52 protein-coding genes (2 of these 52 running past the window's edge) are annotated in these 57,671 nt (G+C 53.5%); 37 read left to right on the forward strand and 15 right to left on the reverse strand.

The genetic code is table 11. The annotated features are described in order from the left end of the window. The 3 genes from M2298_RS19735 to M2298_RS19745 all read right to left on the reverse strand — a co-directional run. Positions 1-836, reverse strand: partial view of an aminopeptidase gene (locus M2298_RS19735; protein ID WP_122965574.1) — the 5' portion only. Its footprint begins 280 nt before the window's first position; the window shows 836 of its 1,116 coding nt (coding positions 1-836); its start codon is at positions 834-836; its stop codon lies off the left edge, out of view. A gap of 88 nt (positions 837-924) precedes the next feature. Further along, positions 925-2,124 (reverse strand): iron-containing alcohol dehydrogenase, encoded by a 1,200-nt coding sequence (locus M2298_RS19740; RefSeq protein ID WP_173599450.1) that lies wholly within the window; start codon positions 2,122-2,124, stop codon positions 925-927. A gap of 103 nt (positions 2,125-2,227) precedes the next feature. After that, positions 2,228-3,943 carry a methyl-accepting chemotaxis protein gene (locus M2298_RS19745; RefSeq protein ID WP_217022624.1) on the reverse strand — a complete coding sequence of 572 codons (1,716 nt, stop codon included), beginning with the start codon at positions 3,941-3,943 and terminating at the stop codon, positions 2,228-2,230. 265 nt (positions 3,944-4,208) lie between these two features. On the opposite strand from M2298_RS19745, the gene purC reads away from it, so the two are divergent. Genes purC through purN form a run of 7 tightly spaced genes read left to right on the forward strand, consistent with a single transcriptional unit; the run spans position 4,209 to position 11,170 of the window. Further along, positions 4,209-4,928, forward strand: coding sequence for a phosphoribosylaminoimidazolesuccinocarboxamide synthase (purC, locus tag M2298_RS19750; protein ID WP_122965571.1), 720 nt, complete (start codon positions 4,209-4,211; stop codon positions 4,926-4,928). After that, the gene (gene purS / locus M2298_RS19755; RefSeq protein ID WP_122965570.1) at positions 4,921-5,169 is read left to right on the forward strand and encodes a phosphoribosylformylglycinamidine synthase subunit PurS; all 249 of its coding nucleotides are present in this window, start codon (positions 4,921-4,923) and stop codon (positions 5,167-5,169) included. The genes purC and purS overlap by 8 nt, the downstream gene beginning before the upstream one ends. Before the next feature lie 4 nt (positions 5,170-5,173). Next, the gene (purQ, locus tag M2298_RS19760; protein ID WP_122965569.1) at positions 5,174-5,866 is read left to right on the forward strand and encodes a phosphoribosylformylglycinamidine synthase subunit PurQ; all 693 of its coding nucleotides are present in this window, start codon (positions 5,174-5,176) and stop codon (positions 5,864-5,866) included. Then, the gene (gene purL / locus M2298_RS19765) at positions 5,847-8,090 is read left to right on the forward strand and encodes a phosphoribosylformylglycinamidine synthase subunit PurL (RefSeq protein WP_122965568.1); all 2,244 of its coding nucleotides are present in this window, start codon (positions 5,847-5,849) and stop codon (positions 8,088-8,090) included. The genes purQ and purL overlap by 20 nt, the downstream gene beginning before the upstream one ends. After that, the gene (purF, locus tag M2298_RS19770; protein WP_122965567.1) at positions 8,075-9,493 is read left to right on the forward strand and encodes an amidophosphoribosyltransferase; all 1,419 of its coding nucleotides are present in this window, start codon (positions 8,075-8,077) and stop codon (positions 9,491-9,493) included. Before purL ends, purF begins: the two co-directional genes overlap by 16 nt. Before the next feature lie 31 nt (positions 9,494-9,524). Then, entirely contained in the window at positions 9,525-10,565 is a 1,041-nt protein-coding gene (gene purM, locus M2298_RS19775) for a phosphoribosylformylglycinamidine cyclo-ligase (protein ID WP_173597836.1), read from the forward strand. Further along, the gene (purN, locus tag M2298_RS19780; RefSeq protein WP_122965565.1) at positions 10,559-11,170 is read left to right on the forward strand and encodes a phosphoribosylglycinamide formyltransferase; all 612 of its coding nucleotides are present in this window, start codon (positions 10,559-10,561) and stop codon (positions 11,168-11,170) included. The genes purM and purN overlap by 7 nt, the downstream gene beginning before the upstream one ends. A gap of 100 nt (positions 11,171-11,270) precedes the next feature. Here purN and M2298_RS19785 read toward each other — a convergent pair whose 3' ends face one another. Then, entirely contained in the window at positions 11,271-13,448 is a 2,178-nt protein-coding gene (locus M2298_RS19785; RefSeq protein WP_173599453.1) for an EAL domain-containing protein, read from the reverse strand. A 150-nt stretch (positions 13,449-13,598) separates the two neighbouring features. Here M2298_RS19785 and M2298_RS19790 point away from each other — a divergent pair, with 150 nt between their 5' ends. The 3 genes from M2298_RS19790 (at position 13,599) to purD (ending at position 17,034) form a co-directional block, all read left to right on the forward strand. Next, a complete protein-coding gene (locus M2298_RS19790; RefSeq protein ID WP_063229564.1) occupies positions 13,599-13,973 on the forward strand; it encodes a hypothetical protein in 375 nt (124 codons plus the stop codon). 195 nt (positions 13,974-14,168) lie between these two features. Continuing rightward, positions 14,169-15,719 (forward strand): bifunctional phosphoribosylaminoimidazolecarboxamide formyltransferase/IMP cyclohydrolase, encoded by a 1,551-nt coding sequence (gene purH / locus M2298_RS19795; protein ID WP_122965563.1) that lies wholly within the window; start codon positions 14,169-14,171, stop codon positions 15,717-15,719. Between the two features lie 37 nt (positions 15,720-15,756). Next, on the forward strand, positions 15,757-17,034 hold the full coding sequence (purD, locus tag M2298_RS19800; RefSeq protein WP_173599454.1) for a phosphoribosylamine--glycine ligase: 1,278 nt from the start codon (positions 15,757-15,759) through the stop codon (positions 17,032-17,034). 123 nt (positions 17,035-17,157) lie between these two features. Here purD and M2298_RS19805 read toward each other — a convergent pair whose 3' ends face one another. The 4 genes from M2298_RS19805 to M2298_RS19820 all read right to left on the reverse strand — a co-directional run bounded on the left by M2298_RS19805 (position 17,158) and on the right by M2298_RS19820 (position 19,668). Next, on the reverse strand, positions 17,158-18,396 hold the full coding sequence (locus M2298_RS19805) for an MFS transporter (RefSeq protein ID WP_173599455.1): 1,239 nt from the start codon (positions 18,394-18,396) through the stop codon (positions 17,158-17,160). A gap of 11 nt (positions 18,397-18,407) precedes the next feature. Continuing rightward, the gene (locus M2298_RS19810) at positions 18,408-18,851 is read right to left on the reverse strand and encodes a MarR family winged helix-turn-helix transcriptional regulator (protein WP_122965560.1); all 444 of its coding nucleotides are present in this window, start codon (positions 18,849-18,851) and stop codon (positions 18,408-18,410) included. A 123-nt stretch (positions 18,852-18,974) separates the two neighbouring features. Continuing rightward, positions 18,975-19,109 (reverse strand): EYxxD motif small membrane protein, encoded by a 135-nt coding sequence (locus M2298_RS19815; RefSeq protein WP_255679199.1) that lies wholly within the window; start codon positions 19,107-19,109, stop codon positions 18,975-18,977. 19 nt (positions 19,110-19,128) lie between these two features. Then, a complete protein-coding gene (locus M2298_RS19820; RefSeq protein ID WP_122965559.1) occupies positions 19,129-19,668 on the reverse strand; it encodes a YgaP family membrane protein in 540 nt (179 codons plus the stop codon). Positions 19,669-19,860: 192 nt separating this feature from the next. Here M2298_RS19820 and M2298_RS19825 point away from each other — a divergent pair, with 192 nt between their 5' ends. The 9 genes from M2298_RS19825 to M2298_RS19865 all read left to right on the forward strand — a co-directional run bounded on the left by M2298_RS19825 (position 19,861) and on the right by M2298_RS19865 (position 29,786). After that, positions 19,861-21,615 carry an adenine deaminase C-terminal domain-containing protein gene (locus M2298_RS19825; protein ID WP_280648991.1) on the forward strand — a complete coding sequence of 585 codons (1,755 nt, stop codon included), beginning with the start codon at positions 19,861-19,863 and terminating at the stop codon, positions 21,613-21,615. Positions 21,616-21,933: 318 nt separating this feature from the next. Further along, on the forward strand, positions 21,934-23,184 hold the full coding sequence (locus M2298_RS19830) for a branched-chain amino acid ABC transporter substrate-binding protein (RefSeq protein ID WP_122965557.1): 1,251 nt from the start codon (positions 21,934-21,936) through the stop codon (positions 23,182-23,184). Between the two features lie 145 nt (positions 23,185-23,329). Beyond that, a complete protein-coding gene (locus M2298_RS19835; protein ID WP_167470349.1) occupies positions 23,330-24,292 on the forward strand; it encodes a branched-chain amino acid ABC transporter permease in 963 nt (320 codons plus the stop codon). A gap of 9 nt (positions 24,293-24,301) precedes the next feature. Beyond that, positions 24,302-25,585, forward strand: a complete 1,284-nt coding sequence (locus tag M2298_RS19840) for a branched-chain amino acid ABC transporter permease (RefSeq protein WP_063229622.1) — start codon at positions 24,302-24,304, stop codon at positions 25,583-25,585. A 21-nt stretch (positions 25,586-25,606) separates the two neighbouring features. After that, a complete protein-coding gene (locus M2298_RS19845) occupies positions 25,607-26,383 on the forward strand; it encodes an ABC transporter ATP-binding protein (protein WP_122965555.1) in 777 nt (258 codons plus the stop codon). 14 nt (positions 26,384-26,397) lie between these two features. Beyond that, positions 26,398-27,105, forward strand: coding sequence for an ABC transporter ATP-binding protein (locus M2298_RS19850; RefSeq protein WP_063229556.1), 708 nt, complete (start codon positions 26,398-26,400; stop codon positions 27,103-27,105). A 180-nt stretch (positions 27,106-27,285) separates the two neighbouring features. Then, entirely contained in the window at positions 27,286-28,746 is a 1,461-nt protein-coding gene (gene pdxR, locus M2298_RS19855; RefSeq protein WP_217022594.1) for a MocR-like pyridoxine biosynthesis transcription factor PdxR, read from the forward strand. A 52-nt stretch (positions 28,747-28,798) separates the two neighbouring features. After that, the gene (locus M2298_RS19860) at positions 28,799-29,476 is read left to right on the forward strand and encodes an AzlC family ABC transporter permease (protein WP_280648992.1); all 678 of its coding nucleotides are present in this window, start codon (positions 28,799-28,801) and stop codon (positions 29,474-29,476) included. Beyond that, positions 29,466-29,786, forward strand: a complete 321-nt coding sequence (locus M2298_RS19865; protein ID WP_229049812.1) for an AzlD domain-containing protein — start codon at positions 29,466-29,468, stop codon at positions 29,784-29,786. The genes M2298_RS19860 and M2298_RS19865 overlap by 11 nt, the downstream gene beginning before the upstream one ends. A gap of 116 nt (positions 29,787-29,902) precedes the next feature. On the opposite strand, the gene M2298_RS19870 is transcribed toward M2298_RS19865, so the two are convergent. Then, a complete protein-coding gene (locus M2298_RS19870) occupies positions 29,903-30,664 on the reverse strand; it encodes an IclR family transcriptional regulator (RefSeq protein ID WP_173597842.1) in 762 nt (253 codons plus the stop codon). Between the two features lie 190 nt (positions 30,665-30,854). Between M2298_RS19870 and M2298_RS19875 the strand changes: the two genes are divergently transcribed. From M2298_RS19875 to M2298_RS19895, 5 genes are read left to right on the forward strand one after another with little or no spacing between them, the layout of a single operon-like run. After that, positions 30,855-31,973, forward strand: coding sequence for an ABC transporter substrate-binding protein (locus M2298_RS19875; RefSeq protein ID WP_173597843.1), 1,119 nt, complete (start codon positions 30,855-30,857; stop codon positions 31,971-31,973). Between the two features lie 8 nt (positions 31,974-31,981). Continuing rightward, positions 31,982-33,076 (forward strand): ABC transporter ATP-binding protein, encoded by a 1,095-nt coding sequence (locus M2298_RS19880; protein ID WP_122965623.1) that lies wholly within the window; start codon positions 31,982-31,984, stop codon positions 33,074-33,076. Positions 33,077-33,079: 3 nt separating this feature from the next. Further along, complete coding sequence (locus tag M2298_RS19885) at positions 33,080-33,922, forward strand: ABC transporter permease (protein WP_122965552.1); 843 nt, start codon at positions 33,080-33,082, stop codon at positions 33,920-33,922. Then, a complete protein-coding gene (locus tag M2298_RS19890; protein ID WP_122965551.1) occupies positions 33,919-34,719 on the forward strand; it encodes an ABC transporter permease in 801 nt (266 codons plus the stop codon). Before M2298_RS19885 ends, M2298_RS19890 begins: the two co-directional genes overlap by 4 nt. 12 nt (positions 34,720-34,731) lie before the next feature. Then, entirely contained in the window at positions 34,732-35,868 is a 1,137-nt protein-coding gene (locus tag M2298_RS19895) for a M20 family metallopeptidase (RefSeq protein WP_173597844.1), read from the forward strand. A gap of 80 nt (positions 35,869-35,948) precedes the next feature. On the opposite strand, the gene M2298_RS19900 is transcribed toward M2298_RS19895, so the two are convergent. Further along, the gene (locus M2298_RS19900; RefSeq protein ID WP_173597845.1) at positions 35,949-37,124 is read right to left on the reverse strand and encodes an MFS transporter; all 1,176 of its coding nucleotides are present in this window, start codon (positions 37,122-37,124) and stop codon (positions 35,949-35,951) included. A gap of 7 nt (positions 37,125-37,131) precedes the next feature. Next, positions 37,132-37,590 (reverse strand): MerR family transcriptional regulator, encoded by a 459-nt coding sequence (locus tag M2298_RS19905; RefSeq protein WP_173597846.1) that lies wholly within the window; start codon positions 37,588-37,590, stop codon positions 37,132-37,134. A gap of 208 nt (positions 37,591-37,798) precedes the next feature. On the opposite strand from M2298_RS19905, the gene M2298_RS19910 reads away from it, so the two are divergent. Beyond that, positions 37,799-38,773 carry an aldo/keto reductase gene (locus tag M2298_RS19910; protein WP_173599462.1) on the forward strand — a complete coding sequence of 325 codons (975 nt, stop codon included), beginning with the start codon at positions 37,799-37,801 and terminating at the stop codon, positions 38,771-38,773. A 61-nt stretch (positions 38,774-38,834) separates the two neighbouring features. On the opposite strand, the gene M2298_RS19915 is transcribed toward M2298_RS19910, so the two are convergent. Further along, positions 38,835-40,334 carry an IMP dehydrogenase gene (locus M2298_RS19915; RefSeq protein ID WP_063229548.1) on the reverse strand — a complete coding sequence of 500 codons (1,500 nt, stop codon included), beginning with the start codon at positions 40,332-40,334 and terminating at the stop codon, positions 38,835-38,837. A 102-nt stretch (positions 40,335-40,436) separates the two neighbouring features. Here M2298_RS19915 and M2298_RS19920 point away from each other — a divergent pair, with 102 nt between their 5' ends. Then, positions 40,437-41,225, forward strand: coding sequence for a GNAT family N-acetyltransferase (locus M2298_RS19920; protein ID WP_173597848.1), 789 nt, complete (start codon positions 40,437-40,439; stop codon positions 41,223-41,225). 72 nt (positions 41,226-41,297) lie between these two features. Here M2298_RS19920 and M2298_RS19925 read toward each other — a convergent pair whose 3' ends face one another. Both M2298_RS19925 and M2298_RS19930 read right to left on the reverse strand, forming a co-directional pair. Then, complete coding sequence (locus M2298_RS19925; protein WP_122965545.1) at positions 41,298-42,701, reverse strand: sensor histidine kinase; 1,404 nt, start codon at positions 42,699-42,701, stop codon at positions 41,298-41,300. Next, on the reverse strand, positions 42,698-43,399 hold the full coding sequence (locus M2298_RS19930) for a response regulator transcription factor (protein ID WP_122965622.1): 702 nt from the start codon (positions 43,397-43,399) through the stop codon (positions 42,698-42,700). Before M2298_RS19930 ends, M2298_RS19925 begins: the two co-directional genes overlap by 4 nt. A 173-nt stretch (positions 43,400-43,572) precedes the next feature. Between M2298_RS19930 and M2298_RS19935 the strand changes: the two genes are divergently transcribed. From M2298_RS19935 to M2298_RS19955, 5 genes are all read left to right on the forward strand, one after another. Continuing rightward, positions 43,573-44,637: a DUF3048 domain-containing protein gene (locus tag M2298_RS19935; protein WP_122965544.1), complete on the forward strand. Its 1,065-nt coding sequence runs from the start codon at positions 43,573-43,575 to the stop codon at positions 44,635-44,637. A gap of 118 nt (positions 44,638-44,755) precedes the next feature. Then, entirely contained in the window at positions 44,756-45,046 is a 291-nt protein-coding gene (locus M2298_RS19940; RefSeq protein WP_063229546.1) for a YerC/YecD family TrpR-related protein, read from the forward strand. A gap of 17 nt (positions 45,047-45,063) precedes the next feature. Beyond that, positions 45,064-45,756 (forward strand): heptaprenylglyceryl phosphate synthase, encoded by a 693-nt coding sequence (gene pcrB / locus M2298_RS19945; protein ID WP_122965543.1) that lies wholly within the window; start codon positions 45,064-45,066, stop codon positions 45,754-45,756. A 408-nt stretch (positions 45,757-46,164) separates the two neighbouring features. Next, positions 46,165-47,328 (forward strand): HesA/MoeB/ThiF family protein, encoded by a 1,164-nt coding sequence (locus M2298_RS19950; RefSeq protein WP_280648993.1) that lies wholly within the window; start codon positions 46,165-46,167, stop codon positions 47,326-47,328. A gap of 27 nt (positions 47,329-47,355) precedes the next feature. Beyond that, the gene (locus M2298_RS19955; RefSeq protein WP_348521718.1) at positions 47,356-48,594 is read left to right on the forward strand and encodes a PqqD family protein; all 1,239 of its coding nucleotides are present in this window, start codon (positions 47,356-47,358) and stop codon (positions 48,592-48,594) included. Positions 48,595-48,707: 113 nt separating this feature from the next. On the opposite strand, the gene M2298_RS19960 is transcribed toward M2298_RS19955, so the two are convergent. Next, the gene (locus M2298_RS19960) at positions 48,708-49,805 is read right to left on the reverse strand and encodes a DUF418 domain-containing protein (protein ID WP_280649006.1); all 1,098 of its coding nucleotides are present in this window, start codon (positions 49,803-49,805) and stop codon (positions 48,708-48,710) included. 162 nt (positions 49,806-49,967) lie between these two features. On the opposite strand from M2298_RS19960, the gene M2298_RS19965 reads away from it, so the two are divergent. The 6 genes from M2298_RS19965 to pruA all read left to right on the forward strand — a co-directional run. Further along, positions 49,968-50,768: a VanW family protein gene (locus M2298_RS19965; protein WP_280648994.1), complete on the forward strand. Its 801-nt coding sequence runs from the start codon at positions 49,968-49,970 to the stop codon at positions 50,766-50,768. A gap of 100 nt (positions 50,769-50,868) precedes the next feature. Continuing rightward, positions 50,869-53,211: a DNA helicase PcrA gene (pcrA, locus tag M2298_RS19970; protein ID WP_173597854.1), complete on the forward strand. Its 2,343-nt coding sequence runs from the start codon at positions 50,869-50,871 to the stop codon at positions 53,209-53,211. 41 nt (positions 53,212-53,252) lie between these two features. Next, positions 53,253-55,271, forward strand: coding sequence for an NAD-dependent DNA ligase LigA (gene ligA / locus M2298_RS19975; protein WP_122965537.1), 2,019 nt, complete (start codon positions 53,253-53,255; stop codon positions 55,269-55,271). Positions 55,272-55,353: 82 nt separating this feature from the next. After that, the gene (locus M2298_RS19980; protein WP_233454105.1) at positions 55,354-56,208 is read left to right on the forward strand and encodes a WD40/YVTN/BNR-like repeat-containing protein; all 855 of its coding nucleotides are present in this window, start codon (positions 55,354-55,356) and stop codon (positions 56,206-56,208) included. Positions 56,209-56,240: 32 nt separating this feature from the next. Next, on the forward strand, positions 56,241-57,308 hold the full coding sequence (locus M2298_RS19985; RefSeq protein WP_173597855.1) for a CamS family sex pheromone protein: 1,068 nt from the start codon (positions 56,241-56,243) through the stop codon (positions 57,306-57,308). Between the two features lie 274 nt (positions 57,309-57,582). Beyond that, positions 57,583-57,671 carry the 5' portion of an L-glutamate gamma-semialdehyde dehydrogenase gene (pruA, locus tag M2298_RS19990; protein ID WP_173597856.1) on the forward strand. Its footprint extends 1,459 nt past the window's final position, so the window shows 89 of its 1,548 coding nt (coding positions 1-89); it begins with the start codon at positions 57,583-57,585; its stop codon lies beyond the right edge, outside the window.

The raw sequence follows: 57,671 nt of genomic DNA on the forward strand, positions 1-57,671 counted from the left end.
TAGCGAGCGCCTTCGTCGGTGTCGAGAATGTCATTCAGCGCTTTTGTATTGGAGCTGGTCGCTTCGACGATTTTTCCTTCTTTAAAAGTGAATTGCACATCGGTGAAGGAAATGCCGTGGTAGTTGGAAGCGGCGTTGTAGAAAATGGTGCCTTCTACAGAATCGCGAACAGGCGCTGTGTACACTTCGCCGTCCGGGATGTTGCGCTTGCCGTCGCATTTGACAGCGTTGATGCCTTTGATGGAGAAGCGCAGGTCGGTTTTTGGCCCGACGATGCGGACGCGGTCGGTGCGCTCCATCAGTTCTTTCAGCGGTGTCATCGCTCTGGACATTTTCGCGTAGTCCAGGTTGCAGACGGAGAAGTAGAAGTCCTCGAAGCCTTCCAGACTCATATTGGACAGTTGCGCCATCGATTTGTTCGGGTAGCGCAAAACGACCCAGCGTTTGTTTGGCACGCGTTCGTTTGTGTGCACTGGCTGATACAGGACACGGGAGTAGATGCCCATCTTGTCTTCCGGAACATCGGCAAATTCGTTGATGTTGTCGTAAGCGCGGATCGCGATGTACGCGTCCATGTCTTTCATGCGCTCGTATTCGTATTTGGCCATCAATGCCATATGCTCTTCGCTCGTTCCTTGGTAGAGCGCGCGCAGCACTTCCTGGTCTTTCAACGTTACCAATGGCAGAGCGCCGACAGCGAACGATTCGCGAACGAGCGCACGTACAAGCTCAGGTTGCAGCCCTGTGTTTTCGATCAGGACTTTTTCCCCTTTTTGCAAATTGAGAGAGTAGCGGACGAGGCGGCTAGCCAGTTCATTGATGCGTGGATCTGCCATATGTACGACCTCCATATAGTAAAAAAATTTTTATTAATCTCATTATCGCACAGGAAAGCGCGTGCCTGCCAGTATGTTCGTGCAGTATTTACAGGCAAGCCTGGTAGATGGCGACGACATCTTCCGCATGCAGTTTTCTGGCGCTCGGCAGATGTCCGGCACCGCGTCCGCCAATCGTAATCGCTTCTTCGGCCATTTTTGGCAGCGCGTCCTGCGTTACGCCAAAGTCAGAAAGCCGCTCGGTGATGCCCATGCTTTCATACCAGCGGGCAACAGCCGCGATGGTTGCGCGCGCTGCGGCTTGCTCGTCTTCCTCGGTAACTCCGAAGCAGTGTCGGCCCATGCGCGCCAGTCTCTCTGGACGCTCCGGCAAAATGACCTGCTCGAAATAAGGAAGCGAAAGAATCGCCAGTCCACGCCCGTGTGCCATGTCGTAAATGCCGCTCAACGGGTGTTCGATTCCGTGCAGAGGCATTCCGGCGCCGCGCCCTGCATTGGCAAAAGGACTGATGCCAAGCGTGCTTGCCCAGAGCAAAGTGGAACGTGCCTCTTCGTGATCCGGTTGGCGAATGGCGGTAACGGAGTGCTCCGCAACGAGCCGAATGAGCGTTTCCGTGATCCCGTCCTGCACATTCGTTTTGTCTGCGCTGATCAAGTATGTTTCAAACAGATGCGAGAAAATATCTGCGCATGACTCTGCCGTGACGCGTGCGGGAACGGTAAATGTGATCGATGGATCGAGAATCGCGATTTTCGGATAGAGGGCCGGGCCGTTTATGGAAGATTTCTCGTGTGTGTCCCAGTGGGTCAGGACGCTGATATTGTTTGCTTCCGATCCGGTTGCAGCCACAGTGGGCACGGTGAGAAGCGGGAGCGCTTCCTGCACGGGCACCAGCCATTTGCCTGAGCCGCTCGGGTTGCCGCGCATGTAGTCGTAGATGGGCCGCCCGGAAACGGCTGCGGCGGCAATGGCTTTGGCTGCATCCATAACAGAGCCTCCGCCCAAGGCCAGCACGAAGTCGCATTGCTCTTCGCGGGCAAGCGCTGCTCCGGCATCGACGGTCGCTGTGCGCGGATTCGGTTCAATTTTGTCAAAAAGAGTATAGGCTACTTGCGCTTCTTGCAGGAGCGTAATGGCGCGGCTAAGCAGACCTGTGCGCTTGGCTGCGCTGCCACCTGTGACGAGAAGCGCTTTGTTACCGAGAGTTTTCGCTGCCTGGCCCAAACGCGCAAGTTCGCCCATGCCGAAGTAGATATGGGTAGGAAAAGATACTTCAAAGGGAAACATCTGATATTCCTTCTTTCACGTGTAGGTTGTACCAAAGACAGTGTAACATAAAGACAAAAAAAGAGCCTTCTTGCAAAAGCGAAGAAGGCTCTTGGCATTTGGATCAAGCCACACGAAATCTCTCGCTGATTTCATGCAGCCGCGTGGACAAAGCGAGCAGCTCGGAGGCCAGATGGCGCGACTTGGCTACGGATGAAAGCTGTTCCTTGGAGGCGTCGAGCATCTCTTCTGTGCTGCTTTTCGTTTCCTGCGAGATCGCGAGGAACGTAACCAGCGTGTGGTCGACATCCTGCATGCCTTGGGTAATGTCGGACAGCCCTTCTGTGGCTGCGCGCAGCTCCCCGGTCGTCCGGTCGACGGCCTGGCGCAGATGGAGGAAGGCGGCTTCCGCTTCTTCCAGCTTTTGCACGCTCTCCTGGAGCTGGGTGGAAGCTTGGGAAGTTTCGCGTGAGATGGAAAGCGTCTCAGTCTGAACCGAAGCCATCAGGCGGTTGATTTCAAGCGCTGCCTTTTCCGATTCGTGTGCGAGCTTGGCGACTTCGCTCGCTACTACGGCAAAGCCGCGTCCGTACTCGCCGGCCCGTGCCGCCTCAATGCTGGCATTCAGGGCGAGCAGCTTGGTTTGCTTCGCCAAGTTTTCGATCAACGAAACCGCGTGCCCGATCGACTCCGACTGCTCTTGCATGTTTGCCATACGGGTGTCCAGTTGCTTGTACGTTTGGAAAAAGCGCTGGAAGATGACCGTCAACTCGTCGATTCTGCTTTGGCCGCTGTGCGTGACCGATTCCATCTGGCCGCCTGCTTCGATCACACCCGCGATTCGTGCAAACAGCATGTCGATGGAAGCACGCATCCGTTGAAAAGAAGCACTTGCCTGTTCGGTCGAAGCGGCTGTTTGCTCTACGCCTTTATTCACCGTGTCCAGGCGGATGGAAAGCATCGACGAGCGCTCCCCTGCCTCGTCAGCGGTCTGCCTGATCTCGATGCCGCCGCGATTCAACTCCTGAATCATCGACTGGAACTCGGAGATGATGAGGTGCATCTGCTCGACCATATAATCGAAGTGATGCGAGATCGCTCGGATTTCCGGCCCTTCCTTTTCCAGAGCGGAGCGCTGTGTCAGATCGCCGGCGCTGACCTTTTGGATGGCCTGGATCAATGTTTGGAACGGATTCGTAATACCTCGCACAATAAACAAGCATAGTAAAACAGAGAGGACGAGACTTCCTGCAATGGCAAAAAGGATCAGTCTGGTCGTTTCGTGCAGATGGACTAAATATTGCTCTTGCGGCACGTCGATGACGTAGACGAAATTTTCTTCAGGTGAATGAGTAAAGGCCAAAGTATGTATCGTCCCGTCAATCGGGATGTGGATGACGCCGTAGCGTTCGGCTTCCAACTGATGCGCGTACTCAGGCGGAACGGGGATCGCTCCCTGCTTCGTCACGTTGGGAATCGGCTGAAACGCGCCGCTGCGCACGACGTATTGCTGAACATCGAGGCCTTCCTGGGCCAAAGAATTTTTTTGCTGCAACAGCTCGAACTCCAGCCTTTTCAGATAAGTTTCCTCGTCGGTGACAAAGGCGAACTTCAACAGGGAAATTTTTTCCGTCGTCTTGTCCGTCTCCGAATCGAGTCTGGCTTCCATTTGGGCGATCATGATTTTTTTGGCCTGCGTGTAAAAAGTCCCGCCGATCGCTGCGAAAGAGAGGAGCAAAAGGCAGAACAGCGGCACGGTCAGCTTCGTATGGAGCCGTGCGCGTCTGTGCCAGTGCGTAAATGGGGCTAGTAGTTTGCCAAAGATAAGGTGCGTCTTCATCCGATGTCCCCCTGATTATATGGATAGTCGTGGAGTCCTGTGACTAAGGACTATTGTAAAGAGCGGATGTAAAGCCAGTATGGATAACGTGTAAACGAATGTTAACGAAAACTTAACAACGATTATGCAACAATTTCCGAACGTTTGTCGAATCGTATTCACGCATTTTTCGTTGATAAATGCGTATGATTGTGTTTTAATGTAGTTGAATCGTTCGTGAATTAATCGTAACTCAACCTTTTTATCTGGGAAGGTGGCTCCTACAGTGGAAAAACAGGAACAACTCTACGAAGGTAAGGCGAAGCGTATTTATCGGACATCTGTGCCTGATCAATACTGGGTAGAGTACAAAGACGACGCTACAGCATTCAACGGAGAGAAGCGGGCGCAAATCACCGGAAAAGGTGAGCTGAACAACCGTATTACCGCTATCTTTTTCACCATGCTAAAGGAAAAAGGCATCGACAACCATTTTGTCCGGCTGCTGTCTGCAACAGAGCAAGTAGTCCGCAAAGTGGAGATCATCCCTTTGGAGGTCGTTGTCCGCAATATCGCGGCAGGTTCACTTGCCAAACGTCTTGGCATGGAAGAGGGAACTGTTCTCCCGCAGCCAGTTGTTGAGTTTTACTACAAGGATGACGCACTGGGCGATCCGTTGGTAAACGCCTCCCATATCAAAGTGTTGGGAATTGCGAGCGAAAGTGACCAGACGACGCTTGAGCGCATGGGACTTGCTGTCAATGAGGTTCTCGTACCTTATCTGGCCGAGCGCAATATTACGCTGGTCGATTTCAAACTCGAATTTGGAAAAACGCCGGACGGGGAGATTCTCCTCGCCGATGAAATATCCCCGGACACATGCCGTTTCTGGGACTCTGTCACAAAAGAGAAGCTGGACAAAGACCGCTTCCGTCGCGATTTGGGCAATGTAGAAGAAGCGTATCAAGAAATGCTGAAGAGACTGGGAGGAGACGTACATGTTTAAAGCTGTTGTTTATGTAACCCTGCGCGAGAGCGTTCTGGACCCGCAAGGCCATGCAGTAAAAGGGGCTTTGCACACTCTAGGTTTTGACGAAGTAAACAATGCGCGTATCGGAAAGTACATGGAACTGGAACTGAACACGGCAGATCGTGCGCAGGCAGAAGAGCGTGTACGTGAAATGTGCGAAAAGCTCCTGGCTAACACGGTGGTTGAAGACTATCGCTTTGAGATCGTGGAGGGCTAAGGATATGCGAGTAGCCGTTATCGTTTTTCCAGGCTCGAATGCTGATGTAGATTTGTACAACGCAGTTGAAGATGTCATGGGAGTGCCTGTTGACTACGTATGGCATTCTGAAACAGATTTGTCCGGTTATGACGCAATCCTTTTGCCGGGCGGATTCTCTTATGGAGACTATTTGCGCTGTGGCGCGGTCGCTCGCTTTTCGCCCGTGATGGAGCAAGTGGTGAAGGCAGCAGAAGCAGGCAAGCTGGTAATGGGAATCTGTAACGGCTTCCAAATCCTCACAGAGGTAGGGCTGTTGCCAGGCGCTCTCTTGCGCAACCGTTCCCTCAAATTCGCCTGCAAGCTGTCCGGGCTTCGCGTCGACAACAACGAAACACCATTTACCCTCGACTATGCGGCTGGGGAAGAAATCCAAATCCCGATCGCGCATGGCGAAGGAAACTACTACTGTGATGAAGAAACGCTCGCGAAGCTTAAAGCGAACAAACAGATCGTTTTCCGCTACAATGGCGAGAACCCGAATGGTTCTCTTGATGATATCGCAGGCATTTGCAACGAGCGCGGCAACGTACTCGGCATGATGCCTCACCCGGAGCGCGCTGTCCACAAGTGGATGACATCCGATGACGGCCGCCGCATGTTTACCTCGATCCTGAAGACGTGGAGGGAACAAAACAGTGTCACAACTCACGCATAAAGAACCGACCGCCCAGCAAATTGCCGATCAGAAGCTCTACCGTGAGATCGGGCTGACTGACGAAGAATACCAACGTGTAGTAACGATTATGGGACGCCAGCCAAACTGGACAGAAACCGGATTGTACAGCGTTATGTGGTCTGAGCACTGCTCCTACAAAAACTCCAAGCCTGTCCTGCGCAAGTTCCCGACAAAAGGCCCTCGCGTTCTGCAAGGACCAGGTGAAGGTGCCGGGATCGTGGACATCGGCGACAACCAGGCTGTTGTATTCAAAATCGAGAGCCACAACCACCCTTCTGCTATCGAGCCGTATCAGGGAGCAGCTACAGGCGTGGGCGGGATCATCCGCGATGTATTCTCCATGGGTGCACGCCCGATCGCATTGCTCAACTCGCTGCGCTTTGGCGAGCTGACCACGCCACGCGTCAAATATTTGTTTGAACATGTGGTTGCGGGAATTGCCGGCTACGGTAACTGCATCGGGATTCCTACCGTTGGCGGAGAAGTGAACTTCGATCCTACGTATGAAGGCAATCCGCTCGTCAACGCTATGTGCGTGGGTCTGATCGACCACGAGAAAATTCAAAAAGGCGTAGCCTCCGGTATCGGCAACCCGGTCATTTACGTCGGGGCGAGCACAGGACGCGACGGTATTCACGGCGCGACTTTTGCCTCCGAAGAGCTGACCGAGGAATCGGAGAAAAAGCGACCGGCTGTACAAGTGGGCGACCCGTTCATGGAAAAATTGCTGCTGGAAGCGTGCCTGGAGCTGATCGACACAGGAATCGTCGTAGGGATTCAGGACATGGGCGCGGCTGGTTTGACCAGCTCCAGCTCGGAGATGGCATCCAAAGCGGGCAACGGAATCGAGATGAACCTGGATCTCGTGCCGCAGCGCGAAGCAGGCATGTCTGCTTACGAAATGATGCTGTCCGAATCGCAAGAGCGCATGCTTGTCGTTGTGGAAAAAGGCAAGGAAGCGGAAGCGATCGCGATTTTTGACAAATGGGGCTTGGCCTCCGCTGTCGTGGGCAAAGTAACGGATGACAGCAAGCTGCGCCTGTTGCACAAAGGCGAGGTCGTAGCAGAAGTGCCAGCAAACAGCCTGGCAGATGACGCTCCGGTTTACCACCGTCCTTCCGCAGTGCCTGCTTACTATGAAGCAAACGGAAAAGTAGATGTGCTGGCTGCCATCGAGGAGCCAAAAGATCTGAACGAGACGCTGAAAAGTCTCTTGGCGCAGCCGACTGTTGCCAACAAGGCATGGGTGTACGAGCAATACGACCATATCGTACGCGCGAATACAGCAGTGAAGCCTGGTTCTGACGCAGCAGTCGTCATGGTGCGCGGCACGCGCAAGGCTCTTGCCATGACAACCGATTGCAACGGACGCTATGTGTATCTCGATCCAAAAGTGGGCGGAGCCATCGCGGTAGCGGAATCCGCGCGCAACGTCGTGTGCTCCGGTGCCGAGCCGCTTGCGATCACCGACTGCCTCAACTTCGGCAGCCCGGAAAAGCCGGAAGTATTCTGGCAGTTCGAGAAAGCGTGCGAAGGCATGAGTGAAGCGTGCGTGGCCCTCGACTCGCCTGTTATCGGCGGTAACGTATCTTTTTACAATGAACGCAGCGGCGATGCGATCTACCCGACTCCAACTGTCGGCATGGTCGGTCTGATCACCGATGTTGACCATATTACGACGCAAGACTTTAAAAACGAGGGCGACGTCATCATCCTGCTCGGCGACACGTTCGCGGAGCTGGGCGGCAGCGAGTATCAAAAGCTCGTGACAGGCGCAATCTCCGGTCGTCCGCCGCAACTGGACCTGACCAAGGAAGCCGCTGTGCAAAAGCTCGTGCTCACAGCGATTCGCCAAGGCTTGGTCAATTCCGCGCACGACTTGTCCGAAGGCGGTCTAGGTGTAGCGCTGGCAGAATCTTGCTTCGGCAAAAACATCGGCGCACAAGTCGAGCTTACATCCGACTTGCGCACAGACGTGCTGCTGTTCAGCGAATCCCAATCCCGCATCTTGCTCAGCGCAAGCAAAGAGCAGGCGGAAGCGATTGTGGCATTGGCAGGTGAGCATGGCGTACCAGCTGCAAAAATCGGTACGATTGGCGGCGAGCGTCTGGTAGTAACAGTGAACGGTACGGAAGCAATCAACGCTTCCACTCAAGAGGTGAAAGCAGCCTGGAAGGATGCGATTCCATGTTTGATCGGGTAATCTGGGACAAACTGAATGAAGAATGCGGCGTCTTTGGCATTTACAACCACAAGGAAGCATCCCAATTGACCTATCTGGGTCTGCATGCCCTTCAGCATCGCGGTCAGGAGAGCGCAGGTATCTGCGCCTCCGACGGCGAGAAGTGGTATAAGCACCGGGGAATGGGACTCGTCTCCGAAGCATTCGGCAAAGGCGACCTGGAAAAATTCCGCGGCCATATCGCCATCGGTCATACCCGTTATACGACCGCTGGCTCCAGCAAAATCGAAAATGCCCAGCCGCTGTTTTTCCGCTACGCGCAAGGCAGCATGGCTGTTGCTCATAACGGCAACCTCGTCAATGCCGCTGTCCTGAGAAAAGAGCTGGAAGCGAAAGGCTCCATTTTTCAAACGACAAGCGACACCGAGGTTATTGCCCACCTGATCGCACGCTCCGAGAGCCGCGATTTGCCAGGAGCAGTAAAAGATGCTCTCCAGCACATCAAGGGCGCGTATGCGCTGTTGGTCATGAACGAGAAGCAGTTGGTCATCGCTCTTGATCCGAATGGACTCCGTCCGCTGTCTCTCGGCCGACTGGGGGATGCGATCACTGTGGCTTCCGAGACCTGTGCGTTCGATATTATCGGGGCGCAGTACTGGCGCGATGTTCAGCCGGGAGAAATGATCGTGGTCGATCAGGATGGCATCATCGAAACCAAGCATACCGAGACAACGCAGCGCTCGATTTGCACGTTTGAATACATTTATTTCGCCCGTCCTGACAGCGACATCGACGGGATCAACGTCCACATGGCGAGAAAGCGCCTCGGCAAGCAGCTTGCCCTGGAATCGGCTATCGACGCTGATGTGGTTACAGGGGTGCCGGATTCGAGTATTTCGGCGGCGATCGGTTTTGCGGAAGCGACAGGTATTCCGTACGAGATCGGTCTGATCAAAAACCGCTACGTCGGCCGTACCTTTATCCAGCCGAGCCAGGAGCTGCGCGAGCGGGCTGTTTATCTCAAGCTGTCTGCCGTTCGCAAAGTCGTGGAAGGCAAACGGGTCGTCATGATCGACGATTCGATCGTGCGCGGTACGACAAGCAACCGGATTGTCCGCATGCTGCGCGAAGCTGGCGCCAAGGAAGTTCATGTCCGCATCAGCTCTCCGCCTGTCATGAACTCTTGTTTCTACGGAATCGATACCTCTACGCGCGACGAGCTGATTGCGTCGACCAAGTCGGTAGAGGAAATTCGTCAAATCATTGAAGCCGATTCCTTGTCCTTCTTGTCCGTCGAGGGTATGATCAATGCCATCGGCCGCCAGGATTCGGCTCCAAACAAAGGACACTGCCTCGCCTGCTTTACAGGGGAGTATCCGACCGAGATTGAATTTGAAGAGGCGCTACCAGCGACCAAGTGCTAATACAAGCAACCTCTTGCAAGGGGGAGAAACGATGAGTGAAGCATACAAACAAGCGGGCGTAGACATCGATGCGGGTAACGAAGCAGTCGAACGCATGAAAAAACACGTGAAGCGGACATTCCGTCCCGAAGTGCTGACCGATTTGGGCGGCTTCGGAGCACTGTTCCGTCTGGACACGAAAAAATACGAAAAGCCGATTCTCGTCTCTGGTACCGACGGGGTGGGCACGAAGCTGAAGCTGGCTTTTGCCATGGACAAACACGATACGATCGGGATCGACGCCGTTGCCATGTGCGTCAATGACGTCGTGGTGCAAGGCGCGGAGCCGCTCTTTTTCCTCGACTATTTGGCGGTAGACAAAGTCGTTCCGGAAAAAATCGAGGCGATTGTCAGCGGGATCGCCGAGGGCTGCTCCCAGTCCGGCTGCTCGCTCATTGGCGGCGAGACGGCAGAAATGCCAGGCATGTACGCAGAGGGTGAATACGACATCGCCGGATTTACCGTAGGGGTTGTCGACGAAAGCAAAATGATCACGGGTGCGAATGTGGCAGCAGGTGACGTTTTGATCGGGCTTGCCTCCAGCGGCGTGCACAGCAACGGCTTCTCGCTCGTGCGCAAAGTGCTCTTGGCAGATAAAGGCATGTCCTTGCACGACCATGTAGACGCATTGGGCAAAAAGCTCGGCGAAGAGCTACTGACCCCGACTCGCATTTACGTGAAGCAAGTGCTGGCTGTGCTCGAATCGTTTGAAGTAAAAGCTTTGGCCCACATCACAGGCGGCGGCTTCACGGAAAATATCCCGCGCGTGTTGCCGGAAAACACGCAAGCGGTCATTAACGTAGGCTCCTGGCCTGTTCTGCCGATTTTCACACTTGTACAGGAAGCGGGAAACATTTCGTATCCCGACATGTACAAAACGTTCAACATGGGCATCGGCATGATGCTGGTCGTGAAAGAAGCAGACGCAGCGAGCGTCATGGAAAAACTGCAAGAGCTTGGCGAGCAGCCGTACCTGATTGGCAACATTCAGGAGGGTGAGCGCAAAGTCGTATACAACGGGGTGGAATGGTGAGAAAGCTGGCCATTTTCGCCTCAGGAAGCGGCTCCAACTTCGAAGCGATCGTGCAGGCTGTCCAGGCAGGCCGACTTCCCGGTGTGGAAGTCGCTTTGCTCGTATGCGACAAGCCGCAGGCGAAGGTGCTGGAACGCGCGGAACGTCTGGGCATTGAAGCATTCGTGTTTCAGCCAAAAGATTACGCCAACAAGGCAGCTTTTGAAGCAGAAGTCGTGCAAGAGCTGCAAAAGCGGGAGATTTCGCTGGTCGTGCTGGCAGGCTATATGCGGCTGGTGGGCGAAACGCTTTTGGCTGCCTACGAAGGAAGCATCATCAATCTGCATCCGTCGCTGTTGCCAGCTTTCCCAGGCAAAGACGCGATCGGTCAGGCACTTGCTTACGGGGTAAAGATAACGGGGGTAACGGTACATCTGGTAGATGCCGGTCTCGATACGGGGCCGATCATCGCTCAGGTCCCGGTAGCAGTGCAGGAGCAAGATACGGCGGAAACGCTGGCAGCGCGCATCCACGCTGTGGAGCACGGACTGCTGGTGGAAGTCATCGGCATGCTGGCGGAAGGCCGGGTGCAGGTTGCAGGACGGCAAGTTCAGGTGAGATCATAACAGGCAACAAAAGACCGACACAGCTCAATCGTGTCGGTCTTTTTCGTGCTGGCAGCGTGAGGGTCAAAATCTTTCTCTCGCGCACGGTCCGAGATACGGTTTATTCAGCTGAGCTTGTGCAACCAGTCCCGGGAAAAATCCGCTTATCCGAACGGGCAGCGCTTTTGGCCAGCAGCTTTTCGCATTCATCCGCCGGAACGGGCTTGCTGAAAAAATAGCCCTGCACCGTCAGGCAGCCAAGCGATCGCAAAAACGATAGCTGTTCCTTCGTTTCGACGCCTTCTGCTACGAGAGACAGCTTCAGGCTGTGAGCCATGGCTGCGATTGCGGTGACGATCGGCAAGTGAGAAGAAGAGTCCGACATGTTGCGCATAAACGACTGATCGATTTTCAACGAATTGATCGGCAAAAGCTGCAAGCAGCTAAGCGAGCTGTACCCGGTGCCGAAGTCATCAATCGATATCTGGATGCCCATGGCTTGCAGCTTTTGCAGGCGGGGAATGACAGCGTCAAGCCTGTGCATGGCGATGCTTTCGGTTATTTCCAGCTCCAGGTAGCTTGGGTGTAGCCCCGTTTGTTGCAAAATGTCTTGGACCATCGTCACCAGATGCTTGTCCTGCAACTGGCGCATCGACAAATTGACGGCAAGCCGCACAGGAGGCAAAGCTTGCTGCTGCCACCTGACGAACTGCTGGCAAGCTGTCTGCAACACCCAGCGACCGATGGGAATGATCAGTCCCGTCTCTTCGGCGAGCGGAATGAAATCAAGCGGAGAGACGATGCCATACACCGGATGCTGCCAGCGGATCAACGCCTCCAGGCCGACAATATGCTCGTGCTTGCTGTCGTACTGGGGCTGATAGTACAACTGAAATTCCTCGTTCTCCAGCGCAGTGCGCAGTCCGGCTTCCAACGTCATTTTTTTGACGAAGGCGTCGTTCATCTCCGGTTGGAAAAACTGGATGTTGTTGCGGCCGTGTTCTTTCGCCTGATACATGGCTGCGTCCGCATTTTTGACCAAAGCTTCCGCGTCCGTGCCGTCCTGTGGAAAAAGGCTGATTCCGATGCTGATTGTGACCACAAAGCTTTGGTCACCAACCGTGATCGGCATGCTCAGCCTTTGCAAAACGGCTTCTGCGAACCTTTTTGCTTCCGTATGGGACATCCGGGGCAGGATGATCGTAAATTCGTCGCCGCCCAAGCGGCAGACCGTATCGTTAGGACGTGCAGTCTCTTGCAGTCGCCGGGCGATTTGCGCAAGCAGGCCGTCTCCCGTGGAATGTCCGAGTGTGTCATTGATGTATTTGAACCGATCCAGGTCGAGAAACAGGACAGCGAGCTGGCTTTGCTCGCAGGCGGCCTGTTCGAGAGCGGCATCGAGCCTGCTTTGGAAAAGGGAGCGGTTCGGCAAGCCCGTCAACGTGTCGTGATAGGCGAGATAGTGAATCATGGCTTCGGTTTGCTTTCGTTTCGTAATATCGGTGGCGATGGCGAAATAGCCTACGACCGTATTCGTCACCACGATCGGGACGACGGTGACATTCAGTTCGATTTGCGTCCCGTCTTTATGAAAAGTGGAAATATCGTAGTTGTCCGAGCTTCCTTGCTGGGCGTTCCGGGACATCAAAAGCACGCGGCGAATCCCTTCCTGATTCAGCAGCGCCCGGTAAGACTGATTGCGCACATCGTCCAGGGTGTATCCGGTCACGCACTCAAAAGCGGGATTGACGTTCAGGAATCTTCCGGACAAGTCGAGCCAGCAGACGATATTCGGATTATGCTCAAACAAAGATTTGTAGCGCTGCTCGCTCACTTCCAGACGCTGCTGCGCCCATTTTCGCTCCGTAATATCGTGAGTGACGATCAAGGCGCCGACAGGTTCTCCGGTGGGCGAGGACAGCAGCTTGCCGTTGGCGACCAGGATGGAAACAGCTTTTCCGAGAGGCTGTACCCAGATCTCCTGGTTGTAGACTTGTTCGTTGCGCAACACGCGGACAGAAGGCAACTCCGCAAAAGCTACAGGAGTGCTGCCGTCAGGATGGTAAAAGGAATAAGAGCCGTACGTATGTTCATGCAAGTCTATAGGCTCGGACATGCCGAAGCGCTTGGCCGCTTCATTGAAAAAAAGGATGCGCCCATCCAGCCCGTACACAGTCACTCCGGCCTCCATGTGCTCCAGAATGGGCTGTAGCAAAGTTTCATGCAAGGCTGAGGAAGGCATGGCACCCAAAGAATCGTCAACTGGTGGAAAAAGCAGCTGATGGCGAGTTGACTTCATGTAAGCCTCCGGGCTGATGCATGTAATAGTACCATTTATGTTAATGAAACTGAGAATCATTGTCAACAAACGATTCGTACGTCTGAAAGCAAACCAAATCCGCCCTGCCGACATATTGTAAAAAGAAGCAGCTGAAGAGGAGGAGCCGATTTGAGCGGAGATTTTGTTGCCGATTTGCTGGGCAAGCTAAGCAAGCGAACAGGGCGGGAATGGACGCTGAACGATATTATGAAGCTCGCACAAAAATTTCCCAAAGGCGGGGGCAATATCGACGAGCTGATGGAAGAACTGTCCGACATGGGACTTGACGTTCCCGAGGAGACGAAGGAACGCGTCAAGGACAGGATGAAAAACGGCAAGTCCATTTCCATGGAAGAACTGGGCAGCATGGTCCCGAAAGCGAAAGAGGTCAAGGCCAAAAGCAGCAAGCCCAAAAAGCCGTCGAGAGCGGCTGGGAAGAGCAAGCATCTGTCCCTTGCCGAGCGGGTGAAAAAGCTGTCCGGTGGAAACAAAAAGAAGCGGTAAGCCTGCTGCCGGAAAAAAGCGGGAATGTGCAGTCGCGAGTGCCGAACAGGCATGGGCGGCTGCGTTTGTTTTCGCTGAGGAAACTCTTGATAAAAACGTACAATTATGTTTTAATATGAAAGGAATGTTCGTGTTTTAGTATTGCAAAAAAGCTTTTAGCCATGTTTTCTTACTAATAGTCAGGAGGTTCTATCCGTGAGTGTGAAAAAAGCGTTGATCAGCGTTTCTGACAAGACAGGATTGATTCCGTTTGCCCGTCGTTTGGCAGCTGCCGGAGTAGAGATCATTTCCACCGGAGGTACGGCTTCTCTCTTGAAAGCAGAGGGTGTTCCCGTCATTGGCATTTCCGAAGTAACCGGATTTCCCGAGATTTTGGACGGACGCGTCAAAACGCTGCATCCGAATATCCACAGCGGCCTCTTGGCTGTGCGTGACAACGAGGCACATCAAAAGCAACTGAAAGACCTGAACATCGAAACGATCGATCTGGTTGTGGTAAACTTGTATCCATTCAAGGAAACGATTGCCAAACCGGACGTGACATACGAAGATGCGATTGAGAATATTGATATTGGTGGGCCGACGATGCTGCGTTCTGCGGCGAAAAACCATGCGTTCGTGAGCGTCGTGGTCGATTCCGCCGATTATGAAAAGGTAGCCGAGGAAATCGAGGCAAACGGCGATACTACGCTGGAAACGCGCCGTCGTCTGGCTGCGAAAGTATTCCGTCACACAGCTGCCTACGATGCCCTGATCTCCCGCTATTTGAGCGAGCAAGTAGGCGAGCTGCTGCCGGAGAGCTACACGGTGACGTACGAAAAAGCGCAAGACTTGCGCTACGGCGAAAATCCGCACCAGCGCGCTGCTTTTTACCGCGAACCGCTGTCCAGCCAGCTGAGCATCGGCTACGCAGAGCAACTGCAAGGCAAAGAGCTTTCCTACAACAACATCAACGATGCGGACGCGGCGCTGGCGATTGTGCGTGAATTTACCCAGCCGGCAGTTGTGGCGATCAAGCATTCCAACCCTTGTGGCGTGGGCATCGGCGCAGATATTCGCCAAGCGTACCAAAAGGCGTACGAGGCTGATCCTGTCTCCATTTTCGGCGGTATCGTAGCGGCGAACCAGGCGATTGACAAAGATACGGCCTTGGCGATGAAAGAAATTTTCCTGGAGATTATCATTGCTCCTGATTTTACGGAAGAAGCGAAAGCGGTTCTCGCCGAGAAAAAGAACTTGCGTCTCTTGCGCATCCCGGCATTGAATGAGTCTGCGAAAAAAGCGGACAATCTGTTCCGCGTGGCTCCGGTAGCGGGCGGCGCATTGATTCAGGACTTCGATTACAAACAGCTGGAAGAAAGTGAAATCCAGGTTGTAACCGACCGTCAACCGACAGCGGAAGAAATGGCCCAGCTGCAATTCGCCTGGAAGGTTGTCAAGCACGTGAAGTCCAACGCTATTTTGCTGGCAAAAGACAACATGACGATCGGCGTCGGCGCAGGTCAAATGAACCGTGTCGGCGCTGCGAAAATCGCCATCGAGCAAGCGGGCGAGCTGGCAAAAGGCTCCGTTTTGGCTTCCGATGCGTTTTTCCCGATGGGAGACACTGTAGAAGCAGCTGCTGCCGCAGGCATTACGGCGATCATTCAGCCAGGCGGCTCGATTCGCGATCAGGAGTCCATCGACGCTTGCAACCGCGCAGGAATCGCCATGGTGTTCACTGGCACGCGCCACTTCAAGCACTAATCTGTACAGATCCCTTCAGTAACAGGAGGATATCCATATGAAAGTATTGGTAGTAGGCGGCGGCGGCCGCGAGCACGCCATTATCTGGAAGCTTTTGCAAAGCTCCAAAGTACAGAAAGTATACTGCGCTCCCGGCAACGGAGGAACGGCTGAGATTGCGCAAAACGTCCCGATTGGCGTCAACGATTTTGCCGCTCTGGCCCAGTTTGCCAAAGACGAGGGAATCGATCTGACTGTGGTAGGCCCGGAAGATCCGCTTTTGGGCGGGATCGTCGATTTCTTCGAGGAACGCAACCTGCCTATTTTCGGGCCGAACAGTAAGGCGGCGATGATCGAAGGCAGCAAATCGTTTGCCAAAAGCTTGATGAAGCGCTATAACATCCCGACTTCTGCTTACGAGTCGTTCCTCGATTACGAGTCAGCGAGCGCCTACGTGCGTCAGCAAGGCGCGCCAATCGTGGTAAAAGCAGACGGTCTGGCCGCAGGCAAAGGCGTCGTAGTGGCCGAGACTATCGAGGAAGCGGAAGAAGCGCTGCGGCAAATCATGCAGGAAAGCGTCTTTGGAGAAGCGGGAGCGCGTGTCGTCATCGAGGAGTGCATGTTCGGGGAAGAGCTGTCTCTGCTCTCTTTTGTCGACGGCGAAACCGTGAAGCCAATGATCACCTCGCAGGACCACAAACGCATTTTCAACGACGATCGCGGCCCGAATACAGGCGGCATGGGCACTTACGCTCCTGTGCCGCAAATGTCGCCAGAGCTGGTCGAGACGATTGTGAAGACTATCGTCGAGCCGATGGCAGCAGGCATGGCCAAAGACGGAATCCCGTTCAAAGGCATCCTCTACACCGGACTGATGATTACCGAGCAAGGACCAAAAGTGGTTGAGTTCAACGCCCGTTTTGGCGATCCCGAGACGCAAGTGATCTTGCCGCTCTTGGAAACGGATTTGCTCGATATTTTTGTGGCGACCGTGAACGGAGAGCTGGATGCGGTGGATGTCACCTGGAAAGAGGGCAGCGCCGTATGCGTGGTGATGGCGGCTCCTGGCTATCCTGGGGAATACCCGAAAGGAAAGCGGATCGACGGACTTGCGCAAACGAAAGAGGCAGTAACCGTTTTTCATGCCGGAACGAAGCAAACCGAGGAAGGCATCGTGACAAGCGGCGGCCGTGTGCTTGGCGTAGTAGGCACCGGAGCCAACCTTGAAAAAGCGCGTGAGGCAGCTTATGCAGCCGTGCAGTCGATTTCGTTTGAAGGGGCACAGTATCGCACCGACATTGCAGCGAAAGCGATGAAATATCAACAGAAGAACTAACAGGGAAAAGAAAAAGGCAGTCTCGTTCGTCGCTGAGGTACGAACGAAGGCTGCCTTTTTGTTGTAAAAAATGCCGCGACATTTTTTTAAAAGAGTTGCACGACTGCTCTCATCACCGCTTGGTTACAGCCCGATCTGCTCCCCAGCCAGAGGTGCATTCTTCGCTTTTGCTTTGGCTGCCATAACTTGCGACACGACATAGACGAAGAGGAACAACAGCATGCAGACGGCAGACCAGCGGTACATGACGGAGTAGCTGGAATGGGTAGCGAGCACGCCGAGCAGCATGGAGCCTGCCGCGATGCCGAGGTCGATCGAGTTGAAAAACAGTCCGTTTGCCATGCCGCGCTGTTCTGGCGTGACGACTCTGACCATCCACGCTTGAATAGACGGTTGAATCATGCCGTACCCCAAGCCGTAGAAAAAGGCCGAAGTCAAAAGCAGCGCTTCGCTCGTCGTGACGGACAAGATCAGCAGGCTGATGCCTACAAAAATCGCGCCAGGCGGCAGAACGGCGACGTGACCTTTGCGATCGTACAGCTTGCCGGAAAAAGGACGAATGAGTACCATGGCGAATGCGTTGGCGAGGAAAAACCAGCCGACGTTTGCGATGTGGGTTTCTTTTCCGTACAGCGCCAAAAAGCTCAAGATGCCTCCGTACGTAATCGACAAACAAAAATTCAGACTCACAGGCAAGAGCAGCTTTTTGTCGAAAAAGCGGCCAACCCCTTTGATCGGGGCACTGTTAACGGCTGATGCTGATGGAGATGTGGTTGTTGCAGCCGGGCGAAGGTTGTACGCGCGAATCATGTGCATTAAAGGGAAGATGGCAGCCACCAGCACGACAAGGGCGAAAAGCATATAGCCGAATCCGAATGATTGGAGAATGCCAAGCCCGATCACTGGACCGAGCGCCATTGCCAGGCTCGTGGACAGGCCGAAATAGCCCATTCCTTCCCCGAGCTTGCGGATGGGAATGACATTGGTCACGATGGTTGGAAACGTCGTGCTGCCCATGCCGAAGCCGATCCCGACGAAAACGCGCAACAGCAAAAACAGGGCGATGTTCCCAGCCCAGAAGTATCCCGCACTGAAGATGCCGACAGTGCACAGGGCCATAACGGCAATCACTTTGCTGTTTTTCGTTCGGAGCGCTTCGCCTGTGAACACGCGCGCGACGACGGCGGCCAAAGAAAACAGGCTGATGACGAGACTGACGACAAAATCGTTTGCCTGATACGTCTGTTTGACGTACGCAGGGAACGTAGGCGTCTGCATTTGGATCGTAAGAAATAACAACAAGTTGCACACAGTTAAAAGGACGAAATCCTTCGTCCACAGTTTCTCTCTACTCTCTCCCAACGGTTTCACTCCTATTCGGTTGTATGGCGGTCTATGTTCTCGTTGATTTCAAGCAGAATTTCCCGCAAAAAAGCCAGTTTCTCCGGTGGCAAGCCCGCAAAAATGTCCGCGACGGCTTTGGCCTCTGTCGGAATCGCCTTTTCAATCCACTCCCGGCCGTTTGCGGTGAGCGTTACGATATAGGCACGGCGATCCTGGTCGCTCAGCTTTTTTTCAATCCAGCCTTTTTTCACCAGGTTGTCGAGAATCCGCGTCATCGTGGGCTGGTCTTTTGCCGAGCGCAGGGCAAGCTCTTTCTGGTTGATCCCGTCCTCTTCCCGCAGGCGGTACAAGACGGCAAATTGCTCCGTCGTCAAATCAAATTCGCGCAAGAACAGCGAGACGTAGTGAATCATGCGGCGGTACGTGTTGCCGATCAAAAATCCAAGCGGTTCATTTTGCCAATGATCGATCATGACAAGGTCATTCCTTTGCACCAAAATGCTTGCTTTGACAATTATATGCCTAGCAACTAATTTTGTAAATGGAAAAACCGCCTTTCCCTCAAGGCGGTCGCATCTGTGGAAAATCACTTTTGATTATTGGCGGTAGCGCCCTTTTCTTCGGGAGCTGTAAAAGGCGTAATAGCCGACAACGCCGATGACACCAAGAATCATGGCCATGACAAAGAAATTGTGTGACATCCATTCATAGAGTGGCGTTCCGACGATCATGGACAGCGTCTCCTCTTTTCTACGAGTAAGTAGGGTAACGTGTGCTGCTGTCGTCCTTTTCCTGGGAACGGTACGAGATGAACTCGCGGGCTGCTTGTTCCATCAATTGGTCTTCGGGAGTCAGCTCGCCTTTTGGCGCGTCGTCTTGTGCTTTGTTCTCCGCTTTTGCCGATTGCGTGCTGGCAGCTTGCGGCTTGTCCGTATGCGTCTGCGAGTTTGCCGAAGCGGACGCCTTTTCATGCTTCTGCTCTTGGGAAGAGTGGGAGGAAGCACCGCTGATTGCGCCTGTGACTTGATTCATGACGGTTTGTATCCCTTTTTGCTTCATTTGATCCATCATCCCGGACATGCCGTTCGCTTTGATCGTATTGATGCCAAGCGCTTTGTACATCGGGCAGAAACGGGTCGCGCCTTCCGCTACCTTCATCGCAGAAAAGGCCATCAGCAGCCAGGGGGCATTGTGCGGACGACGACTCATTTTTCCAATGCCATAGGCCAAGCCCAACAGACCGCCTGTCATGCGAATGATCGCATCTGTAGTACCAACGTTCTTTTGCATTTGCTTTCGCCTCCTGTTGCATCTTCTACGAGGTAGTCTGTGATAAATCCGTTCAGGCAACCCGTGGAAATTGTTAGGACGATGTGCTGGGCGAAGCAGGGGAAGCATTCGCAAGTGGCGAAGCAGTAAAGAATGAAGTGAACGACTATTCAGTCTATTTTCATGATTGGACACCGAGAGGAGAGAAGTGGCATGCGAGTTCGCGCTTTATCGGAAGAAGCGTACCTGAATCTGATTCGTGTAAGCAAAAGGCAGGCTCCGGCAAGCTTGTGGATCAAGGGAGCCAGCGTACTGAACGTGTATACAAAGGAATGGCACGAGCATCACGTCGTTGTGGCGGGAGAGCGAATCGCTTATGTAGGAGAAAAGGAGCCGTTCGTTGATGAACATACCGAGATCATCGACGCGAGCGGAAAGTATTTGGTTCCCGGCTATATCGAGCCGCACGCGCATCCTTTTCAATGGTACAACCCGTTTACGCTGGCAGACTTCGCCCTGGATCGGGGCACGACGACACTTGTGTCCGATACGCTGATGCTGATGAATTTGCCGTCGGAGCAAATTTCTGCGCTGATGGAATCGCTCGCCGCGCATCCGGTGAAGCAATATTTCTGGGGCAGACTCGATCCGCAAACGGGCAAAGAACATCCGCAATTCACAAAAGACGGCCTGCGGCGCATGCTGGAGCATCCGCTGGTCGTGCAAGGGGGAGAACTGACGAACTGGGGCGGCGTGCTCCAAGAGGACGACACCTTGCTGTTTGGCTTGAAGCATACGCGCGATTTGGGCAAAAGAATGGAGGGGCATCATCCGGGAGCATCCTGGGAAACGCTGAACATCGCCAGCGCAGCAGGCATCACCGCTTGCCACGAAGGGATTACCGCCGAAGATTTGCTCGCGCGGCTGCGTTTAGGGATGTACGCGACACTCCGCCACTCCTCGATTCGGCCTGACTTGCCAGAGCTGGTAAAAGGCTGGCTTGCGCTCGGTCTGCCGTGGTCTTCGCGAATGATGCTTACATCAGATGGCTGTACGCCTCCGATGCATCGAAACGGCTTCATGGACTACACGCTTCGCGTAGCGATAGAAGCTGGCATGCCGCCCGAGGAGGCATATGTCATGGCGACGTTGAATCCGGCTGTCTACTACGGTCTGGACGCTGAACTGGGCGGAATTGCGCCTGGACGGATCGCGGACATGGTCCTTCTCGCCGCCAAAGACGATCCTGCGCCGCTCGCTGTCTTTTGCAACGGCGAACAGGCGGCAGAGAGCGGCAGGCTGCTTGTCCCGACAGTCGAGCCACGCTGGGCCGACTACTCGTTTGAAGCAGCCGATCCGTTGGCAGAACGAGCACGAGCGGACTGGTTTTGCCTGCGGCCTGACGCGGAAGGAAAAGCTCCGGTGCTGAACATGGTCAACGCAGTCATTACGCGGATGACGCTGGAAGCTTTGCCCGCAGACGAGCAAGGTTGCATTTCACTGGCGCATGACCCGCAGCTCGCTGTGATCGTCAGCATCGATCCGGCAGGCAAAAAGCGCACGGCTGCCGTGCTGCGCGGTTACGGTGAGCATTTGCACGGGCTGGCAAGCTCGTATACGGCTTCTGGCGACTGGCTTGTCATTGGCCGCGATCCGCAGGCGATGGCGGCTGCGCTTGAACGAGTCAGAGAGATCGGCGGGGGAGTCGTTTTGATCGAGGATGGGCAGATTGCCTGCGAATGCCCGCTGCCGCTTGGCGGGAAATTTTCCCCGGCCCCGATGAGCGAAGTGATTTCCATGGCCGAGAATTTGACGGCCAGACTGCGCGCCAAAGGGCATGTTCATCTTGATCCGATCTACTCGCTGCTGTTTTTTACGGCCACGCACCTGCCCTACGCAAGGCTCACCGCGGAAGGGATCGCAGATGTAAAAACAGGACAAATCGTCGTTCCGGCACTCCCTCTCTAAAGAGGGAGTTTTGTTTTCCTTTCATCCGCAAATGTAATGGATAACATTAAAGCTTTATTGTGCGAAAGTAAAGATATAACTGTTTGATTTCAATTGATCGCAATGAAATGCTGAGTATGTAAGCATCTGGTATATGCTTGGAAAATATATTTTTCCTCTTGTAAATTTTCAGATTTATTTTACAATAAATAATAGCCAAGCCACATCTATCTTCTGTTCCATCAGAAAACAAGCTTACATAGTCGCAACCTGGTAGCTGGGGTAGATCGACTGGCGAGGACAAAAATAAAGAATAATTAAAGGGGGATTCAATTCCGCATGAAAAAACTCTCTCACATCAGTATTTTATCTGCGGTATTGGCGACGAGTGTGGCACTCACAGGTTGCGCAGGAACCAGCAACTCATCAGGGGGAAGCAACACGGGCGGAGGTGGTCAGCCAGCGCAAAATCAGCCAAGCACGTCTGGCAGCGGCGGTGGCGCAGCAACAGACGGTGGTGTCATCAAGATCGCAACACAAACCCCCCTCTCCGGGAACCAGTCCTCTCTCGGAGACGCGATCAAGACAGGTGCGGAATACGCACTGAATCAACGCAAGGAAGAATTTAAAAAGCTCGGCTTCGACATCCAGCTCTTCCCGCAGGATGACCAGGCGGACCCGAAAATCGGGGTATCCAATGCGGAAATGCTCATCTCCAATCCTGATGTGTACGGGGTAGTCGGACACCTGAACTCCGGTGTGGCGATTCCTTCATCCGTGAAGTACGAGGAAGGCAAACTGGTCATGGTCTCCCCTGCCAACACAGCCGTGAAGCTGACCGAGGAAGGGAAGAAAACCGTACACCGGATTTGTGCTCGCGATGACGCCCAGGGACCGAAAGCGGCCATGTATGCGAAAAATACGCTCGGCGTGAAAACAGCTTTTATTATTCATGATAAGACCGCATACGGCCAAGGCTTGAGCGACCAGGTGAAGTTGCAGTTCGAAAAGGACGGCGTGCAGCTTCTCGGGTATGAAGGCATCACGCAAGGCGAAAAAGATTACAGCGCCGTACTGAATCAGGTATCGGCAAAGAACCCTGACATCATCTTTTTCGGCGGGCTTTATCCGGAAGGCGGAATCCTGGTCAAACAAGCCCGGGAAAAAGGATACAAGGGATATTTTATGGGTGGCGACGGCTTGGACTCTTCTGATATGATTAAAATAGCCGGCGATGCTGTCGAAGGCGTTGTGTTCACGTCAGTAGCAGGTGACGTGACGCAAACCGAAGAGGGCAAGAAGTGGGCTGAAGAGTACAAGAAAACCACGAACAAACCTCTAGAAACCTACTCCGTCTACGGTTTCGATTCCATGAACGTCATCCTTAACGGCGTCATGGAAGCAATCAAAGCGAACGGTGGCAAAAAACCAACACGCGAGCAAGTCCTCGAAGCAGTTCACAAAACAAAAGATTTTCAGGGGCAATTCACAAAAGTTACCTTTGATGAAAAAGGTGACAACACAAACGCAGATGTATTCATTTACAAGTATGACAAGGACAAGTCAACTTTTGTAGGCAAGGCCGAGTAATCGCAGCCAACATCACCGTACACTCTTTCATGCCTCATACCGGTAAAGGGGCGGCACGTTGGTGTTCGCCCTTTTCTACGGAAACTCACGTCCAGCCATGTGAATGAATGCAGAAAATTTCTACAAGTTTATTGAGAAGTGAGGGATGGGAAGCATGATGCTCAACATTTTGCCTCAGGTGTTGGTTGACGGATTAACACTTGGATTCATGTATGCAGTCGTAGCCTTGGGCTACACAATGGTTTACGGGATTTTGGAATTTATCAACTTTGCTCATGGAGAAATCTTTATGGTGGGGGCGTTTGTCGGGACAGAGGTATTGCTGATCTCTGATTCCTTGGGGGCGCTGGAAGGCATGAATCCTTTTGTCGCACTATTCTTGACACTGATCATCGCCATGGTGTTAACGGGGGCGCTTGGAGTGGGGATCGAGAGAGTGGCTTATCGGCCGCTGCGTGGGGCACCGCGTCTCGTACCGCTGATTTCTGCTATCGGCGTATCGTTTTTGCTGCAAGACCTTGTTCGTTTTACCGAAGCGCTGGCTCGCAATGAATTTTATCTGAACAGTCCAACTCTTTTTACTGGTTCGATTTCTTTAGGCAGCATTGCCACGATTCCTACCAAAGGCTTGATTGTAATTGTGCTCGCGATCGTAATGATGATAAGTCTGACGCTGTTCATTAACAAGACAAAGTGGGGAATCGCCATGCGTGCCGTAGCGCAGGATCAGAGTACGGCTTCGCTGATGACCATAAATGTAGACAAAGTAATCATGCTGACGTTTTTGATCGGTTCCAGTCTCGGTGGAGCGACAGGCGTGCTGTTCGCCCAAAACTACGGGACGATCGACCCTTATATCGGATTCATTCTCGGATTGAAAGCATTTACGGCAGCCGTTCTCGGCGGAATCGGCAATTTGCGCGGCGCGATGGTTGGCGGAGTGCTGCTCGGACTGCTGGAGTCGCTGTCGGGAGCGTTCATGGGACCGTTGACCAACGGCGCATTCGGTGCCGAGTACAAAGACGTGTTTGCATTCAGTATTCTAATCCTCGTGCTTCTCTTCAAGCCTGAAGGGCTGTTTGGCGAAGCTGTGAAAGAGAAAGTGTAGGTGAAACCAATGGCAAATCTGACATGGAAAACGTTCAAAGGAATACCGCTCGCGCTCACGTTGGTTTGGATCGCAGGCTTCGCGGCTGCTTTGCATTTCATGGACAAATCAGTCATCGCGTTTCTCGGCATTCTCTCTTCGATTGTGCTCATCTATTACACGAACACGTCGAAAGCGATCAAAATGGTCATCGGGGCAGCTGTGCTGTTGATTGTCATTCCGCTGGTCGCAGGGGAAAACCGCTACTACATGGAAGTGGCCTCGCAGGTGGGCATTTACGTGGCGATGGCGCTCGGCTTGAACATCGTAGTAGGCTTCGCAGGATTGCTCGACTTGGGATACGTCGCCTTCTTTGCTGCCGGTGCGTACGCATACGCGATCTTCTCGACCTCGCAGGCAAACGAATTTATCGCAGGCAACCTGTTTCCGCTGTCGGGTGAATGGTTCTGGCCGTTCCTCATCGTCGGATTGATCGTCGCCGCCGTCTTCGGGGTATTGCTCGGGCTACCCGTACTCCGTGTAAAAGGCGACTATTTGGCCATCGTTACGCTCGGGTTTGGCGAGATTATTCGGATTATTTTTAATAACCTGGACAAACCGATCAACATTACGAACGGACCACAAGGGATTACCCCGATTCCGTCGCCGGAGCTGTTCGGCATCAAGATGGGGACACCGTTTTTCTTTTACTTTATCGTGTTGTTCGTGATCGCTTTCATCGTCCTGGCGAATATTCGTTTCGAGCATTCCCGTCTGGGCCGCGCCTGGATCGCTGTTCGCGAGGATGAACTGGCTGCGCAGTCCATGGGGATCTCGCTGTTGAATACGAAGCTGGCGGCTTTTGCGACAGGGGCTTCCTTCGCAGGGGTGGTAGGCGTCATTTTTGCAGCCAAGCAGACGTTTATCGATCCGACTTCGTTTACGCTGATGGAATCAATCGGGATTTTGGTGATGGTCATTCTCGGCGGCAGCGGAAGCATCCCTGGCGTCGTGCTCGGAGCTGCTTTCGTCACCATTTTGCAAGTGCAGCTCCTGAAAGAGTTCTCCAACTTCTTGCACAGCTTGCAGCAGTCGGGAATCATCAACCTGCCGAACCAGCTCGACCCGTCCAAGTTCCAACGCCTTATTTTCGGGATCATGCTGATTCTCGCAGCCTTGTATCGTCCGAATGGACTGATTCCGGCCAAGCGGAAAAAGAACGATCTCGATGCGATCAAAGCGAGCGATTACGGCAAAGAAAAGCTGGGGATTCTCGGCAAGCTGTCCCAATTGGCTTCTGGCAAGCAGTCATAGCGGACGAGGAGGGAAAAGGGCATGGCATTGTTGGAAGCGAAAAATTTGACCAAACGTTTTGGCGGACTGGTGGCGAACCAGGACGTCTCGATTTCCATAGAAAAAGGCAGCATTACAGCAGTAATCGGGCCGAATGGGGCCGGAAAGACGACTTTCTTCAACATGATCACCGGATTTTACGAGCCGGATGAAGGCGAAATCCTGTTGAACGGCAAAAGCATCAAAGGGTTGCGTCCCGACCAGATTGCGAGCCGCGGCATCACAAGGACTTTTCAAAACATCCGTCTGTTCAAGGAAATGACGGCGCTGGAAAACGTGATGGTAGGCGTTCACAGCCGCTTGTCTGCCGGATTGCTCGGCATTTTGTTCAACACAAAGCGCGTGCGCGTCGAAGAGGAAAAGGCGCGTGTGGAAGCGTACCAGCTCCTGGAATATGTCGGGATCGCGCATATCGCCAACGAAGCGGCGGGCAGCTTGCCGTACGGTTTGCAACGGCGCCTGGAAATTGCCAGAGCGATGGCGACCAATCCGGAAATCATTTTGCTCGATGAGCCTGCTGCGGGCATGAACCCGCGCGAGACGGTGGAAATGACCGACTTTATTCGCAAGCTGAAACGGGAGCTTGACCTGACGATTATCCTGATCGAGCACGACATGAAGCTGGTCATGGGACTGAGCGAGTACATTCACGTGCTGGACTACGGCCGCAAAATCGCCGAAGGAACGCCGGAACAAATCCGCAACAACCCGAATGTAATTGAAGCCTATCTCGGAAAAAGCGCGTCGGAAGTGTCGTAGAAGGAGGAAACACAATGGCATTGTTAGAGCTGAATAACGTTCATACCTATTACGGCGGTATCCACGCATTGAAGGGATTGAGCATTACCGTCAACGAGGGCGAGGTAGTCACTTTGATCGGCTCCAACGGGGCGGGAAAATCAACTACCTTGAAGACGATCTGCGGACAGACCCGCGCCAAGGAAGGCAAAGTGATTTTCAATGGCAAAGATATCACCCAGATGCGCACTCACGATATCGCCAGTGCGGGCATCGCTCACGTACCGGAAGGACGCCGTATTTTTCCCAAGCTGACAGTCCGCGAAAATTTGGAGATGGGCGCCTTCGGAGTAGCGGACAAAAGCGTGATTGAGGAAGGCATCGAGCGAGCTTTCGCCTATTTTCCCCGCCTGAAAGAGCGGATTGATCAAAAAGGCGGCACGATGTCCGGCGGCGAGCAGCAAATGCTGGCGATTGCACGCGGCTTGATGATGAAGCCGAAGATTTTGATGCTCGATGAGCCGTCAATGGGACTGGCGCCGATTCTCGTGGAGCAGATTTTTGACATCGTCACTGAGCTGAACAAAGAAGGCATGACGATTTTGTTGGTGGAGCAAAACGCGAACCAGGCCCTTTCGGTGGCACATCGCGGCTATGTGATTCAGACCGGAGAAATCATTTTGAAGGACGATGCGCAGACCTTGCTGGCAAATCCGCAGGTCAGGGAAGCTTATCTCGCATAGCCTCGCGTAGCAAGGAGCCGATGGAGAGACATCTCCGTCGGTTTTTCTTTTTCTTTGCGAACAAAAAGTAATTTTGCAAAATTTCGTATATGATTAGCATAGACCGATTGAACCCGTCTGAACATGTACAGATAGAAAAAAGCGGAACGGGTCAGTTGGCGGGAGAGGAGAAAGAGGAACATGCTGGATATCAGTCCCCATTTGGTTGAGGACGGAGAAGCTTTGTACTTGCAGCTTTATCGATATTTTCGCGAAGAAATTCAAAGAGGCGGACTGCCGTCCGGGACGAAGCTGCCGTCTGTACGCGCTTTGAGCGGATTTTTGCACGTCAGCAAAACGACGGTGGAAAGCGCGTACCATCAGCTTTTGGCAGAAGGATATATCGAGAGTCGGGAGCGCAGCGGGTTTTTTGTCGTGGATGTGGACTGGGATGGACCGATCTTGAAGATGCCCGGCAAGAAGCAATATCCAGATGTTGACGCCGTTCGCAAAGAAAAGGAGCGCGTACAAGGGATAACCGAGGTGCTTCCCGCTCCCGTCCGCTATGATTTCCACCAGGCAAAAGTAGACGCCGAGCATTTTCCGTATGAACGCTGGCGCAAATACACGAATCAGTGCATGCAAAAAGAGAACAAGAGCGTGCTCTACTACGGCGACAGGCAAGGAGAGCCGCTTTTGCGGGAAGAGTTGGCCCGCTATCTGGGGCGAGCGCGCGGCGTGCAGGCTACGCCTGAGCAAATCGTAATCGGTGCGGGAACGCAGATTATGATCAGTTTGCTCGGCTTCATGTTCGGTGCGCAGGGACAGGCTGTCGCTATGGAGGAGCCGGGCTATAACGGCGTTCGATCCGTTTTTTCCCATCTCGGCTTTGAGGTTCGGCCGATTCGGCTGGAGGACGACGGGATCGATGTGGAGGCGCTCAGCAAAAGCGGGGCCAGGTACGTCTATATTACCCCGTCTCACCAGGACCCGTCCGGAATCGTCATGCCGTACGCCAAGCGCTTGAAGCTGCTGCACTGGGCCAATCAGGCAAACGGGTACATCATCGAGGATGACTACGACGGAGAGTTTCGTTATCACGGCCGACCGATTCCTTCCCTCCAGGGGCTGGATACCAACGGGCGGGTGATCTATGTCGGGACTTTTTCCAAGGCGCTTTTGCCATCGATTCGGATTAGCTACATGGTGCTGCCTCACGAGCTGCTCAAGATTTATCACAAGGAGTTGATTGATTTTGACCAGTCTGCTTCGCGCATCCATCAGGAGACGCTGGCCTTGTTCATGAAGCATGGCGACTGGGAGCGGCACATTCGCAAAATGCGGACGATTTATCGCAAAAAGCACGATGCGATGCTTCAACTTTTGCAGGAGCAGCTTGGGGCGCACATTTTGCTCAAAGGCCAGGACGCCGGGCTGTCCGTGACGATTGAGGTAGCGAGTGAACGTACAGCCATAGAGCTTGCGCAAATCGCGGCTGCGGAAGGGATTCGCGTCTACCCGACTTCTCACAAGTGGATGGAGCCAGCGCAAAAAGGACTGCCTGCTTTCCAGTTCGGCTTCGGCGGTTTGAGCCTGGAAGAGATGGGCGAGGGCATTCGCCTGTTGAAAAAGGCGTGGGAGCCGTATTTGCAGAGACATTGAAGCAACAGTTGCATCAGACAGAGGGGAAGCGCAGAAGGGAGAGCACATCAAGGTGTCGCAGTCGTTGTTTGTAAAAGGAATGAAGCAAATCATTCCGGTGGCAGCCGCCGGAATTGTGGATGGAATGGTGTTTGGCATTTTGGCGAGGCAGGCAGGGCTGGGAGTGACGGAAGCGATGCTGTTTTCCTTGCTGGTCAATGCAGGCTCGTCGCAGTTTGCGGCTGTCGGTTTGATTTCCCAGGGGATTGTCGGTTGGCCGATCCTGGTTTCGACGCTGCTCTTGAACGCTCGTCATCTGTTGTACGGACTGGCTCTGGGGCCGAAGTTTCGCGAGACGGCGCCATGGAAGCTGTCGCTGATGGCCGGGACGCTCAACGACGAGACGTATGCGCTCAAGGCGACTTATTTGGCCGCAGGGGAAAAACCGAGCCTTGCTTACTTCGCCGGAGCGAGTGCGGCTGATTACGTGATCTGGAATGCCAGCACGCTGGCGGGAGCCATTTTCGGAACGGTATTTACCCAGACGGAAAGCTGGGGGCTGGATTTTGCTTTTATCGCGACGTTTCTCGGGTTTCTGGCCGTTAATCTGGTTTCATCGTATCATCTCAAAGTGGCTGGTTGTGCCGCGGTTGTCGCCTGTCTTGGCTTTTGGCTCGGAGGAGCGACGGTTGCCGTGATCACCGGGACAGTGACGGCCGTAGTGATGGGGGCGTTGAGCGGTGAACGATAAAATTTTGCTCTATATCGTTTTAATGGCGATCATTACGTATTTGACGCGATTTCCGATGCTGTTGATCAGTTCCAGGTGGCAGATTCCGGCCTGGCTCGGACGGGGTTTGGCGATGGTGCCAGTCGGCGTGTTCACATCCATGACGATTCCGCCCATCTTGTTTCACGCGCCAAAAGGGGCGTGGAGCCCGGAGTATTTGGTGGCGGGCACTGTGGCGCTGGCGGTAGGGCTTTGGAAAAAGCAGATCGTTTGGGCGTTGCTCGCTGGAGTGGTTATCGTGGCGCTGTGGCGGCAAGTGTTCGCGTTTTAGGACATTTCAGGCATGCCGGGCCGAGTGCTGGGCGCATGAGAAAAGACAAAGACCTTCTCCCCAACGGAAAGTGTGATCGTGTGGGGGAAAAGGTCTTTTTGTGTTTGTCATGTTGGTCAACCCAAGCGATAGCCCAAGTGGGCGGACATCTCGCGCACAGTCGCAAGCGTGTCTGCCAAAATCTCTCCCTGTCTCGGCAAGACGCGATCCGACGGGCCAATCACACTCACGGAGGCTGTCACATGGCCAGTTGAATCGAAAATCGGCGCAGCAATTCCCGTGACGCCCGCGTTGCGGCGATTGGAGCTGATCTCGTAGCCGCGTTCGCGGATCGTGCGCAGATTGTCCTTGATGTCCGCCACCGATGTGTAGGAATGAGTAGTGTACGTTTTCAACGGATGCTCCGCCAATATTTCGTCCTGGAAAGACTCCGGCTGAAAAGCGAGCAACACCCGGGCAGCCGATGTCGAGTACAGCGGAAAGCGGCGGAAGGACTCTACGGTAAAGCGGATCGGGTGAAGCGAGTCTTCCTTCGCTACGTATATGGCGTCTTTTGCATCCTGGACGCAGAGGACGGCAAGCTCGTTGACCCGGGAGACGAGTCCGGTCAAATACGGTTTGGAAAAATCGACGATATCGTGGTTGGTGAGCACCTTCGTGCCCAACTCCAGCAAAGTATAACCGAGCGTGTATTGCTTGGTTTTTTCATTTTGGCGAATGAAGCCTTCGGACTCCAGCGTGGATAGCAGCTTGTGTACGGCCCCTTTTGACAGTTGCAGTTTTTTGCTCAGTTCTGTCACGCCAAGCTCTTTGGGAGAATCAAGGAACATTTTCAAGAGTCGGCAGCCGTTTCGTACAGAAGACAATACTTGGTCCATGAAAAACGTCTCCTTTATGTGCATTAGCCCTATTTTACCACAGGTAGGGTTGCGAATTGCGATAATGGTTGTTTTTGTATGACTACCTTGAATAGTCAGTATCTTTATGATAGGATAACACTATCGTTCTCGAATAGCAAACACTGTTCTCTATTCGTGAACAATAAAGGTAAATCGGGGGTTGACGAACTTGAAGAAAAAGGCATTATCTGTTCTGTCCATTTTTGCTTTGACTGGTTCTTTGTTGGCTGGATGTGGCTCCTCCACGCCGCAAACAGCTACACCAGTTCCGACCACGGGCAATTCAGGAGGTACACAAGCACAAGTACAACTGGAAGACACGCTGGTGGTAGCGGGGAACGGAGCTACTGTAGAGAAGCTGATGAAAGACGAGATTTTCAAAAAGTTCAACGAGAAGTATCCGAATGTGAAGCTGACGTATGTATCCGGAGTTTCCACGGAGATTGTAGCGAAAGTCAAAGCACAGAAAAACGCTCCGCAAATTGACTTGACGATCATCGAAGGCGGGGAACAGGAAAAAGGACGCCAGGAAGGCTTGTGGGAAACGATCTCGGGCACTGAGATTCCGAATGTGAAAAACGTGCCGCAAGATTTGAAGGTGACAGATGACAGCGGCGTAGTCGTCAACTTCACGCCGATGGGGATTTCGTACAACAGCGAACTGGTCAAAGAGAAATCGCTGCCTGTGCCGAAATCGTGGAACGATCTGACCAAGCCGGAAGTGAAGGGCAACATTACGATGACAGATGTGGCGAGCAACTTCGGACGCTCCACGATGATCATGCTGGCCTACGCGAATGGCGGATCAGAGAAGAGCATCGAGCCGGGCTTCGAGAAATTGGCAACGCTTGCAGGATACATGCCTACTTTTGCCAAGAGCGCGGCGCAATTGCAGCAAAATCTGCAAAACAAGAGCGCAGCCTACACCACCTGGACGATGGCGCGCAGCCTGACGCAAAAAGAAGCGGGCGTGCCGCTGGAATTTGTTTTCCCTGAAGAGGGAGGAAATATCGTGCCAAACATCGCTACTTTGGTCAAAGGAGCGAAGCACCCGCAAGCAGCAAAAGCATTTGTCGACTTTTTGCTGACAGACGAGGTGCAAACAATGTACGCGACCAAGCTGTACTACAATCCTGCCACGAGCGTGAAGCTGCCGGACGATGTAGCGAAGACACTGGAATTTGACCGTTCAAAAGTCGTGAACTTTGACTACGACATCATCAGCAAGGAAACATCCGCTTGGCTGGATCGCTTTAACAAAGAAATCGCACCTAAAACAGGAAAGTAGGTATGGAAGTGACAAAGGTGATTGACGTCGAACTGCGCGGCATCATGAAAAAATTTCAAAACAATGTCGTGGTTCAGGATTTCAACCTTCAGGTGGAGCAAGGCGAATTTATCTCGTTTTTGGGTCCATCCGGTTGCGGCAAAACGACGACCTTGAACATGATCGCCGGATTTTTGGACCCTGATGGCGGAGACTTGCTGATCAAAGGTCAGCGGATGAACGGAGTGCCGCCGTACAAACGCGAGCTGGGGATGGTTTTCCAGACGTACTCGCTGTTCCCGCATATGACCGTAGCGGAAAACATCGCCTACGGCTTGAAGCTGCGCAAGATAGGCAAGCAAGAGATGCAAGATCGCGTGAAACGCGTGCTTGAGCTGGTCAAGCTGCCGAATGTGGCTGACCGCTATCCAAAGCAGCTGTCTGGCGGTCAGCGTCAGCGCATTGCGATTGCCCGCGCTCTGGTGATTGAGCCTTCGCTTTTGCTGCTGGACGAGCCGTTGAGCAACCTCGATGCGAAGCTGCGCGAGGAACTGCGCGACGAGTTGAAGCGTCTGCATCAGGAGATTGGCGTAACTACCATTTTCGTTACGCACGATCAGGAAGAGGCGCTGGCACTCTCCGACCGTATTGTTGTCCTGAATCACGGCTTTGTGGAGCAGATCGGGACTCCGCTCGAAATCTACAACCAGCCGGCTTCCGAGTTCGTGCATACGTTCATCGGCAAAACAAACCGGATGGAAGGCGAGGTCATCGCGATCGACGGCGACACGCTGACCTTGCGTACGACAGGCGGTTTGCTTGTGCAGGCGACAGGGCAGCAGCGTGCGTTTGCCCTCCAGCAAAAAGTGGTCATTTTCGTCCGGCCAGAGAAGATCAAGCTGTCCGACGCAGCGGATACGGCACAGCCGAATCGGGTAAAAGGCCATCTCCAGCTCGCTTCTTTCCTCGGCTCCTACACGGAGTGCGAGGTGGCGACCGGAGCGCATACACTGTCAGTCAAAGTTCAGATGAGCGACAAATCGGCTGAACAAGAAGCAGGCAAAACGGTTTACTGTCAGTGGAATGCGGAAGACGTGCTGGTCATGCCCGTGGAGAGGGGATGACGGATGAACAAGCGTCTTTCGATCACACTGCTGACGGCACCTGCGATGATTGTTTTGCTCGGGGTGTTTATTTTGCCGATGCTGCTCATGCTTATGCTCAGCTTCCAGGATGAAAACCAGGCTTTCACGCTGCAAAACTACACCTTGTTTGTTCAAGATTCGTTTTATGTGGAAATTCTTTGGCGGACGATTCGCGTCAGTCTGTGGACCGTGCTCGCCACCTTGCTGCTGGGCTTTCCGGTGGCGATGTACATGGCGCAGGCGACAGGAAAAATGCGCGGAATCGTGACGATGCTCATTTTGGCTCCGCATCTCATCAGCGTGGTCATCCGCAACTTCGGTTGGGTAGTCGTGCTGGGAGAGAAGGGCTGGATTAACGAAATGCTGATGAAGCTCGGCTTGATCGAGCAGCCGTTGCGGCTTTTGTACAACGAGCTTGGCGTCGTCATCGGTCTGACCGATTCGTTTATTGCCTACATGGTGCTGGCGATTGCGACCAGCCTGTACGCCATCGATCCGTCCTTGTCCAAGGCAGCTTCGATTTTGGGAGCTTCGCGCATTCGCACGTTCTTTACGGTGACTTTGCCGCTCTGCTTGCCGGGGATCATCGCGGGAACGACTCTGGTTTTCAGCTTGTCGATGAGCGCGTTTGTCACTCCGGCGCTGATGGGCGGAACTTCGGTAAAAGTCATGCCGGTCATTGCGTACGAGCAGATCATGGCGACCTTGAACTGGCCGCTTGGCGCTGCGCTTGCGTTCCTGCTTTTGGGCAGCACGATTTTGCTGGTGACACTGTATACGAAGTTGATCGAAACGAAGCGGTATAAAGAGGTGTTTGCGTCATGAAAAAGATAAATACGTTCGGACTCATCACGTTCTTCGTGCTGCTGCTGGTCAATCTGCCGTTTCTGGTCATCATTCCAAGCTCGTTTACGGCGGCTGGATACTTGGCGTTTCCGCCGGAAGGCTTCTCTTTTCAATGGTACACGATGATTCTGGATCGGCCGGAGTTTGTCGAATCGCTCTGGACGAGTCTCAAACTGGCGACGGTTACCGCTGTTCTGGCGACCGTGCTCGGCACCTTGGCAGCATTCGCGCTGTCCAAGTACAAATTCCGCGGGAGCGGCGTCATCAACGCGCTGATGCTCTCCCCGCTTACCGTGCCTTCGCTGATTATCGGGATTTCCGCCTTGCTGTTTTTTACACGGATCGGTATTGCAGGAACGTTTACAGGGCTGCTCCTGGCGCACATCCTGATTTCCATCCCGTATGTTGTGCGTCTGGTGCTCACAGGACTTAGTACATTTGACTATACGCTGGAAAAGGCAGGGTACATGCTGGGTGCACACCCGCTGCGCGTCTTTTGGGACATCACGCTGCCTTTGCTGCGCCCAGCCATTGTGTCGGGAATGATTTTCTCGTTCCTGACGTCGTTTGACAATGTGACGGTTTCCTTGTTCTTGGTAGCGCCAGATACGACCACGCTTCCGCTTGCGATCTTCACCTACATGCAGGAAACGCTCGATCCGCTGGTGGCTTCAATCTCCGCGGTCGTCATCCTGCTGAGTCTGGTCTTTATCGTATTGTTGGAAAAAGTATACGGACTAGAGCGCCTGTTCGGACTCAATTCACAATCTCATTAAGGAAGAGGCACTATGTCAATCCAGACTTATTTGCAAGACAATTTGAATCACTTTTTACAACTGCTTGAGGAAGCGGTCAACATGGACTCGCCTTCCCGCGACAAGCAGCTGGGCGACCGGATGGCGGGCTGGTTCGCGCTGCAATTTCAAAGGCTGACAGGCGGCAGGGCGGAACTGATTCCGAATGCGACTTACGGGGATCAGGTGCGCTGCACGTTGGGCGACGGGGAAAAGCAAATTCTCATTATCGGTCACTACGATACCGTGTGGCTGGAAGGAGAAGCAGCGCGCAGGCCGTTTTCCATGCAAGATGGCAAAGCGTACGGGCCGGGCGTCTACGATATGAAAGCAGGCGTGTTGCAGGCGATGTTTGCGCTGCGTGCGCTCGTGAAGCTGGATCGCTTGCCAAAAGACAAAAAAATCGTGCTATTGCTCAACAGCGACGAAGAAATCGGCAGTCCGACTTCCCGCTGGCTCGTGGAGGAGGAAGCTTCCCGCTCGGTTGCGAGCTTCGTGCTGGAGCCGCCGACAGAGCCTGGCGGAGCGCTGAAAACATGGCGCAAGGGAAGTGCGCACTACACGTTGGCTATCCACGGAAAATCGGCTCACGCTGGCGTCGACCACCAAAAAGGCGTATCGGCGATTGAAGAGCTGGCCCGTCAGGTGCAATTTCTGCACTCGCTGACCGACTATGAAAAAGGCACAACGGTCAATGTCGGGATCGTCAAAGGCGGAATCGGCGCAAATGTCGTGGCGGATTACGCCGAGGCAGAGGTAGATATCCGGGTGGTGTCCATGGACGAGGCGCAACGGATTGAAAAAGTCATGCAGGAACGAGAGCCAATGCTTGCGGGTACGAGCATCCACGTGTCAGGCGGCATTCGCCGTCCGCCGATGGAGCGTACCGAGGAAACGGGAGCGTTGTTTTCGCTGGCCCAATCCATCAGTATCAATGAACTAGGGATGCATCTAGAGGAATCAGGCACCGGCGGCGTCAGCGACGGCAATTTTGCGGCGGCTTGCGGAGTTCCCACGTTGGATGGACTTGGTACAAAAGGTGGATTGGCTCATTCGCCGAAGGAATGGATCGAACTGGGTGAAATATCGACTCGCGCTACACTGCTGGCGCGACTGATCGAAGAAGTATAGATAAAAAAGAAAAAGAGGCACCTGACAGCTGCATTCCTTTTGCAGCCGTACAGGTGCCTTTGTTATGCCTGATTGGTTGGTTAGTGGACGTTTGCCAAATGGCGGCGTCCTGCCGACAGAGCGACAATGCTGATCAGTACGACGATGGCTCCGACGTAGAACGGCACCTGGGACGAGTACCACTCGGCGAGCTTTCCGGCAAGCCAAGGGGCGATGGCGCCGCCCACAAAGCGGACGAAGCTGTACGCAGACGAGGCAACCGCGCGTTCCACCGGAGCGACGTCCATGACAACCGTAGTCAAAACGGTATTGATGATCCCCAAAATCGCCCCGGCGACTGCGATCGCGACGACCAGCCCGGTCTGCGAGGAGACGGCGAAGCCCATGTAAGCCAAATCCAGGGCGAGCAACAACAGCATGGTGTACAAGGTCGGGACAGAGCCAAAACGATCGGTCAGCTTGGGAGCGACGATCACGGACGTAATGGCGAGCAAAACTCCCCAGAAAAAGAAGACCAATCCCAAGCTGTGCTCATCCATATGCAGCACAAACGGCGAATAGGCGAGCAGGGTAAAAAATCCGAAGTTGTAGAGCAAGGCAGTTACTGCCATGGTGAACAGTCCAGGGTAGCGCAGGGCGCGAAACGGATCGAGCAGCGAAGTGCGTTTTTTCGGCTTCGGTATTTCGTTCAGGAGGACGAAGACAGCGAGAAAAGCGATCGCCATCAACACCGAAACGCCAAAAAACGGCCCGCGCCAGCTAATGCCTCCCAGCAAGCCGCCGAGAAGCGGGCCTACCGACATCCCGAGTCCGATGGCTGCCTCATACAAAACAATCGCAGAAGCTGTGCCCCCGCTTGCCACGCTGACGATGACGGCAAGCGCGGTCGAAATAAAGAATGCGTTTCCCAGTCCCCAGCCAGCGCGGAACCAGACGATCCCGTCGATTGAATTTGCCATGCCGCCCAAAAAAGCAAAGATGATAATAGCGAGCAAACCAAACAGCATGGTGCGTTTCGGACCGATGCGGCTGGACAGCCATCCGGTGACGAGCATGGTCACCCCGGTCATCAACATGTAACTCGTAAACAACAAAGACACCTGACTTGGCGTTGCTTGCAGCTTGGCAGCGATCGCAGGCAAAATCGGGTCTACCAGGCCGATCCCCATGAAGGCTACGACACAGGCGAATGCCACGGCGTAGGCCGATTTGGGCTGTTTCAAGATCGTGCGTAAAGAATGTGCGTCAGCAGACATAAATGTGTTACCTCCCTGTTGCTTTTGCTTCCAGCTCATTGCGTTTTGTGACGATCCGCGCAAGCTTCTCATCGTAAGATTCCAGCAGCTCTTGCATTCTGGTCAGTTTCCCGTGCAAAATGTCCCGTTGGTTGCCGAGCGTTTCTTCCAAAGTTCTCAGCGTCTCGATTCGCCTGTGCAGCTCCTCGCCTTCCAGCTCGCGGCCCATGTAGTGCTGGTGGTAAAACTCGCGCTGCTCCTCGTATTTGCGTCCCAGCTCCATCATTTCTTTAATCTCGGACAACGAGGCGCCGAGCAAGTCGCGGATGTCTTTTACGTGGACAATTTGTTCGACGTCCGCTTCCGTGTACATGCGATAGCCGCTCTCCGTCCTGCCGGAAGGAGACACCAGGCCAAGCTCTTCGTAATAGCGCAAGGCTCGCTTGGTCAAATTCGTTTTTTTCGCAACCTCTTCAATTCGGTACATCAGTCCATCCCTTTCCGAAACAAGATGATTTTCACGAGTCGTTTCGTCACAACTATAACCTTAACGTAAACGTTATGGTTTTGCAATGTGCAAGTGTGCTCTTATTGTTTGGCGATAGAGGGAAAAACATGAAATCGAGCGGCAAATGCGCGATAATGAAAGAGTCTTGCACAAGCCATTTCAATTATGGAAAGCGAGGTCGACCACCATGAAATATTACCGTTTGGGAAAAAGCGGGCTGAACGTTTCGGCCCTGGGACTGGGAACCAATTCATTTGGAGGGCGTGCTGATGAACGAACATCCGTAGAAATCATTCATAGCGCCATCGAGAACGGGATTACGTTCATCGATACGGCGAATATTTACACGCAAACCGAATCGGAGCGCATTATCGGACTGGCGCTGGAAGGGAAGCGGCACGAGGTTGTTTTGGCGACCAAGGCTGGTCTGGTAAAAGGCGAAGGGCCGAATCAGCGCGGCTCGTCGCGCTATCATCTGATGCGGGAGCTGGAAGACAGCTTGAAGCGGCTGCGCACCGATTACGTCGACTTGTACCAGATTCACACGTTTGATCCCGAGACGCCGTTGGAAGAGACGCTGCGGGCGCTCGATGACATGGTTCGCTCCGGAAAAGTGCGCTACATCGGGGCATCGAACTACGCGGCGTGGGAGCTGATGAAAGCGATCGGGATCAGCGAGAAAGCAGGCTTGAACCGCTACGTATCGACGCAAGTCAGCTACTCGCTCGCGGATCGTACGCCGGAGCGGGAGCTGGTGCCGATGTGTCTGGATCAGGGAGTCGGCATCATCCCGTACTTCCCGCTTGCCGGGGGCATTTTGACCGGAAAATATACAAGCGTGGACAAGGCGCCTGCCGGTTCACGCGCTGACAAAGAGCCGCGCTTCGTCCAAAAGCTCAGTGAACAAAACCTGGAGTTCGGGCAGCAGGTGGGCAAGGCTGCGGCTGAGCTGGGCGTATCATCCAGCGTCCTGTCGCTTGCCTGGCTGATGCACAAGCCTGCTGTCTCGACGGTCATTGTGGGCGCGACTCGCGTGGAACAGCTCACGGACAACTTGCAAAGCGCAACGCTTGCGCTGGACGAGGCAACGATGCAAAAGCTCGACCAGTTGAGCGAGCCGTACCGTTATGGGGAGCCGTTTGCGGTGTATCGGTTGGGGTGAAAAATAAGAAAACGACGCGAACTGATCTTCGCGTCGTTTTTCTGCTTTGACTGCAATGCTGTTACTCAGCCGCCATTGTGCTTTCTTTCAAAATGACGTCATGCGCTCCGCCTTCGACCAGGCTGGTAGCGGAAATGAGCGTGATGCGCGCTTTTTGTTGCAGCTCAGGGATGGAGAGGGAGCCGCAGTTGCACATGGTCGACTTGATTTTGCTCAGGGTGCGGTCCATGTTTTCACGCAGGCTTCCCGCGTAAGGAACGTACGAATCTACGCCTTCCTCGAACACGAGCGCGCTTTTGCCGCCCGTGTCATAACGCTGCCAGTTGCGTGCGCGGTTGGAGCCTTCTCCCCAATACTCTTTTACGAAGTTGTTGCCGATTTTCACTTTTTTGGTCGGGCTTTCGTCGAAGCGGGCGAAGTAACGGCCCAGCATGACAAAGTCTGCGCCCATTGCCAGAGCAAGTGTCATATGGTAGTCGTGCACGATGCCGCCGTCCGAGCAGATCGGTACGTAAATGCCTGTTTCCTTGAAGTATTCATCGCGGGCTGCCGCTACTTCGATTACAGCAGAAGCCTGGCCGCGCCCGATTCCTTTTTGCTCGCGCGTGATGCAGATGGAGCCGCCGCCAATCCCTACTTTGACGAAGTCTGCGCCTGCTTCGACGAGGTAGCGGAAGCCTTCCTTGTCGACAACGTTTCCGGCGCCGATTGGCACGTTGAAGTTTTCTTTTACAAATTGCACAGTATCGCGCTGCCATTCGCTGAAGCCGTCCGAAGAGTCGATGACGAGAATGTCAACGCCCGCTTCTACCAGCGCAGGAACGCGCTCCTGATAGTCTTTGGTGTTGATACCCGCGCCTACGATATAGCTTTTGTTGGCATCGAGAAGCGACAGCGGGTTGTTTTTGCGGGAATCGTAGTCTTTGCGGAATACGAGGAAGTCCAGGTTTTGGTTTTCATCCACGATTGGGAGGCAGTTGAGCTTGTGCTCCCAGATCAGGTCGTTTGCTTCCGACAGCGTGATTCCGGATTTGCCGTAGATCAGGGAGGAGAACGGCGTCATGATATCGCGCACAAGCTTGTCCTGCGAGTCGCGGCTGACACGGTAGTCGCGTCCGGTGACGATTCCGAGCAGCTTGCCTTTGGCGGAGCCATCTTCGGTAACCGCAACGGTGGAGTGGCCTGTCTGTTCTTTCAGCGCCAAAATATCTTTCAATGTATGTTCTGGCGTCAGATTGGAGCGGCTGACAACGAAGCCTGCCTTGTGGTTTTTCGCTTTGCGAACCATGGTCGCTTGGCTTTCGATCGATTGGGAGCCAAAAATAAAGGAAATACCGCCACATCTAGCCAATGCGACCGCCATATGATGGTCGGAAACTGCTTGCATGACTGCGGATGAGAACGGTATGTTGAGTGTAATAGCTGGCTTTTCACCTTTTTTAAACTTGGTAATCGGAGTGGATAAGTCCACATTGTTTGGTGTGCATTCTTTCGTGGTGAGATTCGGAAGCAGCAAAAACTCGTTAAACGTCCGAGATGGTTCTGTGTAATAAAAAGCCACAATTCTCTCCTCCTGTATGATCTTTATAAGAGAAATTTTTATCATGGTAACCGCCAGGCGTTAGAACGTCAATAGGGAATCGAAAGAAGGGGTGTTTTCGCAGTGATTTTGCCGCTGAAATATGAACAAATAAGTTCGCTTACGCCAATTACATTGGAACAATCGTATATTTTTTATGGAAATGTGCATCTTCGCCCGGAGCGCAGCGTGTTTGCAGCGGACGTGGAGGATGGTGAGGTGCGGGCAGTTGGCGCTTACTTGCAGGGGATGCCCTTCCATGCTTTTTCCTTGCAGCTTTTGGCCGCAGAGGGGGAGTACGATGCGACTGACATGCTGAACTATTTTCGCCAGCAGCCGTCTGTCGATATGCCGGAAGGACAGACGGGCGTGTTTGGCTTGCCGCAAGCGGCTTTTGAGCGGGTGAAAATTCCCGGCATCCGGGCGCAAAGGACGTTGCAGCTAATGAAGCTGGTCGCGCCTGACAGGCTGCTTGCGCCGGGAAGTTCCCGTTTGCTTGCTCCTTCAGAGGGGCAGCTTGCTGTCGCGCTGGCCGGGCAGGTTGGCATGATCAGCTTTCGTGCCGAGGAAGTGGAAGAAATGCCGCATATCGCGCTTTTTTCCGAACAGGACGAGCCAATGGCTTTGGCTGGCTTTCACGTCTACGACGATGCTTTTGTGGAGATCGGGAACATCGGCACCAGCGAAAAGCATCGGAAAAAAGGCTTGGGGACACAGATCGCCTCAGACATTAGCCGAATGGGGCTGGAAAAGTCGCCAAACGTCTACTTGATGGTGTTTGCGGATAATCCCGCTGCGATTCGCGTCTATGAAAAGCTGGGCTATGAGACGGTGTCCCGCTACGCCTTTATTGAATTTGAATTTGCCTGGTAAACGAAGTGAAAAGGAGCGGCTCGACCGCGATCGTGAGGATCGGGCAAGCCGCTCTTGTTGACGTGGAAGTAGTCAGCCTTTGAACGAAACGGGAACAGTCATGGTGAAGCAAGGACCGCCTGCATCATTGCGAGCGATAATCGTCCCTTTGTGCGCTTCAAAAACGGCGCGGGCGATAGCCAGTCCGAGGCCGTGCTTGCCGGATTTGCCTTTGCGGAAGCGCTGGAACAGATGAGGGAGCAGCGATTCTTCGATGGGTGGACCATCATTGGAAATGCTGATCACTACGTTTTGCCCTAGCTGGCGTCCGGTAATGGTCAGACGGTTTTTCGCGTAGCGGAGCTGGTTTTCCATGATGTTGACGAACGCCGTGCTCAATTGCTCGCCGTCGCCTTCCACAATCAAATCAGACGGTACATTGACTTCCCATTCGACTTGCGGATTCAGGACGGCAAGCCGTTGCCGCAGCAGGTGCATCATTTCCGACAGATCGACTTGTCCCACCTGCATCATTTGCGCCACAGATTCAATCTTGGTCAAATAGAGCAGTTGTCCGACGACCTTTTCCAGCCGCTTGCTCTCTTCCATGATGATCGCCAGCCCTTTTTCCGCTTGCGGCCCCTGAAAGACCCCTTCAATCAAGCCCTGGGTGTAGCCCTGGATCGCCATAATCGGCGTTTTCAGCTCATGGGAGATGTTTTGCACAAAATGACGTTGCGATTCGTCGTATTCCTTCAATTGATTTTTCATCGTGTCAAAAGAGCGGGCCAACTGGCCGATCTCGTCTCCGCGGTCCATCACGAGCGGAATGTCAAACTGGCGGCGGGCAATCTTGTTGCACAGCTCGTCCAGGCTGCGCAGCGGTTTGCTCAAGTAGCCGCTGAACCAGACGGCGAGCAGCCAGCTAACGAGCAGAAGCAGGCTGAACACGAGCAAAAACTGGCGGGTGAGAATCGCATTGATCTGATTCAGCTCCTGTTCCTTGGAGAACAGCACCATGTAGTAAGGAAAGCCGTGGTAGTCCATGCGCTTGCTGACGAACAGGTAGTTTTCGTCGCCGCGACTCAACGTGCCGTGCTGCAACTGGTCGTTCGGATGCGCGGCTGCCTTGATAAACAATTCGCGCGCTTCCTCATACGGAATCCGCCCACTGCTGCTGCGGCTGCCCAGCTCCCGCCCGTTTTCTGCGTAGACGATCATGTCAAACGAGTATTCGTAGCGGGAGAGGAGCAGTTGCAAAAAGTAAGGGGCTGCAGCCGGAACAGGCAGCAGTTCGTTGTCTTCATTGAAGGAAATATGCTTGGACAGCGTGTTGAACTCGTCCTCCAGCAAGGCGTACGTATTGGAAACGAGGTATTGCTTGACCGCCAAAGGATAGCCGATCCCGAGACCGACGCCCAGCACGCTTGTCAGCAGCATGAACAAAATGAGAATCTGCCGGGAGAGCGGCAAGTTTTTCAGGCGAAATTTGCTCATATGCGCGTCATCCGGTAACCGAAGCCATAGACGGTTTCCAGCGGGAATTTCGCCATCTTTTTGCGTATGCGCTTCACGAGATCATCTACAGCGCGGTCGGAGCCGATGTAGTCCTCGCCCCAGATGGAGGTCAGGATTTGCTCGCGGTTCAGAGCCAGCCCCTGATTGTGCAAAAGGTAGATGATCAGCTCAAATTCTTTGGTCGTCAGATCGATCAATTCGTCTCCTTCTTTTACTTGCCGGCCTTTTTCTGAGATCATATAAGGGCCAACCGTTACCCAATCCTGGAAAGTTTGCGCGGAAGCTGCGGCAGCACCAGGCTTTTCATACGTACGCTGCAAAAGCTTTTTCGCGCGGATGACCAGCTCGCGGGGCAAAAACGGCTTGGCGAGATAATCGTCGCTGCCCAGCTCCAGTCCAATGATTTTATCGACATCTTGGTCGCGGGCGGAAATGAAAATGATCGGTACATTCGATTTTTCCCGAATGAGTCGCAGCAGCTCGTAGCCGTCGATATCTGGCATCATGATGTCCAAAATCCATAGATGCGGCTGTGTTTCTTCATCTAGCAACGGCAGCACTTCGGCACCGCTGGAAAACGCCTTGACCTGCAATCCGGCGCTTTGCAAGTACGATTGCAGCAAATCCAGGAGGTTGGTTTCATCGTCCACCAGATAGACAAGGTAGGGGGTATTCATGGTTTCGCCCTCGCTTTGCATCTGTTTTCCATTATTGTAGCATAGCCAAAAACGCGATGTGTGGCATGTCCGTATGAGAATCGTGGAAAACGTGTGGAAGCAGGAATCCCCTCCGCTCTCACGAAAAAGAAGTAGGGAAAAAAAGGCATCAACAGATGGAAAGGAGCGATTTTGTGAAACGACATACGAAGACGTCACTCATGCTACTATCCCTGCTGCTATTCGTTACGGCGTGCAGCCCGCAGCCGGTTGACACACAGCCGACACCGGCTCCAGAACAGCCGACCGCTCCTATCGTGCAAAATCCACCGGAGACGAATCAACCGATCCAGTACCCGTATAAAGCGCCGTTGACGGGACTTGGCAGCCAGGAACGACTGGACAGCAAGCGCCCGGTCATGGTCATGGTGAACAACGCGCCGCCAGCCCGGCCACAGACGGGACTGAACAAGGCGGACATTATTTACGAAGTGCTGGCAGAAGGCGAGATGACGCGTTTTCTGACGGTATACCAGAGTCAAAAGCCGGAGGTCGTCGGGCCAGTGCGCAGCATTCGCCCTTATTTCATTCAATTGGGCATCGGCTTCGACGCTGTGCTTGTCCATGCTGGCGGCAGTCAGGAGGCGCTGGAGACATTGGCGCGGTCCGACTACAGCCATCTGGATGAAATCCCGAACGGGCGCTATTTCTGGCGGGAGAGCTTCCGCAAAATGCCGCATAACCTTTACACCAAGCCAGAGCTGATCGAGCAGGCTATGGCAGACAAAAAAATGCGGACAACCGCAGAAGTGCCGCATTTCACTTTCTTGGCGGATGACGCCGAGATCAAGGAAGGCGAGCCTGCGACGCAAATTGATCTGACTTTTCACGCGCTGAACAAGGCTGCTTTTACATACGATGCCGAGCAGAAGAAGTACATGCGGTTCACAGCTGGCAAACCGCACGTCGATTTGAGCGACAACAAGCAGCTTTCCACGACCAATTTGCTGGTCATTTCGACCAAGCATCGTGTATTGGACAGCGAAGGTCGCCGACAGGTCGATGTGATCGGCCCTGGAGACGGTTATTTGTTCCAGCAGGGCAAGGCGCGCAAAATCAAGTGGAAGCGCAGCAACGGCGTGATTCGCGCCTACGAGGATGCGGCTTTGACGGAAGAAGCGCCGCTTTTGCCAGGAAATACATGGGTGGAAATTCTTCCGAATACCCCGGGTCTGTCGCAATCCTTGAAGTTCCACTAGGGATTGGGGCTTGCGGATGAAGGCGGTTTCTTCTAAGATTAATTGTAGGGCTTTAGTGCTTAAAAATTGTACAGTGAGAAACCGTTCGGAAGACGGATACCATAACGGGGTGACGAAAATGCAACTGGAAAAACTGAAGGGGAAAGGGATCGAGCAGCTGTTTGAAGCGGTTCTGTCTCTGGAAACCATGGAAGAATGCTATCAATTTTTTGACGATCTGTGCACCGTAAACGAAATGCAGTCGCTCGCGCAGCGCCTGGAAGTGGCGCGCATGCTCAGAAAAGGCTTTACCTACAATCAGATTGAAGCTGAGACAGGGGCCAGCACAGCAACTATTTCCCGTGTGAAGCGTTGCCTGAACTACGGCAACGACGGATACGAGATGGCGCTGGAGCGCATCGGAAAATAACTAGGAGGCAGGCAACGTTGATTGACTATCGCAGTTGGCGCCATACGTTTAAACTGGACCCGGATAAAACAATCGATGACGATTCGCTAGAGTTGATCTGCGAGTCAGGCACGGATGCGATTATCGTTGGAGGCACGTATGGGGTGACTTTTGACAATACGCTTGAGCTGATGTCCCGCATTCGCCGCTACGCAGTACCGGCCGTGCTGGAAATTTCGTCGCTCGATGCGGTTGTTCCCGGATTCGATTCCTATCTGATCCCGCTCGTGCTGAATGCAGGCGATCCAAACTGGATGTTCGCCCCGCACGTTTCGGGACTCAAAACGTACGGAGCCTACATTCATTGGGATGAGATTATTACGGAAGGCTACCTGATCGCCAATCCGCAAGCCGGCGTCGCCGAGCTGACTTCTGCCCTGCCGATCACAGACGCAGCAGAAGCCAAAGCGTATGCGCAAGTCGCGACCAAAATCTGCCGCTTGCCCATCGTCTATCTGGAGTACAGCGGTACATACGGCGATCCTTCCATCGTCAAAGCTTGCAAGGCAGGGGCCGACGAAGCGCACGTCTTCTACGGCGGCGGCATCCGCACCCCGCAGCAAGCCGCTGAAATGGCGGCAATCGCCGATACAGTCGTCGTTGGCAACGTAATCTACGATGACTTGCAGGCTGCTTTGGCTACGGTTGGGGCTGTAAAAGGGGAAAAATAGGAAATGAGAGAGCCGAAGCAGAAGGCTCTCTTTTTTTGTTTGGTAAAATGAATCCCTCCGCTTATGCTGTTCGGCAGCGTCTTGGGGGATTCATTTTTTGTGTCTATTTCTATAAAATGGAAGTGGCAGACTATTGAAATTTTGAAGTATAGTAATAAATTACCAAAATAGGATAAAATTTTAAAAAACTTATAGATTTTTCTAACTCTTCAAAATATAATATAATTGTCAGTATTTTCTTACATAGAGAGGAGGAACTGAATTATGAAAATCCAAGCGAAAAAGGTAGAGAGCGTTCGCACAACTGCAGTAGCAGCTTAATCACAATGCATTGGGGGGATAGCACTCGGGCTATTCCCTTTTTTCATCTTACTTAATTAAGCGCGCTTATCCCGGAGGTGTTTTTATATGGTACGTCGCCCTTTGTTCAAACCGGTGCATCCTGTCTATGAAGTGACAGAACAGACGATTCGCATGGGAGATGCTCCCGGGTATTCCGTCGAGCTGGATGACGAGAACAAAGCGATACGCAAGATGGTCAAGCTGATGGACGGAACGCGCACGATTGAAGATATACATAGCGCTTTGCTTGGCGAATATCCTGAGCTTACTCGCGAGGAGATAGCGGAAGCTGTAGAAGACCTCGGAGGCCTGGGCTTTATTATGGACCAGGCGGCGGAGGAAGCTTCTGGCCTGACGCTGGCGCAAAAAGAGCGATACAAGGCGAACATCCGCTTCTTCTCGCTGTTTACCAACCTGGAACAAAGCCCGAGTTATGTACAGGAGCAACTGAGCGGAAAAAAAGTGACCATCCTCGGCATGGGCGCTTTCGGCTCGACGGTGCTCGCCAATCTGGTCGGAGTGGGAATCGAGCAGATCAAACTTGTTGATTTTGACAGGGTAGAGCTGAACAACCTGAACCGCCAGATGTTGTTCAGTGAAGCAGACGTCGGACGCCTAAAGGTGGAGGCAGCGCGGGATTTCATCGCCAGACTGCATTCAGGGGTGGCAATCGAAACCGAGACGATGCAAATCGGGTCCAGTGCAGATGTGGAGCAGGTCATCGCCGGGAGCGATCTCGTCGTACTGGCAGCCGATCAGCCATTTTTCGTCTTGCCAAGATGGGTGAACCGGGCTTGCGTCAATCTGGGCATCCCGTATATTGCCGGGGGCTTTAATTTGATCGAAGGGCAGTTTTTCTTGGTCGATCCAGGGAAAACGGGATGCCTGGACTGCATGCATTTGCACCGCTCCGAACAGGTGGAAGATTACGTGCGGCTGATTGAAAACTTGCTCAACACCGAGTTCAGGCCGCCTACTGCTACGATCGCGCCGAATACGATGATGATTACCGCCATGATGGCTTCGGATGCCGTCCGGTTTTTGACGGGAATCGCGCCTGTGCAATCGGCAGGAAAATTGCTGTTGTTTGATTTCAACACATTGGAAAAGAAAGTGTTCGTCGAATGGGAGCGCAACGAGCAAGCGTGTCCGACTTGCGGAAAAGGCAACGGCGAGGAGCCGATTTTTCAGGTCAGGGCAAACGAAGTGTACGTGAATGCGAGGCATTGATCCGGAAGAGAGGGAGGGGATTTTGGCGTGAAGATGACAGGCGACAGTGTCCTCAAAATGCATCCGCTTGCGCGCCGGGCGGAAAACGAAGAGGAGATGCTGATCGGGCGAACCGATATCAGCAATTTTATTGTACTCCCGGTTATTGGCGTGGAAATCATCGATTTGCTTGATGAAGGCAAAACCGTAAACGAAGTCGCTACGATCATGGAAGAACGGCTGGGCGAGCCTGTGGACGTGCTTGACTTTGCCAACGATCTCGCAGCTTCCTACCAGTTTGTCCATACGGTAGACGGCGAGGTGGTGAACGAGCCGGTTGCTGTTGTCGACCACTTTTCGTGGATCAAGGAAGCGACGGGACAGTTTTTCTTTAACCGTGTAGCTTTTTGCCTGTATGGCTGTGTATTTCTGGCCGGGGTGTTGCTGTGCGCCTTCACAGGCAAGTACATTCCGGTCTACTCCGACATTTTTGTCTCTACTTCTGTGACCGTTTCTGTGCTGGCTTCGTTTGTGACGATCTGGATGTTTTTGTTCTTTCATGAGCTGGCGCATTTGCTGGCGGCGCGGTCGCTTTCCATCGGCAGTCGCATCGGGCTGGGGCATCGGCTTGTCTTTGCCGTAGCGGAGACGAACATGTCCAATATCGTTCTGGTGGAGCCGGGGCGTCGTTACAAAGCGTTTGTGGCCGGAATGGCGTGGGACGCGACATTTTGGGGGATCGGCGTGATCCTGCTTTTCGCCCATGACGCTGGCTGGGTGAGTCTCTTGCCTTTTATCCAGGCATTTATCCGCATGGTTAACGTGATTTTGCTCATGGCGCTGGCGTTTCAGTTCATGGTGTTCATGCAAACGGATGTGTACTACATGCTCGCCACCCGTTTTCGCTGCGCCAATCTGCTGATGAATACGCGACTTTTTCTGAAAAGCAAAATCCGGTCGTTGACGCAGGAAGAGCAAGAGGAATGGGAGTATGTCTCCTTGCATGAAAAACAGGTCATCCGTTGGTACAGTTGGGTGTATTTGATCGGTTCCGTCTGGGCGATCTGGTTTTTTGTCCAGTACCAGCTGCGCATGGCGATTGATTTTATTGCGAAGATCGCCGATGAGATGCGTCACGCTTCTGTCGCTTCGTGGCAGTTTTGGGACGGCATCCTGTTGATTATCCTCGTGTTGGTTCCATTCTTCATCGTAGGCTGGTCGTGGCTTCGCGCCTATCGACAAAGAAAAAGCGAACGGGAGCGGGCCAAATCCTTGCAGGAGGCGTAAACGTCTCTCCTTCGGCAAGGGGCCTGCTCCACACATTCGCTTTTGACAGGAGTGTAAAGAAACGCGATGTTTCTTTACGCTTTTTTGTTTTGGCAGGCAGCGGTCATCGAACATCAAGCTAAAGAGCGTTTCCCGTTGCTGTCTTTGCGAAGCGGCGTGACTTGCAAATAAGTGAACACGCGCCATATCCACTCAAGCGGGCCCATGCGGAAGGCGGACAGCCACAGCATGCTGAAAGCCATTTGCCCGACATAAATCCCGAGGCAAAAGAGCGTGGACTGCCAGTAGGTGAGCGTACCATACCAGCCGAACAGGTAGCCGCCGACCAAGATCAGCACCGTTTGCCCCACGTAGTTGGTGAGGGCCATCCGTCCGTAGCTGGTGAGCGGAGCCAATGCTTTTTGGACACCGCTGTGCTGCAAAAGCCGGATTAGCGTCGTCACGTAAAAAGCTGACATGACAAAGCCGGTCGAAGTCAAGGCGATCGTGTAGTACGTGAGCGCAAGCAATTGTTCCTCGGACATGTCGTCCACAACGATCATGTTGGCTGTCATAAACGGGTCAGCCGGAAGGAAATGATACTGGGCGTACAGACCGACCAGCATAAGGACAAAGGCGATGCCTTGAACCTTTTTGATCGCAGGCAGAAAGCGGGGAATGTCCTGGAATACCCCGAATTGCCCGACAGACAAACCGAGAATGAACAGCGGCAGCACCAGCATCGGCTTGAAGCCCGTGGAGCAAACGAACATGGCGAGGATCAGCCCGACAATCAGGTTTGTTCTCGCCTTCAAGCGGTAAAAAGGCATGAGCATAAAGCCGAAGATCGAGTAAATAAACAGGGCTTCGCCCGGATGGAACATTTTGTGGACAAAACCGAAGGCCAGAAGCGCAAGCAGACGGCGGACAAACAGAACCGTACTGTTGGCGCCTTTTGCTTTCGCCCGGCTGACAAACAGATGGAAGCCTACTCCGAACAGAAACGAAAAAATCACGAAAAAGCGCGATTCTACAGCAAAATTGAAAAACTGAAACAGCCAGGCGTCCAAGCTGCCAGGGGTTGGAGTCTTTACGTCAAGCAGCGGCAAAATGTTGACCAGGATGATTCCGAGCAAAGCGAAGCCGCGTACAGTATCCAGTGTGTCGATCCTCTGTGTCCCGGTAGGAGCTAGCGCTGTCAAAATGATCACTTCCTTTGTACCTAGATTTATGTCCAATCAGACGTCTCTTCATCCTAACGCACAGCGAGGAAGGGAGAAAGAGATTTGCATTACGCTCTGCTTACAAAAATGTAAGAGGCTCGCTCCCAGCGCAACTATCTGATTGCTCACCTCGTCTATTTGTATAAAACAGGAAGGAAAGGAGGCGCGAAAATGAAGCCGATTCTCCGGGGAAAGTGGCGGCTTGCCGCAGGAGTTGCCTATTATCGCGGCAGGCGGCATGCGCAGTGGCTGTTTGGGCGAACGAGATTGGCGCGGGAAAAAAGCAGCCAGCCGCTTCCTTATGTCCATTTTTCCCATCAGACTATTTTGTTGCGCCAATTGCAGCATGTCGAAATGTGGATGCAGCACAACAAGGTGAAAAATTTGCGCCTCGCGACCGCCTGTTTGCACGGAGTGATCATTCGGCCGGGCGAAACTTTTTCCTACTGGAAGCTGATTGGCAAGCCGACAAAAAGAAAAGGCTACGTAGAGGGGATGCTGCTCTCGCATGGTCGCGTCACAGCCGGGATTGGCGGCGGTTTGTGCCAGCTATCCAACTTGCTGTACTGGATGGCACTGCACACGCCTTTGACCGTGACCGAACGCCATCGCCACAGCTACGATGTGTTTCCCGACGCGAACAGAACCCAGCCGTTCGGAAGCGGCGCCACTTGCTTTTACAACTACCTCGATTTGCAGATTGAAAACCGGACGAGCCAAACTTTCCAGCTTTGTGTCTGGCTGACGGACACGCATCTGGTGGGGGAATGGAGAGCTGACATGCCGCCGACACGAAGGTATGAAATGATTGAGAAAGAGCATGCCATCACCCCTTCGATCTGGGGCGGTTACGAGCGGAGCAACCAACTGTGGCGCAATGTGTATGCCCAGGACGGGGAGTGGCTGGAACAGCAGTGGCTGACGGAAAATCGCGCCTATCTCATGTACGAGCCGCTTTTGCCAAAAGGATGATCTTTCCTCTCTCGTATACGAACTGGAACTCAGGTGCAATCTGTGCGAAAATAGGAACATATGCACTCGTATAGGAACGTGGAAAGGTGGATTTATACATATGTCTTCAGTAGAACGAATTACGTCAGGCTTGAACCCGGAACAGCGGGAAGCCGTACTTACCACGGAAGGTCCTGTCCTGATTCTGGCCGGAGCGGGCAGCGGCAAGACCAAGGTGCTGACACAGCGGATTGCTTATCTCATCAGCGTGAAGCAAGTTGCGCCATGGAGCATTCTCGCGATTACGTTCACCAACAAGGCTGCGCGCGAGATGCAGAACCGCGTAGCGGCGATCATTGGCGGTGCAGCGGCTCAGGATACGTGGCTTTCGACGTTTCACTCCTTGTGCGTGCGAATTTTGCGCAGGGATATTGACCGGCTTGGCATCAACCGCAGCTTCAGCATTCTCGACGCTGGCGACCAGTTGTCTGTCGTCAAGCAGTGCCTGAAGGAACTGAACATCGATCCGAAGCAATATGAGCCGCGCTCCATCCTGGCTGCCATCAGCGGAGCGAAGAACGAACTGACAGACCCGGCGACTTTTGCCAGACTGGCGGGCGATCCGTTTTCCCAGGTGGCTGCCAAGGTGTACGAGGCGTACCAGAAAAAGCTGAAAAGCAACCAGTCGCTGGACTTCGACGACTTGATCATGACGACGGTTCGCCTGTTCAAGGAAGTGCCGGAAGTGCTGGAATTTTACCAGAAAAAATTCCGCTACATACACGTCGACGAGTATCAGGATACGAACCGCGCCCAGTATCTTTTGATTTCCATGCTGGCCGACAAGTTCCGCAACGTCTGCTGCGTGGGGGATGCCGACCAAAGTATTTACAAGTGGCGGGGAGCGGACATCTCCATCATCCTGAACTTTGAAAAAGACTACCCGGAAGCAAAGCTGATCAAGCTGGAGCAAAACTATCGCTCGACCAAGACGATCCTGCAAGCAGCGAACCAGGTCATCGCCAACAACAAGCTGCGCAAGGAAAAGAAACTGTGGACGGAAAATCCCGGTGGAGAAAAAATCATGTGCTTCCAGGGTGATTCCGAGCATGACGAGGCGTATTTTATCGTCGATACGATTCGCAAGCAGATGGCGAAGTACAAGCGCTACGACAAGTTTGCCGTTTTGTACCGGACCAATGCCCAGTCCCGTGTGGTCGAGGATGTGTTCATCAAATCGAACATTCCGTACACCATCGTCGGCGGCACGAAGTTCTACGATCGCAAAGAGATCAAGGACATTCTCGCCTACTTGCGCCTGATTTCCAACCCGGACGACGATATCAGCTTGCAGCGCATTATCAATGTGCCGAAGCGCAACATCGGTGACACGACCGTCGACAAGCTGCAAGCGTACGCCAATGCCAACGGCCAGTCGCTGTACCAGGCCATTCAGGAGACGGCTTACATGGGCCTGCCGTCCCGCACGACGAATGCGATTTTGTCGTTTAACGATCTGATTACCAATTTGATGCAGATGACGGACTATTTGAGCGTGACCGAGCTGGTAGAGGAAGTATTGAAGCGATCCGGCTACCGCGAATCGCTGAAAGAAGACAAGACGCTGGAAGCGCAGGCGCGTCTGGAGAACATCGAGGAGTTTCTGTCTGTTACGCAGGAGTTCGAGCGCAAAAATGAAGACAAGAGTCTGCTCGCCTTTTTGACCGATTTGGCGCTTGTCGCTGATATTGATTCGCTTGGCGAAGATGGGGAAGAAGAGGTAGTAGCCGCAGACGGGCAAGTTGTGCTGATGACGCTGCATAGCGCCAAAGGGCTGGAGTTTCCGGTAGTGTTTCTCGTCGGACTGGAGGAAGGCGTGTTCCCGCACAGCCGCTCCCTTTTTGACGACACCGAGATGGAAGAAGAGCGTCGTCTGGCGTACGTAGGCATTACCCGGGCAGAAGAGCGCCTGTACATGACGTGCGCGCGGATGCGAACGCTGTTTGGACGAACCAACGTAAGTGCGCCGTCGCGATTTTTGCAGGAAATTCCGCCCGAGCTGTTGGAAGGCAACCCTGCCGCAGCAGAGCGAAGCTTTGGCGGTGGTGGCCGCGGCGGAGCATTTGGTCAGCGCGAGATGGGGGCAAGATCGTTCGGCTCGACCTCCCCGCAAGCAGGAGGGGGCTTCGGTTCCGCCAAGCCAGGAATGGCGCAACGATCGACAGGAGGCTCGGCAACGTTCACTCGCCCAGGGTTGCAGGCTGGCGACAAGCTGCCTGGACACGGTCAGGGAGCAGGAGTGGATTGGAAAGTCGGAGACAGGGTGCAGCACGGCACGTGGGGCATGGGTACTGTCGTGAAAGTAAAAGGAGCGGGTGACGATATGGAGCTTGATATCGCATTCCCTAGCCCGACTGGCATCAAGAAGCTGCTCGCGAAATTCGCGCCGATACAGCGGGCGTAATGCTAATGCGCAGACTATCGCTAAAGTAAAGGATGAACGAGATGGATCGATTGACGGCGGAAACAAAAATCAAAGAATTGGTGAAACGAATTGAGCGGCACAACCGTCTTTACTATGAACAGGATCGACCTGAGATTTCCGATCAGGAATACGATCAATTGATGCGGGAGCTTACCGAACTGGAAAACCAGTTTCCAGAACTGGCTTCTCCGGATTCTCCCACCCAGCGCGTTGGGGGGGAGCCTTTGCCATTCTTTGAAAAAGTCGTACACAAGACGCCGATGCTCAGTCTTGGCAACGCTTTTGGGGAAGCAGACATCAGAGATTTTGACCGCCGTGTTCGCCAGGCCGTGGGGAGCCAGGCCGTTCGCTATGTGGCTGAGCTGAAAATCGATGGGCTTGCTGTGTCCTTGCACTACGAAAACGGTATGTTTGTGCGCGGAGCGACTCGTGGAGACGGGAGCACAGGCGAGGACATCACCCAAAACTTGAAGACGATCCGCTCGATTCCGCTCAAGCTGACCAAGCCGCTGACCTTGGAGGTGCGAGGCGAGGCGTACATGCCAAAAGCTGCTTTCGACAAGCTGAACCGGGAGCGGGAGGAGCGCGGGGAAGCGCTGTTTGCCAATCCGCGCAACTCGGCAGCCGGCTCGCTTCGGCAGCTCGATCCGAAAATCGCCGCATCCCGTCAGCTCGACACTTTTATTTACGGGATTGGCGACTTGCAGGGCGAGACAGTCGAGTCCCACAGCGAAGGGCTTGACCTGCTCGAATCTCTAGGCTTCAAGGTGAACAAGGAGCGCCGCGTATTCGAAGACGTCGAGGAGTTGCTCGCCTTCATTGAAAACTGGACAGAAAAACGCCCGACCTTGCCATATGAAATCGACGGCATGGTCATTAAAGTGGACAGCTATTCGCAGCAGGAAGAGCTGGGCTTTACGGCAAAAAGCCCGCGCTGGGCGGTCGCGTACAAGTTTCCGGCGGAAGAAGCGGTCACGGTGCTTGAAGGCATCGAAGTGTCCGTAGGCAGAACGGGAAGCGTGACACCGACGGCCCTTTTGAAGCCAGTCAGTTTGGCGGGCACGACAGTAAAGCGTGCTTCTTTGCACAACGAAGACATCATCCGGGAAAAAGGCTTGCTGATCGGCGATCATGTCGTCGTCAAAAAGGCAGGCGATATCATCCCGGAAATTATAGCGGTGCTGCCGGAGCGCAGAACGGGCAGCGAAGTGCCTTTTGCCATGCCGACGCATTGTCCGGAGTGTGGCAGCGAGCTGGTGCGCTTGGAGGAAGAAGTGGCCTTGCGCTGTATCAACCCGATGTGTCCGGCATTGATCCGTGAAGGCATGATCCACTTTGTTTCCCGCACAGCGATGAACATTGACGGGCTGGGCGAAAAAGTGGTGGCTCAGTTGTACCGCGACGACATCATTCACAGCGTCGCTGACCTGTATTATTTGCACCAGCAGCGCGATGTGCTGCTGGGGATGGAGCGCATGGGCGAAAAGTCGGTAGACAATTTGCTGGCAGCGATCGAAGCTAGCAAGGAAAACTCGCTGGAACGCGTCCTGTTCGGGTTAGGCATCCGCCTGGTCGGAGCAAAGGCGGCGAAGGTGCTTGCCGAGCATTTTGGCCATATCGATGCCATCATGCAGGCGACAGAAGAAGAACTGACGCAAATTAACGAGATCGGCCCGAAAATGGCTGCGAGTCTCATCAACTATTTCGCTCAGCCGCAAGCACAAGCTGTCATCGAAAGATTGAAGGCAGCGGGAGTGAACATGGAGTACAAAGGCATTCGCGTCGAGAGTGGCGCCGACTTGCCGTTCTCCGGAAAAACGATTGTCCTGACCGGAACATTGACCCAAATGTCCCGCCAGGAAGCAGAGGAAGCGATTGCCCGATTGGGTGGCAAAGTAACGAGCAGCGTCAGCAAGAAAACCGATCTGGTAATTGCGGGAGAAAAAGCTGGCTCCAAGCTGGAGAAAGCAGAAAAATTGGGTGTGGCTGTTATGGATGAAGCCGGATTCCTGGAAGTTCTTCAAACAGCAACACCGTAAAGAAAACGGTGGCGACAGACAGATGAGCAAGGGAAGGGACGTGAAGAGCATGAATGGCTTTAGGCGATGGGGAATTGGAGCAATGACGATGCTGATCTTGAGCGGCTGTAGCGATGGCGGCGTCGTTCAGGAGAAGCCCGCCACCTCTTCGGTTATTGCATCTGCTCTGAAGGGTGACTTGACCTATCAGGATGTTTTGGAAAAGGGAGAAACCATTCATAATCTGGCGATGACGTCAGACGCTGCACAAGTATGGGTAGGCACACATGCCGGACTGTACAGCTCCGCAGGGGGTTCCTTGTGGGGATTGCTGTCGCCAGAGCTGGCGCAGATTGATGTCGTAGGCTGGTTTGTCGATCCGAGCGACGCCCACCACATGTACGTCGGTGGCAGTGAAGGAGTCCTGCGCACCGCAGATGGCGGGAAAAGCTGGACTTCTTCCAGCAAAGGCTTGCCTGAGCCTGCAAATATCCGCAGCTTTACTGGGGTTCGCCAAGGGGAAAAAGTTCGTCTGTTCGCGTTTGTAACAGGCGAGGGCATCTACCAATCCACAGACAAAGGCGATACATGGACGCTCTGGCAGCCGATGGATCAGGAAGTATATGCCATGGATTTTGACTCGAATGAGAACCGTCTCTATGTAGCGGCACAGTTCAGCTTGCTCTATAATGAAGAAGGGCAGTGGAAGACAGAGGCGATTCCGGATGCAGAACAGATTTACTCGCTATCCCTCAACAGAAATACTGGCGTTCTCGCTGTCGCAACCGAAAAAGGTGTCTATGAAAAAAACGATGGTGAGTGGCATCTGCTCGAAGCTCGCTCGCCGGAAAAATTGATCGTCATTGCCTCGGGTGGTGGCGATACAAAATGGGTAGGGATTGGCGAATCGGCGTTGATTTACAAGCTCAACGGCAATCGCTGGACCAAATGGAACTGATCCCATTTTTTTCAGGACAAAAGGAGTAGCGTATGAAAGCGAAGTTTTTGACAGGATGCAGGTATGCAGCCGTGTTTTTGCTTGCGATTGCCGTCTCTGGTTGTTCGTTGCTGCCAGGGGGCAAGGACAAGTCGCCTGAGCCTACCGCGCCGTCCTTGTCTGAAGTAGTGGAAGTATCTGAGGATTACTATGGCAGCATCACTCCATACAAGCCCAACCAGACGCGCGGCATGCTGAGCAGTGCGCGATATCGCATCGATTTCAGCCATCTGGAGCTTGGCTTGATGGAGTTTGCCCGCGATACGTTTCCGACCTCCCAGTATTATTTTCAGGAAGGTCAAGTCGTCAAAAAAGAACAGGTGACGCAGTGGATTGCCCAGGAAAAGGCGAGTGGAACGAAAGGCCAGCAGAAAAACGGCATTTTGGTTCACGTCCTGGAGCATGATTACTTGAACAAAAAAGACAAGCAGCTGGCAGGCATGGTGCTCGGCTTGTCTGTATCGCCGAACTACCAGGATGCAACTGGCAAGGAAATGGTGTACACACAGCAGGAGCTGCAAGCAAAAGGGCAGCAGCTTGCCGCCAGTATCGTCGCGACGCTGCGGGTGAGCACTCCGAATGTGCCGATGCTGATTTTGCTGTATCAGGTTCCCGAAGCGAACTCTTCGCTTGTGCCAGGGCATTTCATCATGTCGGGTACAGTGGGAGCGAGCGAATCGGCCGTATCGAAGTGGCAGCCGATTGAAGAGGAGTTTTTCCTGTTCCCGAGCGCGGATGTAGAGAAAAAATATCCGCAGCAGTCGTTGCAGTACGATAAGCTGATGAGGCAAGCACAGGCGTATTTCGGAGAGTATGTCGGCATGACAGGCGTTGGCCGATTCATGGACGGCAGACTGACGGAGCTGACGATTACGGCGACGGCGGAGTATGACTCGCGGACAGAAGTTTTGCAGTTCACGCAGTACGCAGCCGGAAGCATCAATCAGTTGTTCGACAAAAGCGTCCACGTCAACTTGTACGTCCAATCGATGAACAAGCCGCTGGCCATTTATATTCGACCGACATCTGGCGAACCGTACATGCATCTGTATCGCCAGTAGACAGTAGCCAATAGCAGGAAGCGGCCCCGATGTGCACCTCTCCAGGTGTGGATCGGGGTTTTTGTGCAGAAGCCAGAGGGGATTGCACACAAGTGTATACGGTTGAACAAAGTGTGAACAAAAGTGTAAGGTCCCGTTTTCTGAAGTTGGCTGTTGTTTTTCGCGGAAAAATGCAAACACTATCGGGGTCGGGCTTCTCAGTAGTAGTTGGTATGATCCTTGCATATGTTTTATAAGTGATCTTAGGAAGAAAACGATAAGGAGGCGTCACCAAATGCAAGTTGAATTCAAAAACGAGGCGTTTACTAATTTTGGCCTGCCAGAAAATAAAAAGGCATTTGAAGAAGCACTCGCCAAAGTAGA

Origin of the sequence: Brevibacillus sp. 1238, assembly GCF_029892995.1 — a bacterium.
Lineage (GTDB): Bacteria > Bacillota > Bacilli > Brevibacillales > Brevibacillaceae > Brevibacillus > Brevibacillus parabrevis.

Bases quoted from the DNA above. Each gene is read 5' to 3' on its own strand.
- M2298_RS19740 (WP_173599450.1), bottom strand. From the start codon at position 2,124: ATGTTTCCCTTTGAAGTATCTTTTCCTACCCATATCTACTTCGGCATG.
- M2298_RS19745 (WP_217022624.1), bottom strand. From the start codon at position 3,943: ATGAAGACGCACCTTATCTTTGGCAAACTACTAGCCCCATTTACGCAC.
- purS (WP_122965570.1), top strand. From the start codon at position 4,921: ATGTTTAAAGCTGTTGTTTATGTAACCCTGCGCGAGAGCGTTCTGGAC.
- purQ (WP_122965569.1), top strand. From the start codon at position 5,174: ATGCGAGTAGCCGTTATCGTTTTTCCAGGCTCGAATGCTGATGTAGAT.
- purF (WP_122965567.1), top strand. From the start codon at position 8,075: ATGTTTGATCGGGTAATCTGGGACAAACTGAATGAAGAATGCGGCGTC.
- purM (WP_173597836.1), top strand. From the start codon at position 9,525: ATGAGTGAAGCATACAAACAAGCGGGCGTAGACATCGATGCGGGTAAC.
- purN (WP_122965565.1), top strand. From the start codon at position 10,559: ATGGTGAGAAAGCTGGCCATTTTCGCCTCAGGAAGCGGCTCCAACTTC.
- M2298_RS19785 (WP_173599453.1), bottom strand. From the start codon at position 13,448: ATGAAGTCAACTCGCCATCAGCTGCTTTTTCCACCAGTTGACGATTCT.
- purD (WP_173599454.1), top strand. From the start codon at position 15,757: ATGAAAGTATTGGTAGTAGGCGGCGGCGGCCGCGAGCACGCCATTATC.
- M2298_RS19810 (WP_122965560.1), bottom strand. From the start codon at position 18,851: ATGATCGATCATTGGCAAAATGAACCGCTTGGATTTTTGATCGGCAAC.
- M2298_RS19815 (WP_255679199.1), bottom strand. From the start codon at position 19,109: ATGATCGTCGGAACGCCACTCTATGAATGGATGTCACACAATTTCTTT.
- M2298_RS19820 (WP_122965559.1), bottom strand. From the start codon at position 19,668: ATGCAAAAGAACGTTGGTACTACAGATGCGATCATTCGCATGACAGGC.
- M2298_RS19825 (WP_280648991.1), top strand. From the start codon at position 19,861: ATGCGAGTTCGCGCTTTATCGGAAGAAGCGTACCTGAATCTGATTCGT.
- M2298_RS19830 (WP_122965557.1), top strand. From the start codon at position 21,934: ATGAAAAAACTCTCTCACATCAGTATTTTATCTGCGGTATTGGCGACG.
- M2298_RS19835 (WP_167470349.1), top strand. From the start codon at position 23,330: ATGGGAAGCATGATGCTCAACATTTTGCCTCAGGTGTTGGTTGACGGA.
- M2298_RS19840 (WP_063229622.1), top strand. From the start codon at position 24,302: ATGGCAAATCTGACATGGAAAACGTTCAAAGGAATACCGCTCGCGCTC.
- M2298_RS19845 (WP_122965555.1), top strand. From the start codon at position 25,607: ATGGCATTGTTGGAAGCGAAAAATTTGACCAAACGTTTTGGCGGACTG.
- M2298_RS19850 (WP_063229556.1), top strand. From the start codon at position 26,398: ATGGCATTGTTAGAGCTGAATAACGTTCATACCTATTACGGCGGTATC.
- pdxR (WP_217022594.1), top strand. From the start codon at position 27,286: ATGCTGGATATCAGTCCCCATTTGGTTGAGGACGGAGAAGCTTTGTAC.
- M2298_RS19870 (WP_173597842.1), bottom strand. From the start codon at position 30,664: ATGGACCAAGTATTGTCTTCTGTACGAAACGGCTGCCGACTCTTGAAA.
- M2298_RS19885 (WP_122965552.1), top strand. From the start codon at position 33,080: ATGAACAAGCGTCTTTCGATCACACTGCTGACGGCACCTGCGATGATT.
- M2298_RS19890 (WP_122965551.1), top strand. From the start codon at position 33,919: ATGAAAAAGATAAATACGTTCGGACTCATCACGTTCTTCGTGCTGCTG.
- M2298_RS19895 (WP_173597844.1), top strand. From the start codon at position 34,732: ATGTCAATCCAGACTTATTTGCAAGACAATTTGAATCACTTTTTACAA.
- M2298_RS19900 (WP_173597845.1), bottom strand. From the start codon at position 37,124: ATGTCTGCTGACGCACATTCTTTACGCACGATCTTGAAACAGCCCAAA.
- M2298_RS19905 (WP_173597846.1), bottom strand. From the start codon at position 37,590: ATGTACCGAATTGAAGAGGTTGCGAAAAAAACGAATTTGACCAAGCGA.
- M2298_RS19910 (WP_173599462.1), top strand. From the start codon at position 37,799: ATGAAATATTACCGTTTGGGAAAAAGCGGGCTGAACGTTTCGGCCCTG.
- M2298_RS19925 (WP_122965545.1), bottom strand. From the start codon at position 42,701: ATGAGCAAATTTCGCCTGAAAAACTTGCCGCTCTCCCGGCAGATTCTC.
- M2298_RS19930 (WP_122965622.1), bottom strand. From the start codon at position 43,399: ATGAATACCCCCTACCTTGTCTATCTGGTGGACGATGAAACCAACCTC.
- M2298_RS19940 (WP_063229546.1), top strand. From the start codon at position 44,756: ATGCAACTGGAAAAACTGAAGGGGAAAGGGATCGAGCAGCTGTTTGAA.
- M2298_RS19950 (WP_280648993.1), top strand. From the start codon at position 46,165: ATGGTACGTCGCCCTTTGTTCAAACCGGTGCATCCTGTCTATGAAGTG.
- M2298_RS19965 (WP_280648994.1), top strand. From the start codon at position 49,968: ATGAAGCCGATTCTCCGGGGAAAGTGGCGGCTTGCCGCAGGAGTTGCC.
- pcrA (WP_173597854.1), top strand. From the start codon at position 50,869: ATGTCTTCAGTAGAACGAATTACGTCAGGCTTGAACCCGGAACAGCGG.
- ligA (WP_122965537.1), top strand. From the start codon at position 53,253: ATGGATCGATTGACGGCGGAAACAAAAATCAAAGAATTGGTGAAACGA.
- M2298_RS19980 (WP_233454105.1), top strand. From the start codon at position 55,354: ATGACGATGCTGATCTTGAGCGGCTGTAGCGATGGCGGCGTCGTTCAG.
- M2298_RS19985 (WP_173597855.1), top strand. From the start codon at position 56,241: ATGAAAGCGAAGTTTTTGACAGGATGCAGGTATGCAGCCGTGTTTTTG.